General features: G+C 70.0%; 45 protein-coding genes, 5 tRNA genes and 1 other RNA gene (1 of these 51 running past the window's edge). 24 read left to right on the top strand and 27 right to left on the bottom strand.

Translation table 11 applies throughout. From position 1 onward, the window contains the following. The 6 genes from purH to HNQ61_RS26340 all read right to left on the bottom strand — a co-directional run. Positions 1-319: the beginning of a bifunctional phosphoribosylaminoimidazolecarboxamide formyltransferase/IMP cyclohydrolase gene (gene purH, locus HNQ61_RS26365; RefSeq protein WP_170035576.1), read on the bottom strand. 1,244 nt of this gene lie to the left of the window's left edge; only the first 319 of its 1,563 coding nucleotides appear in the window; the start codon lies at positions 317-319; the stop codon falls past the left edge of the window. A gap of 30 nt (positions 320-349) precedes the next feature. After that, positions 350-1,042, bottom strand: a complete 693-nt coding sequence (gene purN / locus HNQ61_RS26360; protein WP_170035575.1) for a phosphoribosylglycinamide formyltransferase — start codon at positions 1,040-1,042, stop codon at positions 350-352. Between the two features lie 517 nt (positions 1,043-1,559). Continuing rightward, on the bottom strand, positions 1,560-2,156 hold the full coding sequence (locus HNQ61_RS26355) for a hypothetical protein (protein WP_170035574.1): 597 nt from the start codon (positions 2,154-2,156) through the stop codon (positions 1,560-1,562). Beyond that, the gene (locus HNQ61_RS26350; protein ID WP_170035573.1) at positions 2,153-2,827 is read right to left on the bottom strand and encodes an MBL fold metallo-hydrolase; all 675 of its coding nucleotides are present in this window, start codon (positions 2,825-2,827) and stop codon (positions 2,153-2,155) included. Before HNQ61_RS26350 ends, HNQ61_RS26355 begins: the two co-directional genes overlap by 4 nt. Further along, positions 2,817-3,263 carry a peroxiredoxin gene (locus tag HNQ61_RS26345; RefSeq protein ID WP_170035572.1) on the bottom strand — a complete coding sequence of 149 codons (447 nt, stop codon included), beginning with the start codon at positions 3,261-3,263 and terminating at the stop codon, positions 2,817-2,819. The genes HNQ61_RS26350 and HNQ61_RS26345 overlap by 11 nt, the downstream gene beginning before the upstream one ends. Positions 3,264-3,919: 656 nt before the next feature. Next, a complete protein-coding gene (locus tag HNQ61_RS26340; RefSeq protein ID WP_170035571.1) occupies positions 3,920-4,468 on the bottom strand; it encodes a thioredoxin family protein in 549 nt (182 codons plus the stop codon). Between the two features lie 312 nt (positions 4,469-4,780). Between HNQ61_RS26340 and HNQ61_RS26335 the strand changes: the two genes are divergently transcribed. The 8 genes from HNQ61_RS26335 (at position 4,781) to HNQ61_RS26300 (ending at position 18,182) form a co-directional block, all read left to right on the top strand. Next, the gene (locus HNQ61_RS26335; RefSeq protein WP_170035570.1) at positions 4,781-5,914 is read left to right on the top strand and encodes a VLRF1 family aeRF1-type release factor; all 1,134 of its coding nucleotides are present in this window, start codon (positions 4,781-4,783) and stop codon (positions 5,912-5,914) included. 153 nt (positions 5,915-6,067) lie between these two features. After that, positions 6,068-6,694 carry a hypothetical protein gene (locus HNQ61_RS26330; RefSeq protein ID WP_170035569.1) on the top strand — a complete coding sequence of 209 codons (627 nt, stop codon included), beginning with the start codon at positions 6,068-6,070 and terminating at the stop codon, positions 6,692-6,694. 653 nt (positions 6,695-7,347) lie between these two features. Beyond that, entirely contained in the window at positions 7,348-8,049 is a 702-nt protein-coding gene (locus HNQ61_RS26325; RefSeq protein WP_170035568.1) for a response regulator transcription factor, read from the top strand. A 586-nt stretch (positions 8,050-8,635) separates the two neighbouring features. Beyond that, positions 8,636-10,453 carry a sensor histidine kinase gene (locus HNQ61_RS26320; protein ID WP_170035567.1) on the top strand — a complete coding sequence of 606 codons (1,818 nt, stop codon included), beginning with the start codon at positions 8,636-8,638 and terminating at the stop codon, positions 10,451-10,453. 138 nt (positions 10,454-10,591) lie between these two features. Further along, entirely contained in the window at positions 10,592-11,674 is a 1,083-nt protein-coding gene (locus tag HNQ61_RS26315) for a hypothetical protein (protein WP_170035566.1), read from the top strand. Between the two features lie 379 nt (positions 11,675-12,053). Continuing rightward, positions 12,054-14,855 carry an outer membrane beta-barrel protein gene (locus HNQ61_RS26310; protein ID WP_170035565.1) on the top strand — a complete coding sequence of 934 codons (2,802 nt, stop codon included), beginning with the start codon at positions 12,054-12,056 and terminating at the stop codon, positions 14,853-14,855. Between the two features lie 914 nt (positions 14,856-15,769). Continuing rightward, entirely contained in the window at positions 15,770-17,488 is a 1,719-nt protein-coding gene (locus tag HNQ61_RS26305) for a fibronectin type III domain-containing protein (protein ID WP_170035564.1), read from the top strand. A 100-nt stretch (positions 17,489-17,588) separates the two neighbouring features. Then, complete coding sequence (locus HNQ61_RS26300; RefSeq protein WP_183685854.1) at positions 17,589-18,182, top strand: hypothetical protein; 594 nt, start codon at positions 17,589-17,591, stop codon at positions 18,180-18,182. A gap of 1,050 nt (positions 18,183-19,232) precedes the next feature. On the opposite strand, the gene HNQ61_RS26295 is transcribed toward HNQ61_RS26300, so the two are convergent. Both HNQ61_RS26295 and HNQ61_RS26290 read right to left on the bottom strand, forming a co-directional pair. After that, entirely contained in the window at positions 19,233-20,270 is a 1,038-nt protein-coding gene (locus tag HNQ61_RS26295) for an inorganic phosphate transporter (RefSeq protein ID WP_170035562.1), read from the bottom strand. 4 nt (positions 20,271-20,274) lie between these two features. Then, entirely contained in the window at positions 20,275-20,886 is a 612-nt protein-coding gene (locus HNQ61_RS26290) for a DUF47 family protein (protein ID WP_170035561.1), read from the bottom strand. 225 nt (positions 20,887-21,111) lie between these two features. Here HNQ61_RS26290 and pstS point away from each other — a divergent pair, with 225 nt between their 5' ends. From pstS to phoU, 5 genes are all read left to right on the top strand, one after another. Then, on the top strand, positions 21,112-22,212 hold the full coding sequence (pstS, locus tag HNQ61_RS26285; RefSeq protein ID WP_170035560.1) for a phosphate ABC transporter substrate-binding protein PstS: 1,101 nt from the start codon (positions 21,112-21,114) through the stop codon (positions 22,210-22,212). 574 nt (positions 22,213-22,786) lie between these two features. After that, the gene (gene pstC, locus HNQ61_RS26280) at positions 22,787-23,782 is read left to right on the top strand and encodes a phosphate ABC transporter permease subunit PstC (RefSeq protein ID WP_170035559.1); all 996 of its coding nucleotides are present in this window, start codon (positions 22,787-22,789) and stop codon (positions 23,780-23,782) included. Next, positions 23,779-24,645, top strand: a complete 867-nt coding sequence (gene pstA, locus HNQ61_RS26275) for a phosphate ABC transporter permease PstA (RefSeq protein ID WP_221305285.1) — start codon at positions 23,779-23,781, stop codon at positions 24,643-24,645. Before pstC ends, pstA begins: the two co-directional genes overlap by 4 nt. A gap of 53 nt (positions 24,646-24,698) precedes the next feature. Then, the gene (pstB, locus tag HNQ61_RS26270; RefSeq protein WP_420816093.1) at positions 24,699-25,523 is read left to right on the top strand and encodes a phosphate ABC transporter ATP-binding protein PstB; all 825 of its coding nucleotides are present in this window, start codon (positions 24,699-24,701) and stop codon (positions 25,521-25,523) included. Further along, positions 25,520-26,209, top strand: coding sequence for a phosphate signaling complex protein PhoU (gene phoU, locus HNQ61_RS26265; protein ID WP_170035558.1), 690 nt, complete (start codon positions 25,520-25,522; stop codon positions 26,207-26,209). The genes pstB and phoU overlap by 4 nt, the downstream gene beginning before the upstream one ends. A gap of 146 nt (positions 26,210-26,355) precedes the next feature. Here phoU and HNQ61_RS26260 read toward each other — a convergent pair whose 3' ends face one another. The 3 genes from HNQ61_RS26260 to HNQ61_RS26250 form a co-directional block, all read right to left on the bottom strand. After that, positions 26,356-26,871 (bottom strand): SRPBCC domain-containing protein, encoded by a 516-nt coding sequence (locus tag HNQ61_RS26260; protein WP_170035557.1) that lies wholly within the window; start codon positions 26,869-26,871, stop codon positions 26,356-26,358. Then, positions 26,849-27,214 carry an ArsR/SmtB family transcription factor gene (locus tag HNQ61_RS26255; RefSeq protein ID WP_170035556.1) on the bottom strand — a complete coding sequence of 122 codons (366 nt, stop codon included), beginning with the start codon at positions 27,212-27,214 and terminating at the stop codon, positions 26,849-26,851. Before HNQ61_RS26255 ends, HNQ61_RS26260 begins: the two co-directional genes overlap by 23 nt. A gap of 1,205 nt (positions 27,215-28,419) precedes the next feature. Further along, a complete protein-coding gene (locus tag HNQ61_RS26250) occupies positions 28,420-28,776 on the bottom strand; it encodes a hypothetical protein (RefSeq protein WP_170035555.1) in 357 nt (118 codons plus the stop codon). Between the two features lie 283 nt (positions 28,777-29,059). On the opposite strand from HNQ61_RS26250, the gene HNQ61_RS26245 reads away from it, so the two are divergent. From HNQ61_RS26245 to HNQ61_RS26210, 8 genes are read left to right on the top strand one after another with little or no spacing between them, the layout of a single operon-like run. Further along, positions 29,060-30,928 carry a chemotaxis protein CheA gene (locus HNQ61_RS26245; protein ID WP_170035554.1) on the top strand — a complete coding sequence of 623 codons (1,869 nt, stop codon included), beginning with the start codon at positions 29,060-29,062 and terminating at the stop codon, positions 30,926-30,928. Continuing rightward, the gene (locus HNQ61_RS26240) at positions 30,918-31,307 is read left to right on the top strand and encodes a response regulator (protein ID WP_205761654.1); all 390 of its coding nucleotides are present in this window, start codon (positions 30,918-30,920) and stop codon (positions 31,305-31,307) included. Before HNQ61_RS26245 ends, HNQ61_RS26240 begins: the two co-directional genes overlap by 11 nt. After that, a complete protein-coding gene (locus tag HNQ61_RS26235) occupies positions 31,304-31,726 on the top strand; it encodes a chemotaxis protein CheW (RefSeq protein WP_170030554.1) in 423 nt (140 codons plus the stop codon). Before HNQ61_RS26240 ends, HNQ61_RS26235 begins: the two co-directional genes overlap by 4 nt. After that, positions 31,723-33,702, top strand: a complete 1,980-nt coding sequence (locus HNQ61_RS26230; protein ID WP_170035553.1) for a methyl-accepting chemotaxis protein — start codon at positions 31,723-31,725, stop codon at positions 33,700-33,702. The genes HNQ61_RS26235 and HNQ61_RS26230 overlap by 4 nt, the downstream gene beginning before the upstream one ends. Continuing rightward, positions 33,695-35,581 carry a HEAT repeat domain-containing protein gene (locus HNQ61_RS26225; RefSeq protein WP_170035552.1) on the top strand — a complete coding sequence of 629 codons (1,887 nt, stop codon included), beginning with the start codon at positions 33,695-33,697 and terminating at the stop codon, positions 35,579-35,581. Before HNQ61_RS26230 ends, HNQ61_RS26225 begins: the two co-directional genes overlap by 8 nt. Then, the gene (locus HNQ61_RS26220) at positions 35,581-36,426 is read left to right on the top strand and encodes a CheR family methyltransferase (RefSeq protein ID WP_170035551.1); all 846 of its coding nucleotides are present in this window, start codon (positions 35,581-35,583) and stop codon (positions 36,424-36,426) included. The genes HNQ61_RS26225 and HNQ61_RS26220 overlap by 1 nt, the downstream gene beginning before the upstream one ends. Further along, positions 36,423-37,475, top strand: coding sequence for a chemotaxis-specific protein-glutamate methyltransferase CheB (locus HNQ61_RS26215; RefSeq protein ID WP_170035550.1), 1,053 nt, complete (start codon positions 36,423-36,425; stop codon positions 37,473-37,475). Before HNQ61_RS26220 ends, HNQ61_RS26215 begins: the two co-directional genes overlap by 4 nt. Then, positions 37,475-39,082, top strand: coding sequence for an ATP-binding response regulator (locus HNQ61_RS26210; protein ID WP_170035549.1), 1,608 nt, complete (start codon positions 37,475-37,477; stop codon positions 39,080-39,082). The genes HNQ61_RS26215 and HNQ61_RS26210 overlap by 1 nt, the downstream gene beginning before the upstream one ends. Positions 39,083-39,263: 181 nt before the next feature. Here HNQ61_RS26210 and HNQ61_RS26205 read toward each other — a convergent pair whose 3' ends face one another. Next, entirely contained in the window at positions 39,264-39,683 is a 420-nt protein-coding gene (locus HNQ61_RS26205) for a Bor family protein (RefSeq protein ID WP_170035548.1), read from the bottom strand. 738 nt (positions 39,684-40,421) lie between these two features. On the opposite strand from HNQ61_RS26205, the gene HNQ61_RS26200 reads away from it, so the two are divergent. Next, complete coding sequence (locus HNQ61_RS26200) at positions 40,422-41,099, top strand: spermidine synthase (protein WP_170035547.1); 678 nt, start codon at positions 40,422-40,424, stop codon at positions 41,097-41,099. Between the two features lie 159 nt (positions 41,100-41,258). On the opposite strand, the gene HNQ61_RS26195 is transcribed toward HNQ61_RS26200, so the two are convergent. Then, entirely contained in the window at positions 41,259-41,732 is a 474-nt protein-coding gene (locus tag HNQ61_RS26195) for a PEGA domain-containing protein (RefSeq protein ID WP_184430784.1), read from the bottom strand. A 457-nt stretch (positions 41,733-42,189) separates the two neighbouring features. On the opposite strand from HNQ61_RS26195, the gene HNQ61_RS26190 reads away from it, so the two are divergent. Continuing rightward, on the top strand, positions 42,190-42,333 hold the full coding sequence (locus HNQ61_RS26190; protein WP_170035545.1) for a hypothetical protein: 144 nt from the start codon (positions 42,190-42,192) through the stop codon (positions 42,331-42,333). A 261-nt stretch (positions 42,334-42,594) separates the two neighbouring features. On the opposite strand, the gene HNQ61_RS26185 is transcribed toward HNQ61_RS26190, so the two are convergent. From HNQ61_RS26185 to HNQ61_RS26120, 14 genes are all read right to left on the bottom strand, one after another. Next, on the bottom strand, positions 42,595-43,251 hold the full coding sequence (locus HNQ61_RS26185; protein WP_170035544.1) for an RloB family protein: 657 nt from the start codon (positions 43,249-43,251) through the stop codon (positions 42,595-42,597). Then, positions 43,251-44,525 carry an AAA family ATPase gene (locus tag HNQ61_RS26180; RefSeq protein ID WP_170035543.1) on the bottom strand — a complete coding sequence of 425 codons (1,275 nt, stop codon included), beginning with the start codon at positions 44,523-44,525 and terminating at the stop codon, positions 43,251-43,253. The genes HNQ61_RS26185 and HNQ61_RS26180 overlap by 1 nt, the downstream gene beginning before the upstream one ends. A 151-nt stretch (positions 44,526-44,676) precedes the next feature. After that, positions 44,677-44,750: transfer RNA gene (locus tag HNQ61_RS26175), tRNA-Arg, on the bottom strand. A gap of 12 nt (positions 44,751-44,762) precedes the next feature. Next, an RNA gene (gene rnpB, locus HNQ61_RS26170) (RNase P RNA component class A) lies at positions 44,763-45,121 on the bottom strand. A 39-nt stretch (positions 45,122-45,160) separates the two neighbouring features. Then, a tRNA-Leu gene (locus HNQ61_RS26165) sits at positions 45,161-45,244 on the bottom strand. A 32-nt stretch (positions 45,245-45,276) separates the two neighbouring features. Next, positions 45,277-45,360 (bottom strand) — tRNA-Leu (locus HNQ61_RS26160). Between the two features lie 71 nt (positions 45,361-45,431). Continuing rightward, positions 45,432-45,505, bottom strand: a tRNA-Arg gene (locus HNQ61_RS26155). Positions 45,506-45,550: 45 nt separating this feature from the next. Continuing rightward, positions 45,551-45,623: transfer RNA gene (locus tag HNQ61_RS26150), tRNA-Lys, on the bottom strand. A gap of 73 nt (positions 45,624-45,696) precedes the next feature. Further along, complete coding sequence (locus HNQ61_RS26145) at positions 45,697-46,224, bottom strand: hypothetical protein (RefSeq protein WP_170035542.1); 528 nt, start codon at positions 46,222-46,224, stop codon at positions 45,697-45,699. Next, complete coding sequence (locus HNQ61_RS26140; protein WP_183685852.1) at positions 46,224-50,048, bottom strand: M6 family metalloprotease domain-containing protein; 3,825 nt, start codon at positions 50,046-50,048, stop codon at positions 46,224-46,226. The genes HNQ61_RS26145 and HNQ61_RS26140 overlap by 1 nt, the downstream gene beginning before the upstream one ends. A gap of 93 nt (positions 50,049-50,141) precedes the next feature. Next, a complete protein-coding gene (locus tag HNQ61_RS26135; protein ID WP_170035540.1) occupies positions 50,142-50,750 on the bottom strand; it encodes a hypothetical protein in 609 nt (202 codons plus the stop codon). Between the two features lie 39 nt (positions 50,751-50,789). Continuing rightward, positions 50,790-51,329, bottom strand: a complete 540-nt coding sequence (locus HNQ61_RS26130; protein ID WP_170035539.1) for a hypothetical protein — start codon at positions 51,327-51,329, stop codon at positions 50,790-50,792. 66 nt (positions 51,330-51,395) lie between these two features. After that, on the bottom strand, positions 51,396-53,750 hold the full coding sequence (locus HNQ61_RS26125; RefSeq protein WP_170035538.1) for an Ig-like domain-containing protein: 2,355 nt from the start codon (positions 53,748-53,750) through the stop codon (positions 51,396-51,398). Positions 53,751-54,277: 527 nt separating this feature from the next. Beyond that, the gene (locus HNQ61_RS26120; protein WP_170035537.1) at positions 54,278-55,459 is read right to left on the bottom strand and encodes an acyl-CoA dehydrogenase family protein; all 1,182 of its coding nucleotides are present in this window, start codon (positions 55,457-55,459) and stop codon (positions 54,278-54,280) included. A gap of 288 nt (positions 55,460-55,747) precedes the next feature. Between HNQ61_RS26120 and HNQ61_RS26115 the strand changes: the two genes are divergently transcribed. Then, positions 55,748-57,577 (top strand): flavin monoamine oxidase family protein, encoded by a 1,830-nt coding sequence (locus HNQ61_RS26115; protein ID WP_170035536.1) that lies wholly within the window; start codon positions 55,748-55,750, stop codon positions 57,575-57,577. The last annotated feature ends 94 nt before the right edge of the window (positions 57,578-57,671 follow it).

Here is a 57,671-nt window from a genome sequence, read left to right as displayed (position 1 = left end):
TTTCGCGGAACGGATACAGATTTACCGCCACCAGGTCGATCGTCTCGTACCCGTGCGCAGCCATCTGCGCCATGTCGTCCGCGTGCGCGCGGCGGCCCAGGAGCCCGGCGTGCACGGCGGGATGCAGGGTCTTCACGCGGCCGTCCATCATCTCCGGATGACCCGTAATTTCCGCCACCTCGGTGACCGGAAGATCCGCCTCGCGGAGGGCGCGCGCGGTGCCGCCCGTGGAAAGCAGCGTCCATCCGCGTGCGTGCAGCTCGCGGGCGAAATCGATCAGGCCCGTCTTGTCAGAAACGCTGAGCAGTGCCCGCGGCATCGTCTTGTCTGTCGTGTGGATGAGAAGAAGTCAGGCGTCCGGAAGCCGGATCGCGCGGCGCATGGAATCGTCGTCCGGCGCGCCGTCCATCAGCCCGAACGCCAGCGGCCCGCTCCCGGACGGCAGGGGGCGGGCGTGGAGGGCGATGGCCTCCACCGCGAGCGGAAGCAGGCGGTGCTCCACCGCAAGTACGCGCGCGGCAAGGGCTTCCGGCGTGTCGTCCGGCAGCACGGGGACGGGCCACTGGGCCAGGATGGCGCCCTCGTCGTAGCGTTCGTTCACCAGATGCACGGTGGCGCCGGACACGCGCGCGCCGGACTGGATGACGGCGCGGTGCACGCGCATGCCGTACATCCCGTGCCCGCCAAACGCGGGAAGCAGGGCGGGGTGGATGTTGATCATCCGCCCGTGGTAGCGCGCCACGACCTCCGCGGGAACCAGTTGCAGCCACCCGGCGAGCACCACGAGGTCGATGCGGTGCGTGTCGAGCGCGGCGAGAAAGGAGTCGCGGAACTCGTCAGCCGTCACCGCGCGCGCATCCAGCACGACGGCGTCGATCCCGGCGCGCTCCGCCCGCCCGATCGCACCGATGCCGTCACGGCTGGCGATGACCAGCGCGACGCGCGCGGAGGCGTGCGGATCGGGGTGAAAGCGGTCGATCAGCGCCTGCAGGTTGCTGCCTCCGCCGGAGGCAAGCACCGCGATGCGCGCGGGGACGGACACGGCTGGTTCTCCGGAATGGCGGGGAAAGTCGCGGCGATAATAGGACGGAGGCGCGGGATCGTCAACGAATGCGGGGTGCGGGGCGGGGGACGTGATGGACGATCGTGGTGGTTGATCCTGCGCGGAGTACGGACTTCACGGCAGCCCCCACCCGGGCCGGCACCACCGGCCCACCCTCCCCCAAAAAAGACTGGGGGAGGGTTGGGGCGGGCCTGATGGTCGGTGCGTGGGGCGGAGTTCGTCGCGTGAGCGGATTCCGTTGAGCGAATTCCGTTGAGCGGATGAATCCGCCGCTCCAGAAGCGCAAAGCCCCGACACCGGGCGCTGGCGCGTCCGGTTCGGGGCTTCAACTGCACTCTGGAGTTCGGGCCGATCTGGGGTGTGCTCCCTCTCCCACATCCGTTCGTGGGAGAGGGTCGTCGTGCGCAGCACGCGGGGTGAGGGCCCCAGCCGGCAGACGCGCACCAACCCTCTTCCACACCGAACAGCTTCTCCTCGCATGCGGAGCGGGTCGGGACTACGGCTCCAGCAGTTCGCGGATGACGTTTCCGGCCAAAGCAAAGACGAGGGCGAGCGTGCCGGACTGCAACGCCCGCGCGGCATCGGCATCCGGGTGCCAGGCCAGCGGTGCGAGCGCCCCGGCGTACGTCCCGGCCAGAAAGGGCGTGGAAAGCCGCGCCCGTCCCTGCGCATCATAGTCCGTAAACGTTTCAAACAGGGCGTGCGCGGCGCGGCGTTCCGGCTCCTTGCAGCCGCAGACGCGGTAGTCGGTGGACCGGTTCAGCGCCGCCGCCATCCCGTGGCGAACGGACTGCGTCACGATGTGCCCGCCCGCGCGCGACAGGACGCGCTTTCCCAGCCCGTCCGCTCCCCCGCCCCACTCCTCCGGCTGCGTGCGCGCATGATCGTACAGCCCCAGCGCCACGGCCTGCGCCGCCACGATCGGGTCCGCCAGGTCACGCGTGTACGCACGGAGCCGGTCGACCGGAACGGTATCCACCGTGACGGAATCCGTGCGTGCGCCGCCCGTCGTCTGCGCGCGCACGGCGGCGGGCGCCAGCAGCAGGGCCGCCGCGAGCGCGATCGATGTCCATCCTCCCCGAATCCGCCTCATGCGAACCCGCCGCCGCCGTAGACACCGGTGAGGAACGGATTGGACCGGCGCTCGCGGCCCACCGTGGTGTCGCCGCCGTGGCCGGTGTGCAGCGTGGTCTCGTCCGGCAGCGTAAGCACCTGCTGGCGAATGCTTTCCATCAGCGTGGGCAGGTCGCCGCCGGGCAGGTCGGTGCGGCCGATGGAGCCCGCGAAGATCACGTCGCCCACCACCGCCACGCCGTCGCCGACCAGGATCACGTGCCCCGGCGCATGCCCCGGCGCGAAGCGGACCGCCATCGTGCAGTCGCCAAAGGTCACGGTGCCGCCGTGCGCCAGTTCGCCGTCCACCGGGGGAAGCGGGTCCATCCGCAGGCCGAACCACTCTGCCTGCGTTGGCGCGTTCTGGTAGAGCTGCGCATCCGCCGGGTGGAGGAAGACGGGCGCGCCCGTTTCCTTTTTGGCCAGCGACAGTCCTTCCACGTGGTCGATGTGCGCGTGGGTCAGCACGATCTGCTCGATGGTGATCCCCGCCGCGCGGGCGGCCGCAAGCGCCTCGGCGGTGGCGGCTCCCGGATCTACCAGGATGCCGGCGCCGGTGCCCGCGCAGGAAAGCAGATAGGTGTTCTGCGAGAACACGCCGCCCGCGAAACCGCGGACCGTTACGTCTCCCGCCACCGCTTCATCCGCCATGGAGTGCCTCCAGCACCTCGTCGGCGCCGTGCGCGCCCGCGGCGGCGTACGCGATGCGGCCGTCGCGGTCGATCAGGTACGTGGCGCGTCCCGTGTAGCCGTCCTCACGCAACACGCCATAGGCGGCCGCGATCGCCGAGTTGTCATCCACCAGCAGCGGAAAGTCCAGCGAGTACTTGTCGGCGAAGCCGCGATGGCTCTCCACGCCGCCCGGGTTCACCCCGAAGCGCGCCACGCCGGCCGCGGCGTACTGCGTGCCCTCGTCGCGCGCGGTGCACATCTGCTTGGTGCAGCCGGGGGTGTCGTCCATGGGATAGAACATGAGCATCACCGCCTGTTTGCCGCGAAAGTCCGCGAGCGAGGCGCGCGTGCCGTCCGACGTTTCGGCGCTCCACGCCGGCGCCTCGGTCCCCACCTGCAGCAGCCCTTCGGACATCGTTCCTCCGCTGTGGTCGTTCATCGGATCTGAACGGGGAAGATGGCGCGCCGTGGCGAGCGGAGCAATGAGACCCTCACGTCCCGGCCTCCTCACGCGGACAGGAGTTGGTGCTGTGACCGGTCATGACGCCGAACGCCGCCGTCCCGAGCGGATGGTCGTGCCTGACGGGAATGGTGTCCCCGGCGTGCCCGGGCCACGCGGACGGGCGCAACCCCGGAGACACTTTCGGTCGCGCAGCGCCGGGAGACGCCTCCCGCTTTGTCATCCTGAGCGAGCGGCGATGCCGCGCGTTCGGCGTGCACCGTTGATGGCAGCGAGTCGAAGGATCTTGCCACATCGGTGACGACGAGCACCGGACCTCGAGTCTGAACCGAGCCCCACCTGCCGCGCACGCTGAACCTGCCGTGGCAAGATCCTTCGACTTCGCGCCAAGCCTCGGCGCGGCGGAGAGTTCGGCGCGGCGCTTCGCTCAAGATGACAAATGCGTGGCGAGGTGGCGGGTGCAACGCGCGCACGTGCCGAATCCAGCCCCGCAGGCGCGACATGTTCTTGTGAGACATCGGGTTGATCCCGCAGGCCGTGCAAGCCATCAACCGAAAAGCGCTCCCCGGGAAGTCCGGGGAGCGCTTTGTCATCGACCCGACGAACGAGGGTCAGGCGGCGGCGATGATGTCGAGGATCTGGCGGACGGTGGTTTCGCCGCGGTCGCGGGCGTACCAGGTGCGCACGTCCTTGTAGATTTCCTCCACCGGCCGCTCGCCCTTCTTCTTTTCCGACAGCACGAACTCCTGAAGCTCCGGCGGGCGCGGGCCCCAGTGGCCGGCCACGGTGTCGTCTTCGCGCAGCACGATCGCGATGGGGATGGAGCGCGATCCGTTGGTCAGGAAGGCGTCCATCAGTTCCAGGTTCTCATCGCGCTTCGCCACGCGCAGCTCGATGCCGGGAACTCCCTCCGCCAGCCGCGCCATGACGGGAACGGTGTTGAAGGCGTCGCCGCACCAGTCCTCGCTGATGACCAGAATCCGCCACGAGCCGCCCAGGCCGTTCGCCCGCTCGCGCGCCGCGTCCGAGACGGCGGCGCGGCCGTACAGCGACTTCCACAGGTCGGCGTTCTGCTGAACCTCGCGGTTCAGATAATCATCCCAGGAAAACGCGTTCTTCCAGTAGGCCCCCAGGTCCGGGCCGGCCGTTACATCGGTCATCGTTGCGCTCCCGCAATTCAAGCGCGGCGGCTGCGTGCCGCCGCGGGCTGGTCCAAGCTAGCGGACGCGTCAACCCCGCCGCGCGGAGGCGGATGACCATCGGCATCCACCCGTGCGGCCGGTGGCGCGTCCGGATGATCTTCATCCATCCATACCCCGCGAAGCCGGTGCGGGTCGCGGCGGATTGCGGATGGGCGCGCGTTCGAAAAGCGTACAGGCGAGCCGTACCCGGCAACGTTCTTGCAAAACCCTGCCACCGCTCGCGGCGGCAGCTTTCGCCCGCGCCTTTCGGAACCCACCCACGGTGCAGCCATGATCAGCAGACAGGACCTTGAACGTCTCGTCCAGCGGCCCAACGGCGATTCGCCGGTGCTCTCGCTGTTCCTCGACATGTCGGTGGACAGCAACAACAAGCGCAACCACGGCGTGTTCCTCAACCAGAAGCGCGCGGAACTCGAGGACCGGGAAAACCGCACGGTCGGCACCGGCAACGGGAGCGAATCCGGCTACGGCGGCCTGTTTCAGCGCATTCACGACTGGATCGAGACGAGCTACGAGGAAGCCAACCGCGGCGTGGTGATCTACGCCGAGGTGAACGGCGACTGGTTCGAGGCGCTGCAGTTTCCCGTCTCGGTGCAGAACCGCATGGTGGTGAACGACAAGCCGCTCGTGGGGCCGCTGGCGCAGGTCATTACCAGCTACCAGCACGTGGGCGTAATTCTGCTGGACCGCGAGCACGTCCGCATTCTGAGCGTGTACCTGGGCACACTGCTGGATGAACTGCAGTTCCGCGGCGACCCGCTGCCGGTGCCCAGCAACGTCAAGGCGGGCGGCTACTCGCAGATGCGCTTTCAGCGGCGCAAGCGCGAGGAGATGAAGCACTTCTTCAAGGACTTCGCCGAAGAGGTGGACCACTTCATCCAGCGCTATCACCCGGCGGAGCTGGTGCTGCTGGGCACGGACGAGAACGTGGGCCGCTTTCGCGAGTACCTGCCGGAGCAGACGCTGGCCAAGGTGGTGTACACCGGCGCCGCCCCCGTCGACGCGCCCGCTTCCGAGGTGATGGCGCGGCTGGAGCCGTACCTGCGCACCGAGCACGAGCGCCACGACGGCGAGCTGCTGGCGCAGGTGCGCGACCGGGCCAAGCACGACTACCTGGCCACGGAGGGCTTCCAGGCCACGCTGTCGGCGCTGCAGGAGGGCCGCGTCGACACGCTGGTGGTGGCGCGCGACGGCGAGCACGAAGGCGTGCGCTGCAGCCAGTGCGGATTCGTGTTCGTGCGCCCCATGGCCCGCTGCCTGTATGACGGCAACGAGTCGCTGGAGCCGGTGGACGTGATGGAGGAGATGGTGCGCCTGGCGCAGCAGCAGGGCGCGGAGATCCAGTTCAGCGACCCCGCGCAGCTGGCGGACCTGCACGGGGCGGCGGCGCTGCTGCGCTACTGACCGCGGCGGGTGGATGAACGGAGCGGGGCCCGGAGACGCGTTCTCCGGGCCCCGCTCCGTTCGTATTCGGAATACAGTCTGCTTGACATCGCGCCGCTCGCGCCTCTACGTTCGCCAGCACCCCCGTTACAATTCGTCTGCTTTCCCAATCCCATGCCCTCACCCAACATGGACGCGGCCGCACTGGAGCGCCTGCGCGCCGAACTGGAAGCGCTGGACGGCGTGCGCCGCGCCATCGTGGACGCCGACCCGTTCCGCGTGTTTCTGATCTGCGAACGAACCGACTGCCCGGCGGAAATGCAGGCGCGCGCGCTGCTGGCCCGCCACGGCCATCCCGAGGCGGCGGAGCTGCACCTGGCCTACCTGCCGCAGAGCGAGGCGCGCAAGCGGGTGCGCTTCATTGCCGCGCGCCTCACCAAGCCATCAGTGGGGCGGTCGCTGGCGCACGTGCAGCTGGAGTGGGCGGGGCAGACGTTCGAGGACGAGGTGGAGGGGGAAAGCGGCCCCGCGCTGGAGCTGCGCCACGCCGCCGCCGCCACCCTGCGGACTCTGGAGGCCATCCTTCAGGGCCGCATGCAGTTTTCGCTGGTGGGGATCAAGACCTTTCGCGCGTTCGACACGGAGCTGATCGTGGTCCTGCTGCGCACCGAGGCCGGGGTGCCGCTGGTGGGCGCCTCGCTGGCGACATCGGACGGTTACCGTTCCGCCGCACTCGCGGTGCTGAACGCGACGAATCGCGTGCTGGGGAATTATCTGGCGAATGCGGAGGGAAGTGCGTGAGTGCGGGGTGCGTTAGTGCGTGAGTGCGAACGGATAAAAGAAGTGCGAAGTGCCTAGTGCCCGGTGCTCAGGAGCGCATCGTCAGGTTCACGGGTGATTGGCGGCGGGTCGGGGCGTGATGCGGAGAGTGGTGCGGCGGCGGGCGGGGGCCCTCACCCCGCGTGCTGCGCACGACGACCCTCTCCCACGAACGGATGTGGGAGAGGGAGCACACACCAGTGTCGTGCGCTTCGGAAAGGGCGCGTGGTTGATGACGGCTCACCGCGCCGTCATGCTTGGGCCCTCGCCGGTGTTGACCTCGCGGCTTGGCCGCAGGCAAAAAGAGACGTCGGCGCGCATGGAGGACCGGGGACTGCAACGACAACTGCAACCGCCACGGCACGCACTGGGCGCTCGGCACTTCCTGTCATCTTTTCGCACTAACGCACCCAGCACTCACGCACTTACGCACTTCCCTTCATCGCGCCACTTCCGTATCCGGCGCGTTACCGCGACGTTACAGGTGCCGTCCATACTCACGGGAGCGATACACTGACGCATCCTCCTCCCGTTGAGGTGATCCCTTGTCGAGCCCTTCCGGACAGCTGCAGGCAGCCAGCCCGTTTACCGGGTTGATCGGGGCCCGCGGCACGTCTTCTGAAACCCCGACCCGCATGCCCGCACACATCCTGGTGGTGGATGACGAGCCGGATATTTCCGCGCTGGTGGCCTACCATCTCGCCCGCGAGTCGTACCGGGTGCGCACCGCCAGCAGCGGCCCGGAAGCCATCCGCGCCACCGAGGTGGAGCGCCCCGACCTGATCGTTCTTGACCTCATGCTCCCCGGCATGTCCGGGCTGGCCGTGCTGGAGGAACTGCGCCGCCGCCCGGAAACGCTGGACATTCCCGTCATACTGCTTACCGCGCGGCGCGAGGAGCAGGATCGCATCGCCGGGCTGCGGCTGGGCGCCGACGACTACGTCAGCAAGCCGTTCTCTCCGCAGGAGCTGATTCTGCGCGTGGGCGCGGTGCTTCGCCGGGTGCAGCAGGCGCCGCCGGTGGTTAAGGGCGGCAAGGTGGTGCGTGTGGGCCCCTTCAACGTGGACAGCGGCGCCGCGCGGGCCCAGGTGGAGGGCCGCGACCTGGATCTGACGCCCACCGAGTACCGCCTGCTGATGACGCTCATGGAGCGCCGCGGCCGCGTGCAGAGCCGGCGCCAGCTTCTGGAAGCGGTTTGGGAAGTTACGGCCAACATCGCAACGCGCACGGTGGACATGCACGTGCAGCGGCTTCGCAGCAAGCTGGGCGACGAGGCGGACTGGATTGAGACGGTGCGCGGGTTCGGATACCGCTTCCGCAACGAGCCCCCGCGCTGATGCGTCACGGCGGGTAACGGAGATGGATCGCTGCGCCGGATGCTCTCCGGCGCAGCGATGTTTGTTTTCGGGGCACACAGACGAGGCAGGGAGCCGAACGTCTGAAGCGGCACACGAAACGGAGAACGGCGGGTCCGTGCAGGAAGCGGAGCTGAGGCGCATGCCGAGGCACCCCTCACCCCCCAACCCCCTCTCCCGCAAGCGGGAGAGGGGGAGCCGTTCGGCTCGGGGGCGGGTTCGGCGCGCGACGTGATCCCCGCTCGGTGTAGTTCCCGAACGCGGTTGAAGCCCCGAACGGCGCCTGTGGGCGTCGTGTCGGGGTTCCCGCTGTTGGAGCGGCGGATTCATTCGCTCATGATAGCGTCCGGTCGCGCTGATCTGTGGGCTCCGCGCCGACCTCTCCGCCGCGCCCAACCCTCCCCCAGTCTTTTTTGGGGGAGGGTGGGCCGGTGTGCCGGCCCGGGTGGGGGCCGCCCGCGAACTCCGCCCGCCGCGCCCCACTTTCGTACTTTCGTACTTTCGTACTTTCGCACTTCGCAGCTCCGCACTAACGCAATCACGCACCCAGCACTCACGCACTCCCCCCATGCGTCTCCGCGCGGACCAGAAGCTCTTTCTCACCTACCTCACCATCATCGCGCTGGTGGTGCTGGCGCTTACCGTGGGCGTGGGGCAGCTGCTGCGCCGCCACCTGACGGACATGCTGGCGCGCGACCTCAACCGCGAACTGGCGCTGGCCAATTCGCTGTACGACACGCGCCGCGCCGCCGCCCCCGACAGCATCGCCGACTGGCTCAGCTCCATCTCCGGCCGCCGCGTCACGCTCATCGACCTGGACGGCACGGTGCGCGGCGACTCGGACCTGCGCCCGGACCAGTTTCCCGCCCTGGAAAACCACCGCGGCCGGCCGGAAATCGCCGCCGCGCTCACCGGCGGCGTGGGGCGCGACGTGCGGATGAGCCACTCCATCGGCATCGAGCACCTGTACATGGCCGTGCGCACCCGCGACGCCCGCGTCATTCGCCTCGCCGTGCCGCTGCACGAGGTCAAGGCGACGGTGGCACGCGTGCAGCGCGGCATCTTCGGAGTGGGATTCGTCGCCCTGGTGCTCACCGGCCTGCTCTCCCTCGCGTTCAGCATCGCCGTCACCCACCCGCTGCGGCAGATTGCCGGGGTGGCGCGCGCGATGGCGGCGGGCGACCTCACCCGCCGCGCGCGCAGCGACCAGGGCGACGAGCTGGGCGAACTGGCGGACGCGCTCGACACCCTCGCCGCGGAACTGCAGCGCCGGCTGGGGCAGCTGGAAGGCGAGCGCGCCGAGATGCAGGCGCTGATCGACGGGATGTCGGAAGGCGTGATCGCGGTCGATGGGCGCGGGCACGTGCAGCGCGCCAACCCCGCCGCGCGCCGCCTCTTTTCCCTCCCCGCGGACCCGCGCGGCCTGTCCCCGCACGAGGTGGCGCGGCGGCAGGCCTTTCAGGAACTCGTCCGCGCCGCGCTGGACGGCGCGCCCGTGCTGCCGACGGAACTGACGCAGGACGGCCGAAACCTGCTGGCGACCGCGCAGCCCCTCCCCACCGGCGGCGCCGTGATGGTGTTCCTCGACGTCTCCGAGCTGCGGCGGCTGGAGGACGTGCGCCGCGACTTCGTGGCCAACGCCTCGCACGAGCTCAAGACGCCGCTCACCGCCATCCGCGGCTTCGCGGAGACGCTGCTGGATCCCGGCCTCCCCCCCGCCCTGCGCGACCAGTTCACGCGGACGGTCAAGGACAACGCCGACCGGCTGCAGCGCATCATCGACGACCTGCTGGACCTGTCGCGCATCGAGACGGGCGGCTGGCGCGTGCAGCCGGAAATCATCTCCATCACCGAAATCGCTGATGAGGCCTGGTCCGCGCTGGACGAGGCGGCGTGCCAACGCGGCGTCACCATCACCGGCCAGGTGGCGGTGGAGTGCGAGTTCGTCTACGCCGATCCCAGCGCGCTGCGGCAGGTGTTCACCAACCTGTTCGGAAACGCGCTCCGCTACAGCCCGCGCGGCGGAACGATCGAATTGCTGGCCCGTGGCGTGGCCGGACGCACGCCGGGGACGGAATCGCGCGCGGAAGGCGCCGGTTGGATCGAGATCGCCGTTCGCGACCGGGGCACGGGGATCGCCTCCACCCACCTGCCGCGCATCTTTGAGCGCTTCTACCGCGCGGATACGGCGCGGTCGCGCGAGGACGGAGGCACCGGGCTGGGGCTGGCCATCGTCAAGCACTTGGTGGAGGGGCACGGCGGATCGGTGGATGCGGAAAGCGAGCTGGGACGCGGCACCACCATCCGCTTCACCCTCCCCGCGCCGGAGGAGATGGACGCCGCCTCCGCCGACGCGGATGCCTTTGCTCCCGAGGCGGATTCGTGACATCCACCGTGACCGATTCGTTGCTTGTTACGCGGATGTGACACTCCGGAGATGGACGCGTAGCCATTCAGAGGTAATATCGCGCGTCCGGCCGGTGCCGGACGCGCGATTCCCTTCTCCGGCCCTCCGCGACGCGTCATGCCAGGCACCCTCCGCCGCACGCTCTTCGCTCTTCTGCTCGCCACCCTTCCCGCCACCGCCGCCGCGCAGGGGATTACGGTGATGGGGCCGGATTCGTCGCGGCTCACCTTCAACGGGCGCGTGCAGACCATCTTCAACACGACGTCGGTGGATGGTGTGCCGCAGGGGGAGATGGCGCTGCGCCGGGTGCGGCTGGAGGCCACGCTGCGGTTGAGCGACCTGGTGAGCGCGCGCATTCAGCCGGAGTACGCGGGAAGCCGGGTGGTGCTCAAGGACGCGTTCGTGCGCCTCGCCATCCACCCGGCGCTGAACGTCTGGGCGGGACAGGCGTTCCGGCCGTTCGGCGCCATCGCGCAGACCACCAGCGTACGCATTCCGCCCATCGAGCGCGGGGTTCGCGTGCGCGGCGTGTCCAACGCGTACGACGAGTACAACCTGATCTTCGACCTGAACTACTCCGAGCGCGACGTCGGCCTGCAGATCCGCGGCGAGCCGAAGGGCGCGCCGCTGGGGCTGACCTACGCGGCGGGATGGTTCAACGGACCGGCGCGTGCCGAGTTCCCCAACGCCAACACGGGGCAGGTCGCGGCGCGCATCGGTATCGCGCCGCGGCGGTGGATGCGGATGAACGTCGGCTACTCCGGCCGCGACTTCGGACAGCGTGACACATCCGTGGCGGGAGACGTACGCGTTCTCCGGGGGGCGGCGTGGGAAGCGGACCTGGAACTGGGGACGGACGCGCACGGCCCGCATGCCCTGTTCGAGGCGGTGGCGGGCGACTTCGACCCGTTCGCGGGGGCGCGCTTTCACGGCGCGCAGGCGTGGCTCAGCTACCGCGGGGGACGCGTCTCGCACCGCGTCTCCGGGGTGGAGCCGCTGCTGCGCGTGAGCCACGGCGATCCGGACACGGGGGACGACCTGGACGACGACGCCGGCCCGCACGGTGGCACGCTCGTTACACCGGGCGTCAACCTGTGGCTGGGCGGGCTCAATCGCGTCACCCTCAACTACGACGTGTGGGCCCCGCGCGGCGGTGAGAACGCGCACGGGCTCAAGGCGATGTTCCAGCTCGCGTTCTGACGGCTGCCGTCCCGGCGGAAGGCCCGCGGGTTTCACGCGGAGGACGCGGGGGTTGGCGGAGGTGCGCGGGGGGAACTGATGGGGGATGAAGATAGGGGCGGAGATGCTCATCTCCCGATGTCGCTCTTCCTCTCCGTTTGTCTCCGTGGCTCTGTGTGAGACCGTTCCGTTGCGGGTCTCCGTGACATGGGCGTGACGGCGCGATCCGCGAGAAGCAACGCGGTTTTCATCATCATCAAGGGAACGTAACGGGACGTGTAGCGGGACCGTGACCGGACCGCGACAGATGGCGGACGGTTGCGTGATGCTGAGGGGGGAAGTTCGTGGCGTGCCTGACCGGGCGCTGTGGAACCAACCCTGAATCGTGACGAGGCCTTTCGTGAGACGTTCTCACCGACCCCGTTCTCCCCGCGAGAGCCGCCTGCGCGCCGCTCTCGCGGTTGCATTTGCGGTACTCCTGGGCATCGCCGCCCCGGCGTCCGCGCAGAACACCGGCCGCATCGTGGGCCGGGTGATCGACGGCGGCACCGGACGCGGCATCCCGGGCGCGCAGGTGAGCGTGGGCGGATCGACGCTGCGGGCCACCGCCGGCGTCGACGGCCGCTACACCCTGAGCGGCGTGTCCGCGGGGGCGCACACCGTCAGCGCCAGCTACCTGGGCTACTCGCCCAAGACGGTCACCGGCGTCAACGTGGCCGCGGGCGCCTCGGCGGACCTGGACATCTCCCTGAACACCGCCACGCTCAGCCTGACGTCGATCACGGTCACCGCCGTGCGCGAGGCGGGCAGCGTGAACCGGGCGCTGGATGAACAGCGCACCTCCACCGGCGTCGTGAACTCCACCACCAGCGAGCAGATCGCCCGGTCGCCGGACAGCGACGCGGCGCAGGCGGTGCAGCGCGTGAGCGGCGTCACCGTGAGCGAAGGCAAGTTCGTGGTGGTGCGCGGCCTGGGCGAGCGCTACACCACCACCTCGCTGAACGGAGCGCGCATTCCCAGCCCCGAGCCGGAAAAGCGCGTCGTGCCGCTGGACCTGTTCCCCTCCGCGCTGCTGGAATCCATCACCACCAGCAAGACCTTTACGCCGGACCAGCCGGGCGACTTCAGCGGCGCGTCCGTCAACCTGCGCACCCGCAGCTTTCCCGCGCGCCGCACCCTGACGCTGTCGCTGGGCGGCGGGCTTACGCAAAGCGCCACCGGCAGCAGCGTGCGCGCCGTTCCCGGCGCGCAGAGCGAGTGGCTGGGCACCAGCGCCGGCGGCCGCCGCCTTCCCGGGCTGGTGCGCGCCGCGGGCAACTTCGGCGGCCTGACGCAGCAGTCCATGAACCAGGTGGGCCGCGCGTTCCGCAACGAGTGGGCGCCGGAAAGCACCGACGGCCTGCCCAACGGGTCGGCAAGCCTGTCGCTGGGCGGCGAGGACCCGCTCTTCGGGCATCGCTTCGGCTACGTGGGATCGATGACGTACTCGCGCAGCCAGGAAGTGCGGCTGGACGAGACGCGCTCCCGCGCCGTGGCCAACCCCGACTTTCACGCCCGCACCTACGACGCCTTCCAGGGCAGCAGCGGCGTGAACAGCCTGCTGTGGGGCGGCATGCTGAACCTGAGCACCTTTCTGGGCGGTGCCAGCCACAAGCTGGAGCTGAACAACTCGTACAACCGCTCGGCGGACAACGACGCCTACTTTGGCGTGGGCGAGCTGGAGCAGTTCAGCAACGTGGCCAACGTGCAGCGCACCTCGCTGCGCTACACCGAGCGTTCGGTGGCCAGCAGCCAGCTTCGCGGCACGCACCAGCTGCTGGGCGCCCAGCTGGAGTGGGCCGGCACCCTGTCGCGCGTGACGCGTGACGAGCCGGACCGCGTAGACCTGCTGTACGGCCAGGAGCAGAACCCGGCCGGCGGCCAGTTCGCCAACGCGTGGCTGGGCTTCCTGCCCGACGCGGCCCGCCGCACCTTCTCGGAGCTGGATGAGACGGCGCGCAGCGGCACGGTGGACCTGCGCTTCCCCGCCCTGGGCGGCACCGTGCGCTTCGGCGCGCTGGGCCGGCAGGTGGACCGCAACGCCGAGGCCCGCTCGTACAACCTGAGCAACACCGCGCGCCTCACCGTGCAGCAGCGCGCCGCGTCGCCGGAAGAAATCTTCGACGGCCGCTACTTCCAGGGCGAGGATGCCTACATCCTCATCGCCCCCAACACCACCGGCGGCTCGTACGGCGCGGATGAAAGCGTGGCGGCCGGGTACGCGATGATGGAAATGCCCCTGTCCAGCTCGTTCTCGCTGGTGGGCGGCGCGCGGGTGGAGCGGTGGAACCTGGACGTGAACGCCGAGCGCACGGACGGCGAGCGCGTCCCCGTGAGCCGCCGCAACACCGACATTCTTCCCTCGCTGGCGCTGAACGCGCGCCTGAGCGACGTGCAGAACCTGCGGCTTTCCGTGTCGCAGACGCTGTCGCGCCCGGAGTACCGCGAGCTGGCCGAGATCAGCTACCGCGACCTGGTGAACAACCAGGAAGTGGTGGGCAACGCCGACCTGGTCCGCGCGCTGATCCAGAACTACGACCTGCGCTGGGAGATGTACCCGGCCAGCGGCGAGGTGCTGAGCCTGGGCGTGTTCGCCAAGCGGTTCCGCAACCCCATCGAGCAGATTGAGATCGCGACGTCGGGCGGCAACCAGCTGAGCTACACCAACGCCGAAAGCGCGCTCAACTACGGCGCGGAGCTCGAGGCCCGCAAGGCGCTGGGCGACTTCGCCTCCGTCCTGGAGCCGTTCGCCGTGTCGCTGAACGCCACGGTGATGAAGAGCCGCATCAGCACCGGCAACGATCCCCGCTCGGCCGCCACGCGCGACGACCGCGCCATGGTGGGCCAGGCGCCGTACGTGATCAACGCCGGCCTGAGCTACACCCGCGGCGAGCGGGCCAGCACCAGCGCCACGCTGCTGTTCAACGTGGTGGGCCGCCGGCTGGTTGCCGCGGCGCTGACCCCGCTGCTGGACGACCCGTACGAGCAGCCGCGCCGCATGCTGGACTTCTCCCTGCGCACCCCGCTGCGCCAGGGCGTGTCGCTGAAGCTGGACGCGGAGAACCTGCTGGACTCGCCGGTGGAGTGGAAGCAGGGCGACGTGACGCGCCTGCGCTACCGCACGGGCCGCACGCTGGGCTTCGGCATCAGCTGGGCGCCCTGATGCTCGGGGCCTGGATGGATGGATGAACCGCGGGGCACTCGAGAATCTCGGGTGCCCCGCGGTGCGTTTGGGGGATGGGTGGATGCGGGGGGCGGGAGATACGGGGCTCGATGGAGCCCGGCGCATGCTGAGGCACCCCTCACCCCCCAGCCCCCTCTCCCGCAAGCGGGAGAGGGGGAGCCGTTCGGCGCGGGCGACTGGCTTCGGCGCGCACCCGCGGCTGTGGCCCTCACCCCGCGTGCTGCGCACGACGACCCTCTCCCACGAACGGATGTGGGAGAGGGAGCACACTTCAGTTTCGTGCGTTCCGGACAGTCCGGCGCGGCGGCGGGCTCCCCCCTCTCCCCAGCCCCCTCGCCCGCAAGCGGGGGAGGGGGAGCCGTTCGGTGCGGAGGCGAGTTTGGCGCGCGTCCCAGGCTGCACGGCAGGCAGTTGAAGCCCCGACTCGTGGACGCGTCAGCGGCCACGAGTCGGGGGTTCCCGCTGTTGGAGCGGCGGATTCATTCGCTCCAGATACTCGCGGCCGCGCTCGAATCCCCCACCCGCACCGAACTTTCCGCCCGCCCCAACCCTCCCCCAGTCTTTTTTGGGGGAGGGTGGGCCGGTGGTGCCGGCCCGGGTGGGGGCCGCCCGCGAACTCCGCCCACCGCGCCACTTTCGTACTTTCGTACTTTCGTACTTTCGTACTTTCGTACTTTCGTACTCCGCACTTCATCAGTTCCGCACTAACGCACTCACGCACCCAGCACTCACGCACTTCGTCCTCCTCATCACCAATCCCGCTCCCTACCGTGACAATCGCGTGACCAGAGCGCGGCGGGTACGCTGCAACCGGGGGAGAGATTGTTCCCGTGGTCTGCAGGCCCGCCCGCGTTCGGGCGTGTTCCAAACCTCATCCTCGACTTTCAGGGACGATGAAATTCAACGCTCGGAAGCTGCTCGCGCTCGCGGCGGCGATGCTGTTCGCCGGCTCCGCGGCCGCGTGCGACAGCAACAGCACGGGATCCGACCAGCCCGATCCGCCCACCGGAACCACGGTGACGGTGGTGTCGCCCACCTCCATCCGGGTGACCTGGAACCTGGCGGAAGACGCCACGAGCTATGACGTGGAACGCGCCACGGCCGGCGGCGCCTTTGCCGCCGTGGGCACCGGCATCGCCGGCACCTTCTACGAAGACAACGGCCTCACCGCCGGCACCGAATACACCTACCGCGTGCGCGCCCTGCGCGGCACCAAGGCCAGCGGCTACGGCGCCGAAATCAAGGCGACCACCTCCGCCGCGCCGCCCAAGATCCGCGTCCTTTCGGGCTTCATCAGCAGCAACCAGACGCTGTCGGCCGACACGCTGTACGTGCTGAGCGGATACGTGAAGGTGACCAACGCGGCCACCCTCACCATCCAGCCCGGCACCAAGATCGTCGGCGACACCGCGGCAAGCGCGGCGGGCAGCTCGCTGTGGATCCTGCGCGGCTCCAAGCTGATCGCCGAAGGCACGGCGTCGGCGCCCATCGTCTTCACCTCCTGGCGCACCGCGGGCAACCGCCGGCCGGGCGACTGGGGCGGCATCATCATCGTGGGCAGCGCGCCCATCAACCGCACCGCCACGCCCATCTACACCGAGGGCCCCCAGGGCGCCCGCGAAGACTACAGCAACCCGGGCGGCAACCCCGCGGCGGCCAGCTTCAACGACAACAGCGGTTCGCTGCGCTACGTGCGCATCGAGTTCGCCGGCTTCGACGTGTCCTCCGGCAGCGGCCAGGAGCTGAACAGCCTGTCGATGTACGCGGTGGGACGCGGCACCAAGATCGAGTACGTGCAGTCCATGAGCGGCCTGGACGACTCGTTCGAGTGGTTCGGCGGCGCGGTGGACGGCCGCTACCTGGTGTCGTACGCCTCGGGCGACGACCACTTCGACTGGACGGAAGGCTACCGCGGCCGCAACCAGTTCCTGATCGCCATGCAGGACACGGTGCTTGCCCCGCGCGCCGGCGCCGGCAGCCTGAGCAGCGACCCGCGCGGCTTTGAGGGCGACGGCTGCGAGAACGACAAGGCCGGCTGCACCTACGCCAACACGCCGTTCAGCGCCCCGGTGTTCGCCAACTTCACGCTGATCGGCCCCGGCCCCGGCGTGTTCGCCCAGACCGACGGCAACGGCGCGGTCATGCGCCGCGGCACCGCCGGCACGCTGGTGAACGGCGTGATCGCGCGCTGGCCGGGCGTGGGCATCTCGCTGCGCGACGCGGCCAGCAATGAGCTGCGCCTGGCCGACAGCCTGATGGTTCGCAACGTCCTGCTGGCCGGCAACGGCAGCAACTTCGAGGCGGCCACCGCCAACTTCGGCGCCACCCTGGCCGACGCGGCGTACAACAACCAGGCGCAGGCCGGGTTCGCCGGGCTGTTCACCGCGGTTCCCGCCAGCGGCACGGCGGCGAGCGCCACGGCGCTGGACTTCACCCCGGCCGGCGGCTCGCCCCTGGCTACGGGCGGCATGACCAGCTTCGCCGGAACGCGCATCGAAGGACGCGCCACCAACTTCTTCGGCGGCACGCTGACCGCGACGTCGTACCGCGGCGCGGCGGACCCCAACGGCGCCAAGTGGTGGCAGGGCTGGACCAACTACGCGAACCGGTAAGACCCTTCGCGGGTTGACTACCCACGCGGCGGCGGGAGCTTTCGGGCTCCCGCCGCCCGCTCCGTTTCACGAACCACGTTTTCCGTCGATGATGACCATCGTGCACCGATATCTCCCGCTCGCCCTCCTCGCCCTGGCCGCCGCCTGCGGCTCGTCCGATGCGGACGCGGACGCCGCGCCGGAGGCCACTCCCGCGGTGGTGGACAGCGCCCGCCCGCGCGAACAGGCCATCCGCGCGTTCCAGGCGCAGAGCGGCCCCGCGCCGGCCGGCCTGCGCGGCCTTCCCGCTCCCTCGGCGGACACGCTGGTGGCGCGCTTCGCCTCCGCCGTCGCCCGTGGAGACACGGCGGCGCTGGCGGGGATGGTGATGGACCAGGGCGAGTTCGCGCACTTCTTCTACGCCGGCTCTCCGCAGTCGCTGCCGCCGTACGAGCTGCCGCCGGAGATCATGTGGCTGCAGCTTTCGCAGCAGAGCGAGCGCGGCTTCCGCCGGCTGATGGACCGCTTTGGCGGCAAGGACGTCGTGGGCGCGCAGGGATGGGCGTGCGCGCGCGAGGAGCGACAGGGCACGGACCGCGTGTGGAGCGGGTGCACGCTGCGGGTGCGAGGCGAGACGGCGCCGGTGCCCGTCTTTGGCGGGATCTGGGAGCACGGCGGTGCCTACAAGTTTGTGTCGTACGCCAACGACCTGTAACGAGAAAAAAAGGTCTCACACAGAGGCACAGAGCCGCGGAGAGAAGACGGCGAGGAGATTCCACTGCTCCGCGCGAGATGGAGCAGTTCGGTGGAGGAACGTGATTGGGTGCGCGGCGGCGGGCTGGGGCCCTCACCCCGCGTGCTGCGCACGACGACCCTCTCCCACGAACGGATGTGGGAGAGGGAGCACACCCCAGCCCGGCGCGGATGCTTGGTTCGGCTCGCGGCGGCGACACGTCGTCCGACGGTTGAAACCGCGCCTCGAAATACACGAAGTCCGCCTCCGCGGACAGCGGCGGCGGGTTCGTCGCGCGTCCAATGCAGTTGAAGCCCCGAACGGCGCCTGTGGGCGTCGTGTCGGGGCTTTCTGCTGTTGGCGCGGCGGATACATTCGCTCCAGATACTCGCGGCCGCACCCAGCTCGGCCGCTTTCAATGGATGCCCCGTCCCCGCCAACAACCCTCCCCCAGTCTTTTTTGGGGGAGGGTGGGCCGGTGGTGCCGGCCCGGGTGGGGGCCGCCCGCGAACTCCGCTCATCACGCCGGAATCCGCCGCCGTACTCTCGTACTCTCGTACTCTCGTACTCTCGTACTTCCGTACTTCCGTACTTCCGTACTTTCGCCCTGTTTCCCGCGTGGCCCGGCCGTTGCGCAATCCATCCGCATGTCTTTGCTGGTCCGTTGCACGGCCGCGGGCGCCGCGATACGCCGCCCGCGCATCCTCATCATCAGACCAACGATCCAATCTTCACGCAGCACGCAGGATTTCTGAAAATGCAGACCACGATCGCAGCGCACGGGATTTCCGAAGACGACCTGTTCGTCTGCCCCGACCGCGAACGTACCGGCTTCGTCCCCAGCGAGCGCTGAGCGGCCCGGCACGCGAGAGAAAAAGAAGAAAGCCCCGCCCGGCGCGAACGCCGGGCGGGGCTTTGTCCATCCACAACTCACGTCACGCGGCCGGCAGTTCCGCACCCGTGACTGTCTCTCATGCAAACCCAGGCCGCGGCCCGGCGGCGAATCGCTCCCGCCGAATCCGTCCAGCCGCGTCAGATGGGGGCGATGAAGCTCAGCAGCACGTAGCTGATCGCCGCCATGATCGCCGCGGCGGGAATGGTGAGCACCCACGCCCACACGATCCGCCCCGCCACGCCCCACCGCACCGCCGAAAGCCGCGTCGTGGCGCCCACGCCCACGATGGAGCCGGTGATGGTGTGCGTGGTGCTGACGGGAATGCCGAAGCCCGTCGCCAGCAGAATGCTCAGCGCGCCGCCCGTTTCCGCGCAGAACCCGCCCACGGGCCGCAGCCGCGTGATGCGCGATCCCATGGTGTGCACGATCCGCCATCCGCCAAACAGCGTTCCGGTGCTGAGCGCGGTGTAGGCGCACAGCTCCACCCAGAACGGAATGTGGTCGGCGTTACGCACGTACATGTGGCGAAAGAACCCCGTTTCCTGCGCGAACACGTGGTTCACAGACACCAGCAGCGAAACGATGATGCCCATGGTCTTCTGCGCGTCGTTGGCGCCGTGCGCCAGCGAGAACAGGCCGGAGCTGGCCAGCTGCGCCACGCGGAAGAAGCGGTCCACCTTGCCGCGCGCGGTGCGGTGAAAGATCCACAGCACCGCCACCATCAGCCCGTACCCCAGCGCCATGCCGATCAGCGGCGACAGGACGATGAAGGCCAGCGTCTGGATCCACTTGGTGCCCCACTCGATGGCGCCCATCCCCGCCGCCGCCACCGCCGAACCCGCGTACCCGCCGATCAGCGCGTGCGACGAGCTGCTGGGCAGGCCGTAGAACCAGGTGATCAGGTTCCAGATGATGGCGCCCGTCAGTCCGCCCAGGATGACCGTGGGGGTGACCACGTCCAGGTTGATCATCCCCTTGCCGATGGCCTTGGCCACCGCGGTGCCCACCGTGAAGAGGGCGACGAAGTTGAAGAACGCGGCCCACAGCACGGCGGCCACGGGGCTCAGCACCCGCGTGCCCACCACCGTGGCGATGGAATTGGCCGAATCGTGGAACCCGTTGATGAAGTCGAACGCAAAGGCGACGACGACGATCAGAACGACGTAGGTGACCACGGCCTCAACCGTTCTTAAGGGCGATGCTTTCCAGCACGTTCGCCACGTCGTCGCACTGGTCGATGGCTTCTTCCAGCTTGTCGAACAGCTCCATCCACTTGATGACGTGCAGCGGATCGGGGGTGCCGCTGAACAGGTCGCCCACGGCCTGCGCGTAGATGGCGTCGCCCTCTTCCTCCAGCGCCTTGAGCGCCAGGGTGTGCTCCAGCATGCTCTTGGGCTTCTTCATGCTGCGCACGGCCGTCTCGATGCGGTTGGCGGCGCGCTTCAGCACGTCGGCCAGCTGCGCCGCGTACGGCGGGGCGGCGGTGATGTGAAACATCTGGCAGCGGCGCACGGTGCCGTCCAGCAGGTCGATGACGTCGTCCAGCCGCGAGGTGAGCAGGTGGATGTCCTCACGGTCCAGCGGCGTCACGAAGCTGCGGTCGATGCGCACGATGACGTCGTGCGTGATCTGGTCGGCCTGGTGCTCCCGGTCCTTGACCTCCACCGCCAGCGCGTTGAGCTGCGACGGATCGGCAAAGATGCGGGCCACCAGGTCCGCGCACTCGCACAGCAGCCGGGCGACGTCGTTGAACATGGGAAAGAACTTCTCGTCGCGCGGAATCAGCCCCACGGAGTCCTCCGGAATGTCGGATGAATGTGCACAGCGACGGCGCGAGCGGCCGGTCCCGGCCGTGGTCGCGTCATCTGGACGGAATACTACGGCCCCGCGTGCACGGTGAAAACCGCTGAAGGGGCTGTTTACCGCGGGATGTTACAACCGTTACGGCTGCGTTACAAGACTCGGATAGGTTCGCCGTGTCCCCTGAGGGATCCCGAGCGGAGCAAGGCGTAGCGGATGAAGCAAGTGATCTGTGGGGTGCTGGCGGTGGCGGTGCTGGCCGCGTGCGGCGGCGGGGGCGGCGCCAGCCCCGCCGAGATGAAGCGCAGGGCCCAGGGCGGGCACGCAGGCGGCACCACCACGCTCATCGGCGCGGGAGCCTCGTTTCCCCGCCCCGTGTACGACCGCTGGTTCGCGGAGTACGCCAAGGGGCACCCCGTCCGCGTGAACTACCAGCCCATCGGCTCCGGCGGCGGCATCCGCCAGGTGACGGAGGGCACGGTGGACTTCGGTGCCAGCGACGCGCCCATGACGGACGAGGAGCTGGCCAAGGCGCCGGGGATGGTGCACCTGCCCACGGTGATGGGCGCCGTCACCGTGGCCTACAACCTTCCCCGCATGGCGCAGCCGCTGCGGCTGGACGGCCCCGCGCTGGCCGGCATCTTCGGCGGCCGCATCACCCGGTGGAACGACCCCGCCATCGCCGCGCTCAACCCCGGCGTCACCCTTCCCGCCACGGACGTCATTCCCGTCTACCGCACGGACGGAAGCGGGACCACGTACATCTTCACCGAATACCTGGCCGCCGTCAGCCCGGAGTGGAAGCGGGCCGTGGGCGCGGGCAAGAGCGTGCGCTGGCCCCGCGGGCTGGGCGGCAAGGGCAACGAGGGCGTCACGGGGCAGGTGAAGCAGACCCCCGGCGCGGTGGGCTACGTGGAACTCGCCTATGCGCGCGAGGGCGGCCTGGCGACGGCGTCGCTGCGCAACGCGGCCGGGCAGTTCGTGCAGCCCACGGTGGAGGCCACGGCCGCCGCGGCGGAGAACCTGGGCCCGCTCATCCAGCAGCACCCGGATCTGCGCCTGTCGCTCGTCAACCTGCCCGGCGCGGCGACGTATCCGCTCGCCTCGTGGACGTACCTGCTGCTTCCCCCGCACATGGAGGACTGCCGCACGGCGCGGTCCATCGCCGCGCTAATGCGCTGGTCGCTTACGGAAGGCGGCGGATACGCGCGCGAACTGCACTACGCGCCGCTTCCGGAGGCGGTGCGCGTGCCGGTGCTGCGGAAGCTGGCGGCGGTGACGTGCGGGGCCGCGCGGGAGCCGGTGGGGAACGGCTGAGGGCGGAGGAACGGACGGGCCGAGGGGCTGAAGGTCTTGAGACGGGGCAGTAGATCGGAGCGGAACGCCGGGTGAGGCACGGGCGGCGGGGAGGCCCCTCCCCGTGCAAACTGCCGCACGGAGAGGGGAGAACGGCGGGGCGGTGCGTTTCGGACGGTGCCGCGCGGCCGGAAGGGGCCCCCTCTCCCCGGCCCTCTCCCCCGCTCCGCGGGAGAAAGGGAGACCTCAGCGCGAGGGCGGGCATCGGCGCGGATGGCGCGAGGCGGTTGAAGCCCCGAACGGGGCGCGAATAGCGCCGGGTCGGGGGTTCCCGCGGTTTGAGCGGCGGATTCATTCGCTCAGGACAGCATCAGCGGCGTCGGAGCCAGGAACACGCCGAGATACCACCGGCGCCTGTGGGCGGTGTGTCGGGGGTTCCCGCTGTTTGAGCGGCGGATTCATTCGCTCTCGCCGGGGGTGGGCCGCCGGAAAGCTGGGAGACGGACACGACGAGGACACCACGAACGCGGAGCCACGGCCACGAATGCTCGTCGCCGCTGGCCCGCGTTTGTAACGGCAACCATGACGGCATCGGATGCAACCCGTACCTGAGCAGGCCGGCGCGCTGGCGGGCGCCGCTCCTCCCTTCTACGCGCGGCTGCTTCCCGGCTACGCGCAGGGCAACCTATCCGACCGCACCTACGCGCTCACCATCGGCGCGTTCGGGCTGTCCATCCCCATCCTCTTTGCCCTCATCGTCATCCGCGTGGGCGGCGCGGCGTGGCCGGCGGTACGCGCATTCGGAGCGGCGTTCATCACCGGGACGCGGTGGGACCCGGTTTCCGGCGAGTTCGGCGCCCTTCCCTTCATCTTCGGGACGATGGCGTCGTCGCTGCTGGCGCTGCTGATCGCCGTCCCCCTCTCCGTGGGCCTCGCCATCTTTCTGACGGAACTGGCGCCGCGCTGGCTGGCTGCGCCCATCCAGTTCGGCACGGAGCTGCTGGCCGCCATCCCCAGCGTGGTCTACGGACTGTGGGCCATCTTCGTCCTCGTTCCCTGGCTGCGCTCCAGCATCCAGGAGCCGCTGGCCAACAGCATCGGCAAGTCCATCGGCCTGTTCGCGGGGCCGGCGTACGGCAGCAGCATCCTGGCCGGCGGCGTCATCCTCGCCATCATGATCGTCCCGTTCGTCTCGGCCGTGTCGCGAGAGGTGCTGGCGGCCGTCCCCGTGGCGCAGCGCGAAGCCGCCCTCGCGCTCGGCGCCACGCGGTGGGAGATGACGTGGCAGATCGTGGTCCCCTACGCCGTGCCGGGGATCATCGGCGCCATCATCCTGGGGCTGGGCCGCGCGCTGGGGGAGACGATGGCGATCACGATGGTCATCGGAAACCGGCCGGAGGTCGCGTCCAGCCTCTTTGCCCCCGCGGCGACGATGGCGAGCGTCCTGGCCAACGAGTTCGCCGAAGCGTCGGACGACATGCACCTGGCGGCGCTGATGAGCATCGCGCTGCTGCTGTTCGGCATTACCATCATCGTCAATTCCGTCGCCCGGTTCCTGGTCTGGCGCGTCCGCCTGCGGGGGGGCCGGTGAGCGCGGAACGGATGGGGTCCACGCCGCGCGACCGCCGCCGCCGCGCCATGAGCGCGTTCTGGCTGGCGATGACGGGCGTGGCCGCGCTGCTGACCGTCATTCCCCTGCTGCTCATCTTTTTTCACCTGCTGCGCGCGGGGCTGGGGTCCATGAACCTGGCCTTCTTCACCAGCGTGCCCGCGCCCGTCGGCCAGCCCGGCGGCGGCGTGGGGAACGGCGTGCTGGGGACGGCGCTGCTGGTGGGCCTGGCCGCGCTGATGGGGCTCCCGGTGGCGATCGGCGCCGGGATCTTCCTCGCCGAGGCGGAGGGCGGGCGGCTGGCCAACGGCATCCGCTTCGTGACGGACGTGATGAACGGCATTCCGTCCATCGTCATCGGCATCTTCGTGTGGGCGTGGGTGGTGGTGGCGATGGGGGGATTCACCGCCTTTGCCGGCGGCGTCGCCCTGGCGCTGATGCTCATCCCCATGGTGACGCGCACCACGGAGGAGATGGTGCGCCTCGTCCCCAAGGAGCTCAAGGAAGGCGCGCTGGCGCTTGGCTTTACGCGCTGGCGGACGACGCTGGGCGTGGTGCTTCCCGCCGCGCGCAGCGGCATTCTCACCGGCGTGCTCGTCGCGCTGGCCCGCATCGCGGGGGAAACGGCGCCGCTGCTGTTTACCGCGTTCGGAAACCCGTTCTGGAGCGCCCGGCTTGACCAGCCCATCGCCGCGCTTCCCGTGCAGATCTTTCAGTACGCAATCAGTCCGTTCGAAGACCAGCACCGGCAGGCGTGGGCCGCGTCGCTGCTGCTGATCGGGCTGGTGCTGGCGATGAACCTGGTGGCCCGCTTTCTCATCCGCAGCCCCTTCCGGAGCCGCTGACCATGAACGAAATCCGCACGGCCGCGCCGCAGCCCACCGCGCCGGCCGCACCCATGCAGAACGCCGCCATGACGCACGCGCCCGTTCCCCCCGCCGCCCGCGCGGGATCGCAGGCCGCCACGGAGACCGCCATCCGCGCGGACGACTTCAGCTTCTGGTACGGCGGCACGCGCGCGCTCAACGACATCACGCTGGAGATCCCGGAAAAGCGGGTGACCGCCTTCATCGGGCCCAGCGGCTGCGGCAAGAGCACCTTTCTGCGGTCCATCAACCGCATGAACGACCTGATTCCCGGAACGCGCCACGACGGCGACATCACGCTGCGCGGGGAAAGCGTGTACCGCACCGGGCTGGACGTGGTGCAGCTGCGCAAGCGGGTGGGGATGGTGTTTCAGAAGAGCAACCCGTTCCCCAAGAGCATCTACGAGAACGTGGCGTATGGCGCGCGGGTGAACGGGCTGGCGAAGGGGCGCCGCGCGCTGGACGAGATCGTGGAGCGGTCGCTGAAGCAGGCGGCGCTGTGGGACGAGGTGAGCGACCGGCTGGACCGCAGCGCGCTGGGGCTGAGCGGCGGGCAGCAGCAGCGGCTGTGCATTGCGCGGGCACTGGCCGTGCAGCCGGAGGTGCTGCTGATGGACGAACCGGCCAGCGCGCTGGACCCCATCGCCACGCAGAAGATCGAGGAGCTGGTGTACGAGCTCAAGGACCATTACACCATCGTCATCGTGACGCACAACATGCAGCAGGCGGCGCGCGTGTCGGACTTCACGGCCTTCTTCTACATGGGCGCGCTGGTGGAGATGGGGCGCACGCAGGCCCTGTTCACCAACCCGCGCGAAGAGCGCACCGAAGCGTACATCACGGGGAGGTTTGGATGAGCCCGGTCAGCGGCGTTCGCCACTTTCACGAGGAACTGGCGCGGCTCAAGAGCCAGCTGCTGGACATGTCCGGCCTGGCGGAGGAACTGGTCGCCCGGTCGATGATGGCGCTGCGCCAGCGCGACGCGGACCTGGCGCAGGAGGTCATCCGGCGGGACAACGACCTGGACGCCATGGAGGTGATGATCGACGACATGTGCATCCACCTTCTCGCGCTGCAGCAGCCCATGGCGCGCGACCTCCGGCTGATCACCATGGCGATGAAGATCAGCAACGACCTGGAGCGGGTGGGCGACCACGCGGTCAACATCGCCGAGGCGGTGCGGCACCTGGCGGACCATCCCGTCTACCTGGAGTTTCCGGAGATCGAGGAGATGGGGCGCCTGGCGACGGAAATGCTGAGCGACGCGCTGGACACCTTCGTGCGCGCGGACGCGGAGGGCGCGCGCGAGGTGTGCCGCCGCGACGACCGCGTGGACGGGCTGCACAACTCGCTGTTCCGCATTCTGCTGACGCACATGATGGAGGATCCGCGGCGCATCGGCGCGTCGATGTCGCTGTTCCTGGTGAGCCGCAACCTGGAGCGCATCGGGGACCTGGCCACCAACATCGCGGAGGACGTGGTGTTCCTGGTGGAAGGGCGCAACATCAAGCACAACTCCAGCCTGGGCCACGACATGCGCTGACTTGTCGCGGGTGGCTGGATGGAGCGGGGGCGGCTTTCCGTGCGGAAGGCCGCCCTTTTCGCGTCTGCCTGCCTGTCCAACTGCCGTTTCACACGGAGGTCACGGAGGATGCACGGAGGGCACGGAGGGCACGGGGGAAAAGCGTATTACTGCCCCGAACTCTCGCCCAGGGCGACGAGAAGCTCGTCCAGCTGATCGAAGGTTTCGATCAGTGCTTCGGCGGCTCCGGTCCCGGCGGCGTCGAGCGCTTCCTTGGAGGGATGGGTTTCCCGCAGAACCACCAAGGTCCTGCCGTCCTTTTCCTCGAAGGTCACCGTGGTGACAGACTCGCCCTCGCCACCCTCTTCATTGGTCCACGCCAGGCGCGAATGCGGCTCCACTTCGACATAGGTGCCGAAAAACGCAACGGGCTCGGGATCGAAGTCGAATACCAGCCGGTACTTGCCGCCGACACGTGCATCCACTTCGCAGGACAGCAGGGTCATTCCCATCGACTGGGGCACCCACCAGCGCCTGAACAGTTCGGCCCGGGTAAATGCCTCGAACACGATGCGCGCCGGGCCGTTGATGGTCCGCGTGACCACCACCTCGCGGTCCGACGTCCGTTCCACCGTGGTGCGGTTCTTCGCGGCGCCGGGGCTACGTTCCGTTTCTGCGTTCATCACCGTTCTCCTTTCGAGTAAGTTCCTCGACAACCCTGTCCAGTTCGTCGAAGCGTTGGTCCCAGCGCTGGCGGTATGCCTCCAGCCACGCCGTCTCCTCCTCCAGCCGGCGCGGGCCGAGGCGGCACGTCCGCACCCGCCCGATCTTCTCCGTGATGACGAGCCCCGCCTGCTCCAGGATGCCCACGTGCTTCTTCATGCCCGTGAGCGTCATGTGGAACCGCTCGGCGAGCTCCGTGATCGAAGCGTCGGCTCGCCCGAGCTGCTCCAGAACGCCACGCCGCGTGGGGTCCGAGAGCGCGGCAAACGAAGTATCGAGTCTGATCTTCATATACTGAACCACATGGTATAGTATGTAACGCGAGCCGCCGCGGCATGCAAGGGGTGGCCGAGAGAATCGGTGCGCCGGCGATCCAACAGCCGTTTCACACGGAGGTCACGGAGGATGCACGGAGGTCACGGAGCGTGAGTGCGGCAAGGAATGGCCGCCACCCCGGACGCGCACCGTGCGACCCTTTGGTGTTCATACTTGATTTGCGGAATCGAAAATCGTACAGTGTGGCCGGGGCATGCAGATCCGCACGGACGACGCTGGACAGGGATGATTTGATGTTGAGATTCCCCGCCGGAACCAGACTCCTGCCGGTTATCATCAGTGGACTCCTGATGTTCTGTTCGGCATGCGCCAGCGGGAGGCCGCGCCAGAAACAGGCGATCGGGGCAGGCGTATCGGGTACGTACTCCGTTTCGATCTGCAGCGGGGCGTGCACGGACTCGTCCAGCGCAGCGGTTCGCGGAACCCTCGTTCTGGATGGTCGTCCGTTGCCACTGTCTTCCGTTCCGCGTTCGGCTCTGGAGTACTTCGACAGCCACACGTTCCTGCTGATGAACTCCGAGGGCTGGGGGGAAGCGCTGAATGCCTGCTTTGTTCTGGACAGGGATGATTCGTTCCCCGGGTACGCGGGCTCGACTCCGGTCGGCCTGACGCGTTGGAGCATGGAAGGGGATTCCATCGCGGTTCTGCTGGACCAATCCGCGGACGCGGGATACGTGTCACGCTTCGAGATTCGCGACGGGCGTCTCAGCGGGCGGGGATGGTCAGGCGGACGAGGCGATGCAGCCGTGTCTCTGCCTGATGATGTCGTCCTCGGCCAGCGCACCGGTCCCGCCGACTTCGGACCATGCTTCCGAGCCGCGGAGGATCAGGCGCGCCGCCCATCCGCCCTTCGTTGAAGCCGTCTGACAGAATATCCATCACGCAGAGCAGCAGAGCAGCAGAGAAAGACACAACAGAAGGATATCACACAGAGTCAACGGAGCTAACAGTAAAGATTCTGTACTCTGTTGACTCTGTGTGATGCCGGTCTTTATCTATTCTCTCTGCTCCTCTGCTGCTCTGCGTGATCCAGTCCGTTTTGCTGTTCCTCCGTGCCCTCCGTGCATCCTCCGTGGCCTCCGTGTGAAACGGCCGTTGGATGGCCGGCCGACGCGAAAAGGGCGGCTCCCCGCGCGGGAGCCGCCCTCTGCGCATCGCCATCAACCGAGAAACTAGTCGCGCACCTCGACCGGCGCGGAAAACCACTCGTGCAGCCCCTCGGCCAGCTCGGGGCCGGCGTACTGGGGAACGCCGCGGTGCCACCACGGATCCGTCGCGGGCCCCACCGCGATGCCCGGCTGAAGCATCTCGCGGAACTGCGCGTCCAGCTTCAGCACGTCGCGCACGACGCCCTCCGGAAGGCAGCCCGCCTTGAGGCAGTCTTCCAGCCGGTCGCGCACGGCGAGGTCGTTGTGGTAATCGTACAGGTTCCACGGATACCCCGCGGTGCACTCGTCCACGAACGCGCGCCACTCGCGTACCAGGTCTTCCGGCGCATCGCCGTCCAGCACGTCGACCTTCGGTTCCATTCCGCTCGTCCCGGTGTTGACTGGTCCCCGCATCCCCCGCCCCTCCGGCGCACAACCAGTGCCGTTACGCGGGGCGAACATGCGCTCCACGATCACGCCCGCCATCCCGTGGCGGCAGCCGGTCCATCACCCTCCCCTTCCCCGTCACCGCCCGGCCTGACCGGACGCGGCGCAGGCCGAAACCACGGCGCTCAGGATGACAAGCGAACGAAGCTCCGCGTTGTGCGGCCGGGAACGTCCCGGGCGCGACGGACCGCACGATCTGCGGGGACTGGTCGCGACTTTGCATAGCGATCCTTGCTTACCCACGCGCGGCCCACACCAGCGACCGGAGCAGGACAGACTGTCGGACCTGCTGGATCTTTCCGAACTCTTCGGCGACTTTCGCGACGAGGGCCGCGCCCAGCTGGCGCGGCTCGACGAGGCGCTGGCTCAGGCGGAAGCCGGCACCGCGCTCGCCGCGGAGGACCGCGCCGAGCTCATGCGCGCGCTGCACACGCTCAAGGGCAACGCGGCCATGCTCGGCCTGCGCCCGCTGCAGGAGCTGGTGCACACGGTGGAGGATGCGTTCAAGGGCGCCGCCTCGCTCGCCTCCCTGCCGCTGGACGTGCTGCAGCGCTCCGGCTCCGCGCTGCGCCGCGCGCTGGAAGTGGCCGGCTCCCCCACACAGGAAGACGGATTCGCGCCGCTCCCCGTCCTTCGCGCCGAACTGACGGACGCGCTCGCCGCCCCCGCCGCGGACGATGGACCCGGAGAGCCGGAATCCGCCGCTGATCCCGTGGCAGCGGACGCCATCCATCCCGATGACGATCCCCAGGCGCCCGCGGTCACGCCGGCGCCCGCATCGGCCGAAGCCGCTGCCCTCGCGGAAGATGCGACCAATGCCGGGGCGCCCGCCGTTCCGCCTCCCGCGTCCGCGGTCGTGCCCGCCGCGCCGGTCCTGGCGCCGGAGTGGACCGGGGTGCGCGAGGAAACCATCCGCATTCCGTTCGACCGGCTGGACCCGCTGCTGAGCCAGGTGGACGACCTGGTGCGCGCAGTGGAAAGCCTGCGCACCTGGGCGGCGGGCCACGCGGACGCGCTGCAGGCCGCGGGACTGCGCCGGGGGATGGGCGAGCACGTCGAGACGCTGGAGGGGATCGCGGGCACCGTGCGCCGCTCCGCCACCTCGCTGCGCCTGGTGGCCGTGGAGCGCGTCTTCAGCCGCTTTCCCGCGCTGGCCGCCGACCTGGCCCGCGAGCGCGGCAAACGCGTCCGCGTGGAGCTGGCGGGCGAGGGCACGGAGCTGGACAAGGCGACCGCCGACGCGCTGCTGGACCCGCTCCTCCATCTGGTCCGCAACGCGGTGGACCACGGGGTGGAAACGCCGGACGAGCGCCGCGCGGCGGGCAAGCCGGAAGCGGCCGTCATCCGCCTGTCCGCGGCGCAGGAAGGCGACCGCGTGCGCATCGAGGTGGAAGACGACGGCCGCGGGCTGAACCGCGCCTTCATCGAGCAGCGCGGGCGCGAACTGGGGCTGCTGGCCACGGACGATCCATCCCCAGAAGAGGTGGATGAACTGCTGTTCCGCCCCGGCTTCAGCACGCGGCGCGAGGCGGACGAAATCAGCGGGCGCGGCGTGGGGCTGGACGTGGTGCGCGCCGCCGTGTCGCGTATGCGCGGCCAGGTGTGGGTGGAAGACGGCGACGAGGGCGGCACCCGCTTCGTGCTGCAGCTTCCGCTGACGGTGGCCATGGTTCCCGTCCTCTTCTTTCACGCCGCCGGGCAGACGCTGGCCATCCCCGCGCTGGACGTGGAGGAAACGCTGCGCGCCGGCCCCCCGGGCCAGGTGGGCGCCGCGGAAACGGTGCCCGTGCGCGACGAGGCCCTGCCGCTGATCCGCGTGGAGCGCGTCTTTGGCTGGGATGCCGCGCCGGACCCGGCGTACGTGCTGGTGCTTCGCCGCGGAACGCGGGCGGCGGCGCTGGGCGCCGACCGGCTTTTGGCGCAGGACTCGGCCACCGTGCGCGCCCTTCCCGCCGCGCTGGGCAGCCCGCGGGGCGTGTCGGGCGCGGTGGTGGACGCGGGCGGCCGGGTGGTGCTTCTGCTTGACCCTGAACACATGCTGCAGATGAACGTGGACCTGTACCGCGGAGGAGCGGGTGGCGGATGAACGGCGCAGGCGGCTGCTGGTGGTGGAAGACAGCCCCATGATGGTGCGGATGTACCGCATGGTACTCGGCGGCCGGTACGAGCTGGCGTTCGCGCCGGACGGCGCGCAGGGGCTGGACGCCGCCGCGCGCGAGCCGGCGCTGGACGGGCTGGTGGTGGACATCAACATGCCCGCCATGGACGGCCTGGAGTTCATCCGGCGCCTTCGCGGCGAACTGGGGATGACGGAGGTTCCCGTGCTGGTGTGCTCCACCGAGGCCACGGAGGCGGACCGCGAGTCCGCCCGCGCCAGCGGCGCCAACGGCTTTCTGCCCAAGCCGTGGACCCCGCCGGAGCTGCTGGCCGCGCTGGAGGCCCACCTGGGCGGGGCCGCGGCGTGAGCGTGCTGGCCGTGCACGCGGGCGGGGCGGAGTTCGGTATTCCCGCCGACCGCGTGCGCGAGGTGCTGCGCCCGCCGCCGCTCACCCGCGTTCCCGCCCCCCCGCCGGGGATCCTGGGGGTGGCGCAGGTGCGCGGAACGGTGCTGGCGGTCATGGACCTGGGCGCGCGGCTGGGCATGGCGCCCGTGGCCAGCGACGGGCGGCTGGTGGTGGTGTGGGGGCGCGGCCGCGAAGCGGTGGGACTGCTGGTGGACCGCGTGGTGGGGCTGGCGGAGGCGGAGGACGGCGAGTCCGCCCCGCCCGCCGAAGCGGAGGCGGCGCTGCCGGCCGGATGGCTGGCCGGCGTGTCCGCGCCCGCGCCGGGACGGCGCGTGGCGCTGCTGCACCTGGAACGAGTCCTGGGCGAAGAGGCGACATGAACAGTTCGTGGTTCGACAACATGGGCGTGCGCAACAAGATCCTGCTGGGGTTCGCGCCCGTGCTGCTGCTGATGATCATCATCGCGGCCGCGGTCGCCGCCCAGGGCATGCGCATCCGCGCACTGGACCAGGAGTCCGAGCGCGCCGAGCGGGTGCAGCGCGAGGCGGCGGAGCTGGACGTGGCCATCAGCGACCGCACGCTGGCCTTTCGCGACTTTCTGCTCAGCGGCCAGGACACGGCGCTGACCATGTACGCCGAGGCCGACCAGCGGGTGAAGCTGCACCTGGACAGCGCCCAGTTCTACGTGCGCGACACCACGCAGCACGCCCGGCTGGATTCCACCGTGCAGTTTTCGCAGGCGTGGGTGGACACCGTCGCCGTGCCGGGAATCGCGCTGCGGCGCGCCACGCTGCGCCCTGGCGGCCCGGGGATCGATTCCATCGTACGCTTTGTCCAGAGCGGGGTGGGCCGGCGCGGCGCCGGCCGCGCCCGCGCCATGCTGGGCCGCTTTGACGACCGCGCGCTGGAGCTTTCCGCCGAACGCCGCGCGGACGTGCGCAAGGCCACTTCGCAGGCCCGCGACACCGCGGTGGGGCTTACGGTGCTGGGGATCATCATGGCGCTGGGAGCCGCGTGGCTGCTGGCCAACCGCATCAGCCGCCCGCTGCAGGACGCCGTCGCCTTTGCCAGCGGCGTGGCGGAGGGCGACCTGACGGGGCAGGCCCACGCCGGGAGCACGGACGAACTGGGGCAGCTGACCACCACGCTCAACCGCATGTCGGGCGACCTGCGCGGCGCGGTGGGCGGCGTGAACACCGCCGCGCTGCAGACCGCCGCCGCCGCCGAGCAGATCGCCGCCAGCTCGCAGCGGCTGGCGGCGACCATCGACGACCAGGTGGCCGCCACCGAGCAGACGTCCACCTCGATGGAGGAGATCGCCGCGCAGATCACCCGCGTGGCCTCCAGCGCCGAGTCGCTGGCCGCGTCGGTGGAGCAGACTTCCAGTTCCATCGCCGAGATGGGGCAGTCCATCGAACACACCGCCGGCAGCGCCGACACGCTGGGCTCCGCGGTGGAAGAAACGTCGGCCACCATCGAGGAGATGGCCGCCAGCATCCAGCAGGTGGGGCGCCACGTGGACGAAACGCGCCGCATCGCCTCCGAGGCGGAAATCGCCGCCACGACCGGAGGCGAGACGGTGGGACAGACGGTGGACGGAATGCGCCGCATTCACGACGAGGTCAACCGCCTCACCGAGCGGATGCGGGTGCTGGGCGGGCAGGGCGAGTCGGTGGGGCAGATTTCGCAGACCATCGAGGACATCGCCGACCAGACCAACCTGCTGGCGCTGAACGCGGCCATCGAGGCGGCCCGCGCGGGCGAGCACGGGCGCGGCTTCGCGGTGGTGGCGCAGGAGATCCGCCGCCTGGCCGAGCGCTCGGTGGATTCGGCGCGCGAGATCAACCAGACGGTGCGCTCCGTCCGCAGCGGCGTGGACGCGGCGGTGGAAAGCAGCGGCTCGCTGGCGGAGCGGACGCAGCAGGGAATCACCCTGGCGGAGGGGGCGTCGCGGGCGCTGGAACGCATCGTGGATGCGTCGGCGCGCACCAGCCAGCTGATGCAGGAGGTTTCGCTCGCCACCGGGCAGCAGATCCTGGCGGCGCAGCAGGCGCAGCAGGCCACGCAGCACATCCAGCGCGTGACGGAAGAGGTGAGGATCGCCACCCGCGAGCAGTCCATCGCCAGCCGCCAGATCGTGCAGGCCACGGAAAACATGAACCAGCAGACGCAGGAAGTCTTCGCGGCCACGGCGGAGCAGAAGCGGGGCGGCGAAATGATCCTGCGCGCCACCGAAAACATCGCGCAGGGCGCCCGCGCGGCGCAGACCTCCGTGCGCGAAGCGCAGCGCGCGGCCGAAGACGTGTCGGGGCAGGCCGCCCGGCTGACCGAGCTGGTGAGCCGCTTCCGTGTCTGAGCGCTCCCCGTCCGACCGCCGCGCCCCCGACCCCGTGGCCGACCTCCTGGCCGCGGGCGACGCGGAGGGGGCCGCCGCGCGCGCCCTGGCCACCGCGGCGGACGAGCGCCCCTGGGTGCGCGAGCGCGCCCTGGCCTCCACGCCCCGGCTGCGCAACGCCCGCCTCCTTCTTCCCGCGCTGGAGGCGGCGCTGCGCGACGGGGGCGACGCGGGGCGCCGCAACGCCGCTCGCTCGCTGCTGGCGGCCATGTCCGCCCCCGGCGCGCTTCCCGGCGCGCTGCGCATGCTGGACCGGCTGACGCGGCACGACCCGGACGGAGACGTGCGGCTGCTGGCGGCTTCGGCGCTGGGCGAGTCGCAGAACCCGGGCGCCCGCGCCGCGCTGGAGGCGGCGCTGGTGGACGAGGACGCCAACGTGGCCGCGGCCGCCGCGGACGCGCTGGGCTCCCTGGGCGACCCGCGCTCCGTGGACGCGCTGGCCGCCGTGACCGCGGGGGGCGATCCCTGGCGGGCGCTGGCGGCGGTGTTCGCGCTGGGGCGCATCGGCGCGGCGCGCGCGCTCCCCGCGCTGGCGGCCGCCGTGGCGGACCCCATGCTGGCCGGCGCCGCGGTGGAAGCCATCGGCGAACTGGGCGATCCCGCCGCCATGGACGCGCTCCGCACCGCCGCGGAGTCGGGGGACGAGGAGCTGCGCGCGGCGGTGCTGCAGGCGGCGGCGGGGCTCATCCCCTCTTCCCCCCCGCCGCCGCCGGAGTGGCTGCGGCAGGCCGCGCGGGCGGACGAGGCGCGGCTGGTGGAGCAGTTCCGCGCGGACGACACGGGCGACTCGCGCGCCGCCGTCCTGCTGGGCATCGCGGGGACGGAAACGGCCGCCGCGCTCCTGGGCGACGCGCTGGGCGAGCCGGAGCGCGGGCCCGCGGCGGCCGGCGCGCTCGGCCTCCTGCCGCCGGACGTGGCCCTCGCCGTCCTCCTTCCCCGCCTGCACGGAGCGGACGCGGGAGCGCGGGCGGAGCTGCTGGCCGCCCTTCCCGCCCTGCCGGACCGCGCGTCGGCGGAGGCGGTGGCGGCGCTGCTGGGGGATGACGACGCGGAGGTGCGCGCCACGGCGGCGGAGTCGCTGGCCCGCGCCCTTCCCGGGGCGGAGGGGCGCGAAGTCGTAGCCTCGGCGCTGGCGGACCCCGCGCGCCGGACCGGCGCGGCGCTGGCCCTGGGCCGCTTCCCGGGGGACGCGTGCGACCTGCTCCTTCCCCTGCTGGCGGACGAGTCTGCGGACACGCGCCGCGCGGCGGCGGAGGGAATCGCGCGCTGCTCCCGGCCGGACGCGCTCGCCCTGGTGACCGCCGCCCTGCGGCGGGAACGGGACCCGGCCACCCTGCGCGCCCTGGCCGCCGCGCTGGCCACCACCGGCGGCGCGGCCGCCGTTCCCCCGCTGGCGGAGCTGGCGGAGGGCGGAGACCCGGGGGCGCGATTCGCCGCCGTGCGCGCGCTGGGCCGCACGGGTGCGCCGGAAGCGGTGGACGCCCTGCTGCGCGTGCTCGGCGGCACGGACGATCCCGGCGTGGAGGCGGCCGCCCTCGCCGCGCTGGGCGAGCTGGGCGATCCGCGGGGGACGGAGGCGGTGACGGCGCGGATGGAGTCCGGCGACCGAGACCTGCGGCGGGTGGCGGCCATCGCGCTGCGGAAGATCGCCCCGCCGGGCGCGGCGGAGCGGCTGGTGCGGGCGCTGGCGGATCCGGACTGGCGCGTGCGCCTGGCCGCGGCGCGCACCCTGGCCCGGGTGGACGCGCCGGAAGCCCTTTCCGCCCTGCGCGAGGTGCGCGCGTGCGACAGCGATCCGCTGGTGCGGCAGGCCGCGGCGCGCGCGCTGGGTGAGGGCTGATGCCGGTTCCCCTGCTGGACGACGAGTTCCGCTTGTGGACGGAATGGCTGCGCGAGGAGCTGGGCCACCGCTGGGGCCCGGAGCGGCGCGAAATCCTGCGCACGCGGCTGGAGCCGCGCCGCGCCGCGCTGGGGCTGGACAGCTTCGACGCCCTCCTCTTCCACCTCCGCTTTCACCCGGAGCGCGAGGCGGAGCGTGCGCTGCTGGTGCCGCACCTGACCAACAACGAAAGCTACTTCTGCCGCGAGCAGGGAAGCCTGGAGGTCATTCGCGACGAGGTCTTTCCCGCCCTGCGGCAGCAGCTGGGCGCGGGCGGGCAGGCGCGGCTGCTGAGCGCCGCCTGCTCCACGGGGGAAGAAGCGTACACCCTGTCCATCCTGGCGGCGGAGGCGGGCGTCTTCACCGCCCCGGGCGCGCTGCGGGTGACCGGGGTGGACGTGGACCCCGCCGCGCTCGGGCGGGCGGAGGCCGGGGTATACGGCGAGCACGCCTTTCGCGGAACCGGCGCCGCGTGGCGGGCGCGCTTTTTTGAAAAGCAGGGCGCCGAACAGTGGTCCGTGAAGCCCGCGGTGCGGGAGCCGGTGCGCTTTCGCCCCGCCAACCTGGTGCAGAACGACTGGTGGCGCGGTCTGCCTCCCCAGCACCTGATCCTGTGCCGGAACGTGATGATCTACTTTGACGCCGACGCCGTGCTTCGTGCCGCGCGCGGCCTGTGGGAGGCGCTGGCCCCCGGCGGATACCTGTTCCTGGGGCACGCCGAAAGCCTGCGCCAGGTTCCGGTTCCGTTCAACCTGGAGCGCCGCCCGGGCGCGCTCTTCTATCGCCGGCCGGAAGGGGACGCGTGACGCAGCCCGCGCGGGTCCTGCTGGTGGATGACAGCGCCTTCGTACGCCGGGCCACGGAGCGCATGCTGGCGCCGCTGGCGGGCGTTTCCGTCGTCGGCTTCGCGCGCGACGGGGAGGAAGCGGTGCAGCAGGTGCGCGACCTGCGCCCGGACCTGGTCATCATGGACGTGGAAATGCCGGGGATGGACGGCGTGGCCGCGCTCGAACGCATCATGCGCGAGTGCCCCACGCCCGTCCTCCTCCTCAGCTCGCACACGCGCGACGGGGCGGAGATCACGCTGCGCGCGCTGGAGCACGGCGCGGTGGACTTTCTGGACAAGGGGGGTGCGGCTTCGTCCATGGACATTCATGCGCTCGCCCCCGTGCTGCGCGAAAAGGTGTGGGCCGTGCTCAAGGCGCGCACCGATCCGCTGCGCGCACCGGCGGAGTCCGGCCGCGCGGCGCGGGCGGTGGACAGCGCCCCGGCGCCCGCCCATCCGGGGCGGTACGAGGTGGTGGCGATCGGTACCTCCACCGGGGGCCCGCGCGCGCTGGCGGAGCTGATTCCCGCCCTTCCCGCCGGGTTCGCGGCCGCCGTGGTGGTCGCGCAGCACATGCCGGCGGGCTTTACCGAAACGCTTTCCGAGCGGCTGGACAAGCGCTCGCCGCTGCGGGTGAGCGAGGCGCGCGACGGCGACGCGGTGCTCCCCGGCTGCGTGCTCATTGCCCCCGGCGGGCGGCAGATGGAGCTGCGGCGCACGGGGGGCGCGCTGACGGTGCACGTGTTCGACGATCCCGGCCAGCTGCACAAGCCCAGCGTGGACCTGCTCTTCCGGTCGGTGGCGCGGGTGGCGGGGGCCGCCTCGGTGGGGGTGGTGCTGACGGGAATGGGAAGCGACGGCGCGGCGGGGCTGGAGGGGATCCGCGCCGCGGGAGGCCGCACCTTCGTGGAAAGCGCGCGGACGGCGGTGATCAACGGCATGCCCGCCGCGGCCCGCGGCGCCGCCGAGCGTGACCTTGCGCTGGACGAGGTCGCCGGCGTTCTGGCCGCCATCGTGGGAGCGGAGTGATGGCACAGGTACTGGTGGTGGACGATCAGAAGGTGTCGCGGATGACGGTGGCCGCGATCCTCAACTCGGCGGGGCACTCGGTGCAGACGGCCGCGTCCGGGCCGGAGGGGATCGAGTCCGCCACCTCCGGCTGCCCCGACGTCATCGTGCTGGACGTGCAGATGCCGGGGATGGACGGGTTCGAGGTGGTGGAGCGGTTGAAGCAGAACGCCTCCACCGCCCCCATCCCCATTCTGCTGCTGACCGCGCAGGCGCCCACGGACGAGCTGCTGGTGCGCGGGCTGGAGCTGGGCGCGTACGACTTTCTCAACAAGGGGTGCAGCCGCGCCGAGCTGCTGGCGCGCGTGGGGGTCATGGCGCGCATCAAGCGCGGGTACGACGAGCTTTCGTCCGTGGCGCGCGTGTCGGGGCTGGCGCTGGAGTCGGGGGAGCTGCAGGCGCTGGCGGACGGCGTGGCCGAGCAGGTGGCGCGCACCTTTCGCGCGGACGACGTGCTGCTGACGCTTCCCGGCGACACGGCGATGACGGAGGTGCGCGCGTCGCACGGCATTCCCACGCTGGACCCGCGCTGGTTCGTGCTGGTGGACCTGGTGCTGGACCGGCTTTCGTGCGGGCCCAACGCGCCCGCGATCGCGTTCGATGGCGCGGTGGAAGACTGGCCGCACCCCTTTGCCACCGGCGCGGGCGTGTGCGTGACGCGGTCCACGGGCGGGCCGGCGGTGCTGGCCGCGTTCCGGCGGGACGGGGCCCCGTTCGGCGAAGAGGATCTGGCGCTGCTGGCGCTGCTGGGGCGGCAGGCCACGCTCGCGCTGGACAACGCGGTGCTGCACGCGCAGACGCGCCAGCAGGCGCGCACGCTGGAAGAGCAGGCCGGCGCGCTGGAACGGGCCATGACGGAGCGATCGCGCTTCTTTGCGTCCATGAGCCACGAACTGCGCACGCCCATCAACGCGATCCTGGGCTACAGCGACCTGCTGCGTGAAGGGGTGTACGGCTCGCTGGAGCCCAAGCAGTCCGGCGCGCTGGAGCGGGTGGTGCGCAGCGGCCGGCACCTGCTGGAGCTGGTGAACGACGTGCTCGACATCAGCAAGCTGGAAGCGGGCAAGCTGGAGATCTTTCCCGAGCCCACGTCGCTGGGGTCGCTGCTGCGCGAGGTGTCGTCCACGGTGGAGCTGCAGGCGCGCGACAAGAAGCTGGACCTGCTGCTGCGGATGGACGACGACATCGTGGCCGTCACCGATCCGGGCCGGCTGCGGCAGATCGTGCTGAACCTGCTGAGCAACGCGGTCAAGTTCACCGACGTGGGGAGCGTGCGGCTGGTGCTGAGCCGCTATGGCACCTGGGCCGAGGTGCGGGTGGAAGACACGGGCCCCGGCATCGCGCTGGAAGACCAGGAGCGCGTGTTTCAGGAGTTCGAGCAGACGCGCGGGGCGGCGGGGCGCGGCGGCACGGGGCTGGGCCTGCCCATCTCGCGGCGCCTGGCGGAGCTGCTGGGCGGCAGCCTGAACGTGCGCAGCACGCCGGGCGAGGGCTCCGTCTTTACCCTGCGCCTGCCGCTGGCCCGCGCGCCGGTCCCCGCTGCGGAGGCGCCGGTACCGGCCTCCTGATCGTGCCGGACCTCCGTCACACCGTGGAAGAGCCGTCCAGCAGCCGGACGAGCTTTTCCCGCTGAAAGACAAAGATCCCCCACAGGCACTCGCCTGTGGGGGATCTTTACAGTGGAGCGCGCCGTCTCCTCAGCCTCGATCAAAGGCGTCGGAAACCAGCATTTCCCCATCCGCCCGGTGCTTACCGGCCGAAGCGGACGTACACGGCTTCACCGGTCTCGCTCGCCACTTCGACGGCGCGGTTCATCGTCGCCGCGGCGTCGGTGGAGGTGGCCTGCAGCACGGGGGCGTCCAGGTTCATCGCCGTCGCGCCGGCGCACTGCACGGTGATCGTCATGGGCGAGTAGATGCCCCCCGTCAGGACGTTCGCCACCAGGTTCAGAAACGACTGCTGCGTCTCCACCTTCGCGACGCCGTTCGGGCACTGCGAGGCGGTTTCCACCGTGGAGGGCGGCACCAGGCCAGCGATAAAGGAGTGCGCCCACTCCTTTTTGACTTCGACACCGTTCGGGGTGCGGCCCGTATCGACTGTGGCGTGGTAGCAGCCGTCGAGGGCAAAGACGAGGGCGGGGGCGGCGAGCAGGTGAGACTTGATGCGCATGGTTCTCAAAAAAACGGGAGGTGAGATGCCGCTGCCTGAGGGGGAGCGGCGGTGGAGCAGACACTGCGGGTCTGCCTTATGTCTGGCGTAGAGCGTGGGTGCGTCAGCCGGCGCGGGCGAGCCGGACGCCGGAATGGAAGCAGGTGCCGTAGCGGGTGGCTCGCGCGGCGGACAGAGGGCGTTCCGGTCTCGCGGATGTGATGCGATCGCCCGGATGGGCGGGAGGTTCAGCGCGGACCGTCAGATTCAAGTCAGGACAGGAATGCGGCAGCGAGGCGGATGTGGGAGAGTTGCCGGGGCGCGTCCTGGATGTGTAGCAGTTGAGACTGCGGCCCGTCCACCTGTTGCACGAAGTGTCGCGCCAGGACTGCTCAGCGGCCAGAAACATTGCTGGAAAGAACGGTTTCCGCAAGGAGAGTATTCCCCCTCACTTCCGGCGCAGTACCTGGGTTTTCCGCCATCGTTCGGAAGGCGCCATCCCGTTTGGCGCGACTCGATGAAGAGGTCCACGGATGGTCCGCTTCCGTGGAGGCGCCCCGCCATGCGACCCGCGCGGAGCGAATCTGCTACGACGATCGTCAGCCCCGATGATGTTGCTCCGCGGAGATGAACGGCGGCCCATCACCCGAACCGCCGGGCGCTGTTGCCTGAATGGACTGCGGCGGCGGATATTGCCACTCAGATCGTGAGCGCCCGAGAATCGGTCACGATGCCGACATCCCCGATCCCATTCTGTTGATGAAGCGAGTTGAACGGCTGGGCGAGGCGGCCGCGCCGGACGGCACCGTGCTGACGCTGTACCGGCACGACGGCGCCTACGCCATCCGCGTAAACAACGTGGAGTTGATGAACACGCGCCGCTTTCATTCCGAGGAGCAGCTGGCGGAGCGCGTCTGCCTTCCGCTTCGCGACACGGCCGGGGCGAGCGTGCTCATCGGCGGGCTGGGCTTCGGGTTCACGCTCAAGGCGGCGCTGCGCGTGCTGCCGGCGGACGCGTCGGTGGTGGTGGCGGAGATCGTGGAGGGGATCATCGACTGGAACCGCAATCCCGAGTACCCGCTGGCCGCCGGTGCGCTCGCCGACCCGCGCGTGGACCTGCGCCTGGACGACGTGGCCAACGTGCTGCGCGACGGCCGCGGCCAGTACGACGCCATCATGCTGGACGTGGATAACGGCGCGGGCGCGCTCACCACCGGCGGCAACGCGGCCCTCTACCGCGCGGACGGTGTGCGCACCGCGATGGCGGCTCTGCGCCCCGGCGGCCGCCTGGCCTACTGGTCCGCGGAGGAGGAGCCGCAGTTCGCCGCGCTTCTCCGCAAGCTGGGCCTCACCGTCGATGAACTCCGCGTCCCCGCCCACGCCGGCAAATCCGGCCCGCGCCACACCCTCCTGATCGCGCGGGTGGCGGCGAAGTAGCCGTCTCGCGCGGACGAGGAGCGAACGAGAGGCGCCACCCGCAATCGCGAGTGGCGCCTCCTGTGTATCCGGTCGTTCAACAGGATGATTGAATCCGGTGGCCAAGCGACTCGCGCTCAGTCTCCCCACTGCGGCGGAGAGCCGGGCTCGGGGTCGGCGTTACTCCGGCTGGAGCTGACCGACCTTCTCCCAGAGGGGACTGGCCTGCTGCACCATGACGACCTGAATGGCGCCACCCTGGCCATCCGAAGCCGCGCGAACGGGCTGCAGCGTAGCCGTAACCTGATCGGGCGACAGCTTGTACATACCGCCGGTGCTGGCATCCACGGCAAGGCCAATCAGTCCGCCGAAAACCAGGTTGCCGGCAACCCAGCCGCTCACCGATCTCGTGATCGGCAGTTCATACGGCTGGTATCCGTCCATTTCGATGCGGACGACGTGCGTTCCCTTGCGGGGCATCTGGTAGATCGCGGGGGTGATCCCGGCTTCCTGGCCGTCCACGAAGAGGCGGGCGCCTGACGGGGTGGACGAAATCGCAATGCCCTGCTTGCTGCCCTGCATGATGGTGCCGCAGGCGGCCAGGCCGAGGATGCTGGCGCCCACTACGAGGCGGGAGATGGAGCGGTGAATCAAGGTATCCCCACATGGAGGGGTGGTAAGTACCGGAGAGATCAGTCCCTTCCGGTTGATCCGCCTTCGCGTGAAGGCGGGCAGCAAGGAATGCCAGATTAGTGCGGGTGCTACAACGTGCTACGGGCGCGTCCGCTGTCGCGACGGGGATGCAGAGGTGCGCGAGGGCAGGTAGCTGCGGGCGGGTATGCTAAACGGTCCGACATGAAGAAGCAAGAGCAGTGGCCGGGTGGGAGCGGTAGACACCCGCACGACCCAGCGGGCGGCTATCGATCCCGGAGCCGAGCCCAGGAGGTACAGCGCCTGGCCAGCAACCGGGATAGATGTGACGGGTGCTGAATGCACCCGTCACTGTGCCGAGGCCCGCTCCCCAGCTGAACGGCGCGGACTGACGCGCATCTGCATGGCGAAGCACGGCTTCTCATCCGGCCCCACCTTCATGCCGCCCAGGAGACGTTCCATGTCCGAGACCACCCCGCCGCGCCAGCCGTACGTAAAACCCAAGCTCTCGGTCTTCGGCGACATGGCCGCTCTGACGCTTACGGTTGCCATCAACAAGAACAAGAACGACTCCATCAACGGCGGCAACAACCTCAAGACCTGACCTCGCCGATCACGTCATGCGCGAAATCGAAGCGCGGATTGAATACGAAGCGCGGGCGATCTGGACGGATGACGATCCACGGACGCTGTTCCGCGGTGGTGGAGAGCCGGTGAGCACGCGGTGAGCCCGTGCCACATGCGTGACCACCGGCAGGAACGGAAGATCCAGACGCACGAAAGCCCCGCCGTATGTTACGGCGGGGCTTTCGTGTACGAACATGCGCCCGACAGGATTCGAACCTGTGACCTCTAGCTCCGGAGGCTAGCGTTCCAACCGAGCGGACTGGCCGTTCTGGCGGATGCACTCCATCAGCCCATGAACGCCGGTGGATGGATTGCCGCCGGCTGCGCCATGCTTTTCCTGGTTCTTGTCGAGCGCCCTGGCCCTGCGCACCGCATCCTCGTATCCGTTCGCGAGATCACCGAATCGCAGGTGCTTGTCGTACCCGGACAGGTGCCGCCTGAGCGCGGTGACGGCGGCGCTGCACGACAGATGGCCGGTTTGATCCGCGAAGTGCAGCAGCAGCCAGAGTTCAAAGCAGGGATTGGATACGGCAAGCTCAATCCTGCTCCGGGCGGCCAGAGCGCGCGCTTCGTCCAGCCGCGGATGTTCGTCCACGTCCACGACGCACCACGCCTGGTCGTAGGCCAGATTCTCATCATCCGCGCGGCGCGCATCGCGGACCGACTCGTCGCGCAGTTCAATCGCGCGCTCCACCAGCCCGAGCGGATTGCCGCTGGATGAGTGAATGTCCAGCCGCACGGTCGTTACACCGTGCGCGATCTTGAACCCGTTGATGTACTGAGGCTCCGTCACCTTTCCCTCGCACACCACGAGGATATAAGGAAGCGGATCACGCGTCGGCCCCCTGCGCTGAAGGGCCCGGCCGGAGTCCCGGCGAGCGTCGCGCCTGGCCATCAATCCCCCGCGGTGAGCCCGAGATTCGGTTCACCGATGGCGGGTACGGCGCCGTACCGCCCCTGCAGGTATCCGCGCTCCAGATTCTCGTGCTTGCGCGCGCGGAAATCCGTGAGCGGAAACAGCCGCGTCGCGCCGTCCTGCCCCTTCTCCGTAAACCAGATCTGATCCCGCCGCAGGATCGACGTGTCGAGCAGATTGGTATCGTGAGTGTTGAAGATCAGTTGCGCGTTGTTCGGATTGGTCTCCGGATTCGTGAACATCCGTATGATGCTCAGGGCAAGGTGCGTATGCAGGCTGCGATCGAGTTCATCAACCACCATCACGCCGCCGGTCCCTAGCACCGCCATGATGATCCCGGCCATGGCGAAGAGGGTCTGCGTGCCCTGCGACTCCTGCTCGAACGGCAGAGCTACGTCTTCCCCGGCCCCCGCACGATGCCTGAGACGCACGGTTGTCGCGGGACGAGGTGAAAACGGGGGAACGGGAAGCTCCGGGTCGGCGGCCTTCAGCCCGAGCCGGCTGGCATACGCGCTCATGTCCCCCTCCACCACCTCGAGGCCGCTGATGCCGAGATCCGCGAGTTCAAGGATTCTGAGGAGATCAGACCCAAGTTGTTCGTTCTGGCAGATGCTGAACCCGGCGAGATCAAGGTGAGCCCGGGAGCTTTCGCTCACCATGAACAGGCCAGACCCGAACCACGCATAGACGCGGTCGAGCATTGGATGATTGTTCCGCGCAGCAACCGAAAGAAACAGGCTGTTCGGCCGGGTAAATCTGGCGATCGTGCGATTCTCTCCCTTGAGATTCCGGCTGAACGTAAACTCCGGCGCCCGTGATGCGTCCCGGGTGAACCATTCCTGCTTGCGTCCGTTGGGGTACGCGTACAGCCACTCTTCGTGAACGTGCGTCGAATCCACGACGAAACCGTATTCGTAACGAACTCCGTCCAGCAGAAGATCCACCGCAAACAACGACGGCTCTGCCGCCGCCGCCGGATCCAGGGCGAACGGCGTGCGGGGGACGCCCCTGTCCGGCGCCCAGATGCGGTGCGAGTCCTCCACCGCTGCCTGCATGAATTCCAGCGCAAGGAACACGGTGGACTTTCCGGACGCATTCGGGCCGTAAATGGCGGCCGTGCGCAGCAGGTCGATCTCGTAGCGATCGGCGTGCACCAGCGTCTCGGTGTGCTCCGAAAGCGGCGACGCCACGAGAGAAAGCTCCTGCTCGTCGCGGATGGAGCGAAAGTTCTCGACGCGAAAGCGGATCAGCACAGGCGGACGGGGATCATGAGTACAGTGGCAATGCAGTCTCAACGCTTTTCCTGCAGGGAATGTGCATGAATGCACACCAGAAGTACAGGATCGCAAACCTGGGAACGCGAAAAACCCCACCGCGATGACTCGCGATGGGGTTCTTCGTTCATGCGCCCGACAGGATTCGAACCTGTGACCTCTAGCTCCGGAGGCTAGCGCTCTATCCAGCTGAGCTACGAGCGCGCATGTACCGGGATGTGGAGGCGAATAAGCCGAGTTCTGTCCCCGTTGCCGGGGGAGGATCATTTCTCTAGGACCGACGTTGCCGCCGGCCTCCAGCAGCCTACCCGAGGCTCAAATGGAACGGGCCGCTCCTTGCCTCTGCTTGACCTTGCTCCGGGTGGGGTTTGCCATGCCACGGACTGTTGCCAGCCGCGCGGTGCGCTCTTACCGCACCGTTTCGCCCTTGCCTGAGCCCGAAGGCCATCGGCGGTCTGTTTTCTGTTGCACTTTCCGTCGCCTCACGACGCCCGGCCGTTAGCCGGCACCCTTGCCCTGTGGAGCTCGGACTTTCCTCGCCGCCACGAATGGCGCCGCGATCCTCACTCGCCTCCCGCTACCCGAATTGTCAAAACCACACCTGCTTGATGATATGCCCAGGAGAGGACTCGAACCTCCACGCCGGTTAAGGCACCAGATCCTTAGTCTGGCCTGTCTACCAGTTTCAGCACCTGGGCACGGAGCCGGATGGGTGTGCTTTCCGCGACAGTGCTCCCGAGAGGACTCGAACCTCCACGAGCTTGCGCCCACTAGATCCTGAATCTAGCGCGTCTACCAATTCCGCCACAGGAGCAGAACCGTCGCCGAACCAACCCGCCTTCTCCGAAAAGCGACCGCGGCCGTGCTGGCCCGCCCCGCTCAAGGTGCGCCCGGAGAGATTCGAACTCCCGGCCTTCTGATCCGTAGTCAGACGCTCTATCCAGCTGAGCTACGGGCGCACAATCACTGCTCTCGCTCCCCACCCACCGGGGCCGAGGCACCAGTGCACCGAGTAGGAATCGAACCTACAACCTTGGGATTAAGAGTCCCCTGCTCTGCCAGTTGAGCTATCGGTGCGTTTCAGCGGCAGGAGGGAGAATGTACACCGCCCGGGCCCATCGGTCAACCCCGGGCGGGCTTTCCCACGGGGTCAGCGCCCCGCCGCCGCCGCGCACGCCGCCAGCGGCACCTGCGCCACCGAGGGAAAGGGCTCGCCCACGGGGGCCAGGGCAAAGGCGCCGTACTCCCCGCCCCGCCCGCCCGTCCACCGGCCGCCGCGCGGGGGGCGCGCGCATCCGCGCACGGTCCCGTTGGCCGCCACGGGCCCCGCGAACTCGCGCACCGTTCCCGCGTCACCCGCCCTCCGCGTGAGCGCCCACACCAGCGAATCGCCCTGGCGGCGGCCGTACGCCGACCAGCCGCCCCCGGCGGGCTGGGCCGTAAAGGCCCACACCGAATCCGCCCCGTCCGCAACGCGCCGCCAGTTCGCCGCGAACGACACCCGCGCCGTGTCCGCCGCGCCCCCGCCAGACACCTGGATCACCACGCCCTGGTAGTGGCCGGGCCGCTCCCCGCGCGCGGGCGCCGCCACCGGCACGGGGGCGGCCGCGGGCGGGGAGGCGGGGCACCCGCCCAGCAGCAGCGCCGCCGCCATCACCCCCGCGCACCGCATGCGCATCAGCGGGCCGTCCCCACGCAGAACCGCGACACGTCGCGGGCCACCACCTTGGACAGGATGACCAGCGCGTCCACCGCCGTCACCTGGCCGTCGCAGTTGGCGTCGCCGCCCACGGCCATGTTCCACCCGGCGGGCAGGGTGCGCCCCACTACCGAGGAAAGCACGCCCAGCGCGTCCTGCGCCGTGATCGCCCCATCCCCGTTGGCGTCACCGGCCACGCTGGTGGTTCCCGCCGGGGCGTCGGCCAGCGGCAGGCTCCACACCTGGTCGCTCAGGAAGAAGGAGCTGCCGTACAGCACCCCGTTCCCCACCGCGATGCCGAAGCCCGTTCCCGGCCCCCAGAGGTGGCCCGCCACCGCCCCCGTGGTTTCAAGCACCAGGATGCCGCCGCCGTAGAAATCGTCTTCCGCGCCGTACAGCCGCCCGCTGCGCCCCACCACCAGGTTCAGCAGCGCGCCGCCGGGGAGCGCCCCCCCGCGTGCCTCGTCCCCCCCGGTGACGGGGTTGAAGCGGCGCAGGGTGGTGGAGGTCGTGTAGTACACCCAGCCGTCTGCCGGGTTGAACACGAGCGAGGAGGCGAACCACGTCCGCGCGGTGGCCAGCACCTGCGTTCCGGTGGACGCCCCGGGCGCCACGCGCCAAAGGTTGGGGCCCGCCGCGGCGAACACCGTTCCGTCCGGGAGCACCGCCACATCCAGCACCGGCTGCGTGCCGACGGACACCGGGGTCCAGGTGCCGTCCGGGCGTACCCGCAGCACCCGCCGCCCCGCCACGTCCGCCACCACCAGCGTGCCGTCCGCGGTGAATTCCATCCCGCCCAGGTCAGTGGAGAGCGAGGCCACCCAGGGCGTCGCCGCGCCCGTCGCCGGGTCGATGCGCACCAGCCCGTTTCCACTCGCCATCACCAGCTCGCCGGCCGGGCCGCGCGCCATGGTGCCCGGATACGCCGGGACGGTGGTGTTGAGGGTGCGCGCCTCGGGCGAGTGCAGCCGCAGGTCCGCCGGCAACAGCATCCCCGTGTTCCACACGTCACCGGCCACGCCGATCAGGATGTCGTCGTAGTAGTAGCCCTCCGCCAGGCTGCCGGGGGTCATCACCACTTCCACCGCCACCGCGCCCGCGGGCGCCGGGCGGGGCTCCGCCGCGGCCAGCTGCACCGCGCGTTCCCGGTCCAGCGGCAGGCCGCGCGTGCGCACCTGCACCGGCGCGGTGGACGACAGGGGCGCCCCGGCGTTGATGGATCCCAGCACGTTCACGGCGAGCCACGGGGCGCCGCCGATCCGGGTCGCCGTGAAGGTGGCGGTCCCCGGACTTCCCGCGTTGTACACCCACACCGAGTCGCGCTGCGGGGCCGAGCCGCGGGGGACGAAGCGCGGGTCGATGACTTCCGCCAAGGCCAGCACCACGCCGGACCGGCGGGTGCGCAGCCGGAAGCTGCCCGTATACTGGCCGCTGCTGCGGGGATAGTCGCGCACCCGCACGGTGTACGTGCCCGTGGCGGGAACCGTGTAGCGGGGCAGGATCCACGATCCGCCCGCGCGCTCCACCTCGCCCGAGGCCGCCAGCGCTCCGGCGGGGGTGAACAGCTCCACGTAGGCGGAAAAGCCCGTCCCGGCGGTCCGGAACGCGCCGATGTCGATCACGTTCCCGGCGGTGAGCGCCAGGGGAAAGTTGCTGGCCCCGCCCACGGTGGCGATCTGGCCCACGGCCGAGTCGCCCAGCGCCAGGATGCCGGACGCGGCGGTCACCCGCGCCAGGAGCGTCACGCCCGAGAACGTGTTGAAGCCGCGCAGCGCGATGTACCAGTCGCCCGCGCCCGGATTGGTGATGGTGCACTGCTCGGTGGTGGTGCCCCCCTCGGACGAGCAGTCCGCCGTCGATCCCGAGGGGACGACGCCGCGGCGCACGTACAGGTCTGCGTCGCCCGAGCCGCCGGACGTGGTGACCACGAGCGAGGTGGCCCCCGCGGGAACGGCGATGCGGTACAGCGCCTCGCTCCCGCTGGCGCCCGACAGCCCGGCCACCGGCACGCCGCTGGTGAGAAGCGTGCCCACCACGGGCGCGGTGGTCACCGTGACGGTCGCGCGCGCCGTGACGCCTTCCGCCGTGGCGGAAAGGGTGACGGGGCCGCCCGCCGCCACGCCCGTCGCCAAGCCGCTGGCCGACACGGTGGCAAGGGCCGGCGCGTCGCTGCTCCACGTGACGGCGCGCCCGGCGAGGGCGTTGCCCGCCGCGTCGCGCAGGGTGGCGTTGAACTGGCGCGTGGTTCCCGTGGCCAGGGTGGCCGACGCCGGGGTGAGGGTGATCGTAGAGACCGGCGTGCTGGGGCTGCCCGCCTGCACGTCAAAGGTGAGCACGCCGCCCGTGTAGGTGAGCCCGCGGATCTCGAATCCGGTCGACACGCCGCCGTTGGTGCGGCTGGAGGGGTAGGTGGCGTCGCCGAAGGTGGCGCGCGCACCCGTGCCGGGAAACGGGTCGCCCGCGTCGCCGCGGTTGCCGCCCGTCGCCCGGTCCAGATGGTCCAGCCCGTCCGCTTCCTCCAGGTCCACCCCGTGCACGGCCCCGTAGTTCACCCGGTTGCTGTTGCTGCGTGCCTCGACGATGGCGTCGTCCACGTGGTACACCAGCAGCCCGGAGCCGCGGATGAACGCGTCGGAACCCACCGGGCGGCGGTGCTCCATCAGAAAGTATTCGCGCGTGCCGGGAAGGTTGTACCGCAGCACCCGCCCCGCGTCGTACACCGGGGCCAGGGTGAGCGCGGTGCGCGTCCCCGCCAGCGTTTCGACGTTGACCCATCCCAGAAAGTCCTTGGACCACGCGCCCATGTGCGCGGGCGAGGCCGCCACGCGGTAGTTGCCGGACGCCATCAGGTCCCACTCGCCCAGCCCCTGCGTGGGGCCCTGGGTGTCGTACAGGTCCGGCAGCCCCAGCGCGTGCCCCATCTCGTGCGAAAAGGTGCCGATGGCCATCAGGCTGGTGCCGTCGCACTCCAGGCCGCCCTGGATCAGGTAGTCGTCCACCTTGATGGTGCCGCCCCGCGCCGCCACGTCGTTGGTGCTGAAGGCCACGCCGCCGGTGTAGGCGGAGTAGGCGTAGCGGTGCGGCCAGATGCCGGGGCCGCCGCACGCCTTGCCGTAGGACGGGTAGATGAACGCCGCGGCGTCCACGTAGCCGTCGTCGTCACCGGAGTTGGGGCGTCCGTCGGGGCCGTCGTTGTCGAACTGGCCGAAGTCCATGGCCGGGTCGGCGCCGGTCAGCGCGTCGCGCAGGAACTCGAAGGTGCGGCCGAAGGTGTCGTCGGTGGAGACGGACGGATCGTAGTACGCCGAGGGCTGCGGCAGGGGGATCCACGACGTCACCGTACCGTCCATGGTGAACACCCCGCGCGACATCTCGCGGTAGAACGACTTGGCGGTGTACGCCCCCGCCCCGTCGCCGAACAGGCGCGCCTGGTACTGCGCCGCGGTGTACGGCTCGCCCTTGTCCGAGGGGCGCCCCGCGATCACGGGAATGCGCAGGGTGCCGGTGACGGCCGCGCCCGCCGCCTGCAGCGCGCTGGCGGACAGCAGCGGCCCGCGCTGCGCGGCTTCCACGCGGCGGCGCTCCTGGCGAATCAGCTGCACCTTGTTGCGCCACGCGCGCCGGAACTCGTACGCGCCCGGCTGCGCGCGCAGCAGCTGATGCACTTCGGCGGACGGCTCGATTCCAAACGCGCGCCCCTGCTGCAGCACGTCCTGCGCGTGCAGCGCGGGGGCCAGCAGCAGCGCGGCGGCGGCGGCCAGCGAGGCGCATCGGCGGACAAGGGGGGTCACCGGGACGTTCAAGGGGTCACCTTTCCTGCGGATGATAAGGACGGTCGTGTAGTCTGCGGGCGCGCGGGGCACGGTCGCCCCGGCGCGGGTGTGTGACGGGCGGCGTTACGGCCGGGTGCGGGAGAGCGCGGGGTGCGCGCCGTCCTGGCGAAGCCGGGGGGCCAGGTCGCCGAAGCCGGTGGCGGACACTACTTCCTCCATCCGCAGCCGGAAGGCCTCCGCGGCGAGGGGCCGGGTGGTGACCACGGTCAGCGTCAGCACGGGGCCGGCCTCGATCCCGGCCACGGCCACGCCGGCAAAGCGCAGGGTGCCGCGGCGGGTCTCGTTCCAGCTTCCCGTGATCCCCGCGGGGATGCGCCCGGCGGACACGGTGAGCGCGGCCGGATCGTACACGAGCTCGCCCTGGTAGCTGGCGATGCGCTCGGCGACGTCCACCCGCTTGAGGTGCAGCTCCACCGTGGCGCCCGCCGCCGTCTCATCCACCACGACGAGGACGGGGTAGATGCCGGCTTCCTGGCGCGCCGGCCGCGGCTGTGCGGACCGCGTCTCCATCGGACGTGTCTCGATGAGCGGCGTCCCGATCCAACGCTCCGCGATGAGCGCCCCCGGCTCCCCGATCGCGCGCGGCGCGGCGCCGGCGGGGGCGGAGAGCCCCATCGCCATCAACCCCGCCGTGCCGAACCGCGACGCGCGGCTCCTGATCCCAGTTCCCATTCCCGATCCCGCGTTCATCCCGGCGTGGCCGGGGGTGGCTTACTGCAGCGGCGTGCGGGTGAGCCGCGGGTGGCGTCCCTGCATCTGAAGGCGCGGGGCCAGGTTCATGAAGTCGTCGCTGGCGACGATCTCTTCCACGTCCAGCTCGAACGATTCCGCCGTCACCGGGGCGTGCGTGGCGAACGACAGCGTCAGCACCGCGCTGCCGTCGATCCCCGACGTGGCCACGCCGGCAAAGCGCAGGGTGCCGGCCTGCGTCTCGTTCGTGGCGCCGGTGATGCCGTCCGCCACGCGCACGCCGCCCAGCGCCAGCGCGGCCGCGTTGAACTTCAGCTCGCCCTGAAAGCTGGCCACCCGCTCGGTGACGCGCACCCGCTTCAGGTGCAGCTCCAGCGTGGCCGAGTCCGCCGTCTGCCGCGCGACGACGAGCACCGGGTAGATCCCCGGCTCGTCAAAGGTGATGGGCGGCTCTTCCGGCTTCCGGTTTTCCGTGCCCAGCAGGTCGCCGCACCCGGCCAGCGCCGTTCCCAGCGCCAGCGCCGCCGCGCCCGCCCGCACTCCGCGAATTCCGTTCATCATCCAGGACTCCTTTTCAAAGAACGCCCGGGCCGCGCGCGGAAATGCGCCGGCCCGGGCCTGACATGCTCAAGGCGCCACGACCCGCACCCGCCCGCTCACGGAGGTGGGAAGGACGAAGTTCTGGAACGTGGTGCTCGTGGGAAGCGCCGAGTAAAAAAGGGAGAGCGCCGAATACCTTCCCACCGGTGCCGCCGCCAGCACCCGGAGCCTCACGGTCAGCACCGTAAAGACCGGCCGCCCCTGCGGCGCGGTACCGGCGAACGCGAAGTTCACGATCCCCGCCGCGGGCGCATTGATTTCGACGGAGCCGGCGAGGTCCGACTGCGCGCTCTGGAATTCCAGAACGTCCACGTCGTACCGCAGGTGGCCCTGCACGGAACCAAGGTCGCCCGCGGGGCTGGCCCGGCTCATGTCCAGGATCACCGGGATCTCCACCACGGTGCCGGGGCGCACGTCCGGCCGCACCTGGCCGTTGGCGAAGGCGGTGGAAAGCAGGCTGCCCTCCCCGAGCACCGCCACGAAGGTCGTGTCGGAGGTATGGTCCACGGAAGAGATCACGAACGTCTGGCCCGTGAAGTTGGCGGTCACCAGCCCCAGGGGGTTCACCGAGGCCTCGGCTCCGTACGAAACAAACCGGACGATGGGCGAAAGGATGGCGGCCCCCGCCGCGTCCACGGCCGACACGCGCAAGCTGCGGCTCTGTCCCGCGTCCAGCGGCAGGAAGCGCGGGTCCACGGTCACGGCCGCCGCCTGGCGCGGAATGACGGTGATCAGCGCGGTGCCGGTGTGCCCCTCGACGGTGGCCATCACCGTCGCCCGGCCCACCGCCTGGCCGGTCACCGCCCCGGACGGGGACACGGTGGCGATCAGCGGGTCGGAGATGGTCCAGGTGACGGCGCGGCCGGTGAGCGGCCGCCCCCCCGCGTCCAGCGCCACGGCGGCAAACTGAATGCTCTCCCTCAGTTCCACGGTGTCCTGCGGGGGAGTGACCGAGACGGTGGCCACCGGCGCCGGCGCCACGGTCACCTGCACGGTGGCGCTCACCCCTTCCGAGGTGGCGGTAACGGCCACGGGCCCGCCCGTGGCGACCCCGGTCACCACGCCGGTTCCGCTGACGGATACCACGGCGGGGTTTCCGCTGGTCCACGACAGCGAGCGGCCGGTGAGCGCGTTCCCCGCGGCGTCGCGGGCGACCGCGTTCAGCGTGAGGGTGGCGCCCGGCACCAGCGTGTGCGGCCCCGCGGGGGTGATGGCGAGGGTGGCAATGGGGGCCGGCGTCACGGTGATGAGCGCGGTGCCGCTGCGCCCCTCCACGGTGGCCGTCACCGTTACCTGGCCTTCGCTATGGGCGGTCACCAGCCCGGTGGCCGACACGGTGGCGAACGCCGGGTTGGCGGTGGTCCAGGTGACGGCGCGGCCGGTGAGCGGGTTCACCAGCGCGTCTCGCGCCACGGCCGTGAACTGAAAGGTTGCCCCAGGGGCGAGCGTCTGCTGCGCCGGGCTCACGGTTACGGTGGCCACCGGCGGGAGCGCCACGGTCACCTGCACGGTGGCGCTCACCCCTTCCGAGGTGGCGGTGATGGCCACGGGCCCGCCCAGGGCGACCGCTGACACCACGCCGGTACCGCTGACGGACGCGACGGCGGGGTTGGCGCTCGTCCAAGACAGCGCGCGGCCGGAGAGCGCATTCCCCTGGGCGTCGTAGGCGACGGCGTTCAGGATGAGGGTGGCGCCCGGTGTGAGCGTGTGCGGCCCCGTCGGGATGATGGTGAGGGTGGCGATAGGCACCGGGAGCACGGTGATCTGCGCGGTGCCGTTGCGGCCCTCGGCGTTGGCGGTGATGGTCACCGGCCCGCCCACGCCCGTCGCCGTCACCACGCCCGCGCCGTTGACCGTGGCGATGGCGGGATTGCTGGTGGTCCACGCCACGGCGCGGCCGGTGAGCACCCCGCCGCGCGCATCGCGCAGCGTCGCGGTCAGGTTCTGCGTGCGGCCCAGCTGAATGGAGGCGGCCGCGGGGTCCACCACCACGGACTGCACCGCGGCGGGCACCACCGTCACGCCCATGCTGCCCGCGACGCCGGACCCGGTTTCGGTCGCGGTGATGGTGGCCGTTCCGGGCGCGGCGCCCTGCACCTCGCCGTTGGCGGCCACGGCGGCGACGGCGCTGTTGCTGCTGGTCCACGTGAACGATCCGCCCACCGCCGCGCCGGCGGCGTTGCGCGCGGACGCGGACAGCTGAACCGCGGCCCCCGCCTCCACCGACGGGCTGGGCGCGGTGACCACCACCTGCCGTACGCGGGTGTCCGGCCCCGTGCCGCCGCCGCCGTCACCCCCGGGGCACGCGGCGAGAACGACGAGCACCAGCGCGGCGCAGGCCCGCACGGCGACGCGCGAGATCGTCCTGGATTGCTTGATCACGATTCGGTTCAGTGGCGACTGCGGGAGGGAACTGCGCGGGAGCCGGACACCAGCAGCCCGGCAAAGCCAGCGGAAATCTGCTACAAAGGTGCGGAACAGCGGACGTCAGGATAACCGCGCCGGCCGTGAATGTCCAGTGGATCGCGCCCGGGAAAGGCGGCACTGCGACAGTTTCAGAGAACGCGCGGGCGGCGGAAAAGAATACAAGATTTCCCCCCGGTCCGGAAGCGCGTTCTTTCGGCCCTCCCATCCGGCGGGAACGGGTTGATGAAACGCGCCGCCGCCGGGCATCCAGCCGGCGCCTGGCCGCGGGCGGCGACGATCATCCACCACGCATCGCCCACCCGATCGCGATCATGGCGCGGCGTGCTGCGGGATCCGCGGCTCCACCTGTCCCGCGGAGCCGGTGGACGGCGGACGGAGCCGCGGAGGTCGAGTCATCGACCCAGTGTGGATGGACGGAAAGAGAAACGGGGGCGCGCTCCGCAGAGCGCGCCCCCGTCATCTCGTCAATACGAAGCCGGAGATCAGTACGCGGCGATGCCGGTGATGTCCTGGCCCAGGATCAGGCCGTGGACGTCGTGCGTGCCCTCGTACGTGTAGACCGATTCCAGGTTGGCCATGTGGCGCATGGACTGGTACTCGATCAGGATGCCGTTGCCGCCCAGCAGGCGCCGCGCCTCACGCGCCACCTCGGTGGCCATATTGACGTTGTTGCGCTTGGCGAGCGAAACCTGCTCGGGCCGCATGGTGCCGGCCTCCTTGAGCGTTCCCAGCCGCCACGCCACCAGCTGCGCCTTGGTGATCTCGGTCAGCATTTCCGCCAGGCGCACCTGCTGGATCTGCGTTCCGCCCAGCGGCCGGCCGAACATCTCGCGGTTGGTCGCGTACTGCAGCGCCTCGTCATAGCACGCCATGGCCGCGCCGATGGCGCCCCAGCTGATGCCGTAGCGCGCCTGCGTCAGGCACATGAGCGGGCTCTTGAGGCCGCCGCTCTTGGGAAGCAGCGCCGACTCGGGCACGTGCACGTCCTGCAGCACCAGCTCCGACGTGTCGGACGCCAGCAGGCTCAGCTTGCCCTTCTGGTCCTTGGCGCTGAAGCCCGGCGTGTTCGTGGGGACGATGAAGCCGCGGATGCTCTTGCTGTCGTTCAGCTCGCCGGTCTTGGCCCAGATGATGGCGATGTCGGCCGTGGAGCCGTTGGTGATCCACATCTTGGCGCCGTTCAGCACGTAGCCGTCGTCCGTCTTGACCGCCCGGGTGATCATGCCGCCCGGGTTGCTGCCGAAGTCGGGCTCCGTGAGGCCGAAGCAGCCGATGACCTCGCCGGCGGCCATGCGCGGCAGGTACTCGTGCTTCTGCTCTTCGCTGCCGAACGCGTAGATGGGATACATGCAGAGCGCGCCCTGAACGGAGGCGAACGAGCGGATGCCGCTGTCGCCGCGCTCCAGCTCCTGCATGATCAGGCCGTACGAGATGTTGTCGAGCCCCGCGCAGCCGTACTCCTCCGGCAGGTTGGCGCCGAACACGCCCAGCTCCGCCATCCCCGGAATCAGCTGCTTGGGCAGGTAGCGGTTGACGTACGCGTCGTTGATCACCGGCATCAGGTTTTCATCCACCCACTGACGCACGGTGTCGCGGATCATGCGCTGCTCTTCGGTGAGCAGCCCGTCGATGTCGTAGTAGTCTACGCCTTCAAACCTGGCCATGAATTGCGGCTCGGGTTGGGGTTCTGAACGGTACGTCCTGACAGAATGCAAGCCGGTCAATCTAGACCCGCTTCCCCGCCCCGGCAACCGTGGCACCCGATCGCGGCCCCCCGTGCGCCGGCCGTCACGCCTCCCTCTCCCCCCGTTCGCGCGGGCCATCCCGCGTCACCGCCGGAGCGGCCGCGCGACTGCTACGACCCTTGCGCACAGATCCGGAAGACGTCATTTCTTATTCATCCGCCCCACCGGCGGAATCCCCTCTCCCATCCTCCTCCGGAGCGACGATTCATGCCCGTCATCCCCAACCTGCGGCGCAGCGGCGACAGCAGCGCGCCCGATCCGGCCATCACCCCGCTCACGTACGTGGACACTCCCGCCATGGACTACGTGAAGTGGCTGCAGGGCGCCGGAAACGCCATCGCCACCTTCAGTTCCGATCCGTCTGCCCTGAGCGTGGCCGTGGTGGGCTCCGGCGGCGCGGGGCTCACCGCCGCGTACGAGCTGCTGCGCTGCGGCATGAACGTGACGCTGTACGAGGCCACGGACCGCGTGGGCGGCCGGCTGTTCACCTCGCCCTCCAGCACGGGCGACGGCAACGTGTTCGAGATGGGCGCCATGCGTTTTACGCCGTCGGAGCACGTGCTGCACTACTACTCGGGCATCTTCACGGATTCGGGCGCGTCCAAGATCGTGTACGACAACGCGAACATGTTTCCCGATCCGGGCGTCAACAACACCTACATCGCCTTTCAAAGCCAGACGTACCCCTTCATCCCCGGCGGCCAGAACACGCTTCCGCCCAGCTACAAGGTCTGCGGAAGCGCCTGGGACGCCTTCATGAACAACGGCTTCCGGAGCGCGGACGGCAGCATTGAGCTCGCCGCGCCCAACGACATCACCGGCTGGCTTTCCGATCCGGGGCCCAACCAGCACGCCATTGTCCAGGCGTGGTCGTCGTACATCGGCTCGTTCGTCAACAGCACCCTGTACGAGGCGGTGGTGCGCATCTTTACGGATGACAAGGCGCCCGGCGGGGTACGGTGGAGCCAGACGGACCTGGAATTCTTTGGCGCGCTGGGCACGGGGTTCGGCGGATTCGGCCCGCTGTTCCCCATCTCGTTTCTGGACATCATGCGCTTCGTGATCAACGCGGTTGATTCAGACCAGCACGAACTGGTGACCGGCGTGCAGTCCATCGTGGACGGCTTCATGAAGCAGAAGATCACGCAGCCCGGCGGCAAGGTGACCAGCGTGTCCGAGCACGTGCGCACCGGAATGCCGGTGAGCGGAATCGCCATGAACAGCGGCAAGGCCAGGCTCAGCTTTGAAGACGGCTCGTCGGCCACCTTCGACCGCGTGGTGGTGGCCACGTCGCACCGGTCCATGGAAATCACCATGGGGCTGGGCTACAGCCGGCACGGCCTGCCGCTGGCCGAGCCGGTGGCGGATTCCGTGCGGCGCCTGCACCTGGAGAACTCGTCCAAGGTGTTTGTGGAAACGTCGGCGTTCTGGACCGGCGCGGACCCGTCCACCGGCTCCACGTGGCCGCGCAACGTGGTGGGCGACACCCTGCTGCGAAACTTCTACACGCTGATCTACCCGCAGGCCGCGGCCAACACGGGCGCGCTCCTTTTCAGCTACACGTGGGCGGACGATTCGGTGAAGCAGCAGACGGTGCTGAAACCCGACGACCGCGTGCAGCTTCTGCTTCGCGACCTCGCCACCATCTCACCGGACTTCGCCACCGTGGTGCGGAACAGCCTGGTGCCGGGGACGGCGCAGGTGATCGACTGGCAGAACGAGCCGTACTTCTACGGCGCCTTCAAGCTGAACCAGCCCGGGCAGGACGCCTACGTGCAGTCGCTGTTCTACGACTTTCAAAAGGCGGCGCAGAAGTCGGAAAGCGGTGTGTTCCTGGCGGGCGACAGCATCGGCTTTCTGGGTGGATGGGTGGAGAACGCGCTGCAGACCGGCCTGAACGCCGCGGCGGGCGTGGCCGTTTCGCTGGGCGGAACGCTGCAGGCCCAGGCGCTGAGCCCGTTCGCGCGGTTGAACCCGCGCACGTACGACTACGTGGCGGACGGGGCCACCGCGGCCGTCGGCGCGCCACCGGTATAGGGAAGTGCGTGAGTGCGTGAGTGCGTGAGTGCGTGAGTGCGTGAGTGCGTGAGTGCGTGAGTGCGTGAGTGCGTGAGTGCGTGAGTGCGTGAGT

This window comes from Longimicrobium terrae (assembly GCF_014202995.1).
Lineage (GTDB): Bacteria > Gemmatimonadota > Gemmatimonadetes > Longimicrobiales > Longimicrobiaceae > Longimicrobium > Longimicrobium terrae.
Note: the sequence above shows the minus strand (reverse complement) of the source record. Positions and strands in the feature narration are given on the sequence as shown.

Bases quoted from the DNA above. Each gene is read 5' to 3' on its own strand.
- HNQ61_RS26120 (WP_170035537.1), bottom strand. From the start codon at position 55,459: ATGGCCAGGTTTGAAGGCGTAGACTACTACGACATCGACGGGCTGCTC.
- HNQ61_RS26330 (WP_170035569.1), top strand. From the start codon at position 6,068: ATGCCCTCACCCAACATGGACGCGGCCGCACTGGAGCGCCTGCGCGCC.
- HNQ61_RS26220 (WP_170035551.1), top strand. From the start codon at position 35,581: ATGCCGGTTCCCCTGCTGGACGACGAGTTCCGCTTGTGGACGGAATGG.
- HNQ61_RS26355 (WP_170035574.1), bottom strand. From the start codon at position 2,156: ATGAGGCGGATTCGGGGAGGATGGACATCGATCGCGCTCGCGGCGGCC.
- HNQ61_RS26260 (WP_170035557.1), bottom strand. From the start codon at position 26,871: ATGAACGCAGAAACGGAACGTAGCCCCGGCGCCGCGAAGAACCGCACC.
- HNQ61_RS26185 (WP_170035544.1), bottom strand. From the start codon at position 43,251: ATGGCCAGGCGCGACGCTCGCCGGGACTCCGGCCGGGCCCTTCAGCGC.
- HNQ61_RS26345 (WP_170035572.1), bottom strand. From the start codon at position 3,263: ATGTCCGAAGGGCTGCTGCAGGTGGGGACCGAGGCGCCGGCGTGGAGC.
- HNQ61_RS26350 (WP_170035573.1), bottom strand. From the start codon at position 2,827: ATGGCGGATGAAGCGGTGGCGGGAGACGTAACGGTCCGCGGTTTCGCG.
- HNQ61_RS26145 (WP_170035542.1), bottom strand. From the start codon at position 46,224: ATGCGCATGCGGTGCGCGGGGGTGATGGCGGCGGCGCTGCTGCTGGGC.
- HNQ61_RS26340 (WP_170035571.1), bottom strand. From the start codon at position 4,468: ATGACCGATGTAACGGCCGGCCCGGACCTGGGGGCCTACTGGAAGAAC.
- HNQ61_RS26130 (WP_170035539.1), bottom strand. From the start codon at position 51,329: ATGATGAACGGAATTCGCGGAGTGCGGGCGGGCGCGGCGGCGCTGGCG.
- HNQ61_RS26315 (WP_170035566.1), top strand. From the start codon at position 10,592: ATGCCAGGCACCCTCCGCCGCACGCTCTTCGCTCTTCTGCTCGCCACC.
- HNQ61_RS26200 (WP_170035547.1), top strand. From the start codon at position 40,422: ATGAAGCGAGTTGAACGGCTGGGCGAGGCGGCCGCGCCGGACGGCACC.
- phoU (WP_170035558.1), top strand. From the start codon at position 25,520: ATGAGCCCGGTCAGCGGCGTTCGCCACTTTCACGAGGAACTGGCGCGG.
- pstB (WP_420816093.1), top strand. From the start codon at position 24,699: ATGCAGAACGCCGCCATGACGCACGCGCCCGTTCCCCCCGCCGCCCGC.
- HNQ61_RS26325 (WP_170035568.1), top strand. From the start codon at position 7,348: ATGCCCGCACACATCCTGGTGGTGGATGACGAGCCGGATATTTCCGCG.
- HNQ61_RS26320 (WP_170035567.1), top strand. From the start codon at position 8,636: ATGCGTCTCCGCGCGGACCAGAAGCTCTTTCTCACCTACCTCACCATC.
- HNQ61_RS26230 (WP_170035553.1), top strand. From the start codon at position 31,723: ATGAACAGTTCGTGGTTCGACAACATGGGCGTGCGCAACAAGATCCTG.
- HNQ61_RS26250 (WP_170035555.1), bottom strand. From the start codon at position 28,776: ATGGAACCGAAGGTCGACGTGCTGGACGGCGATGCGCCGGAAGACCTG.
- pstS (WP_170035560.1), top strand. From the start codon at position 21,112: ATGAAGCAAGTGATCTGTGGGGTGCTGGCGGTGGCGGTGCTGGCCGCG.
- HNQ61_RS26335 (WP_170035570.1), top strand. From the start codon at position 4,781: ATGATCAGCAGACAGGACCTTGAACGTCTCGTCCAGCGGCCCAACGGC.
- HNQ61_RS26135 (WP_170035540.1), bottom strand. From the start codon at position 50,750: ATGGGAACTGGGATCAGGAGCCGCGCGTCGCGGTTCGGCACGGCGGGG.
- HNQ61_RS26210 (WP_170035549.1), top strand. From the start codon at position 37,475: ATGGCACAGGTACTGGTGGTGGACGATCAGAAGGTGTCGCGGATGACG.
- HNQ61_RS26190 (WP_170035545.1), top strand. From the start codon at position 42,190: ATGTCCGAGACCACCCCGCCGCGCCAGCCGTACGTAAAACCCAAGCTC.
- HNQ61_RS26205 (WP_170035548.1), bottom strand. From the start codon at position 39,683: ATGCGCATCAAGTCTCACCTGCTCGCCGCCCCCGCCCTCGTCTTTGCC.
- HNQ61_RS26115 (WP_170035536.1), top strand. From the start codon at position 55,748: ATGCCCGTCATCCCCAACCTGCGGCGCAGCGGCGACAGCAGCGCGCCC.
- HNQ61_RS26305 (WP_170035564.1), top strand. From the start codon at position 15,770: ATGAAATTCAACGCTCGGAAGCTGCTCGCGCTCGCGGCGGCGATGCTG.
- pstC (WP_170035559.1), top strand. From the start codon at position 22,787: ATGCAACCCGTACCTGAGCAGGCCGGCGCGCTGGCGGGCGCCGCTCCT.